Source organism: Paenibacillus phyllosphaerae (assembly GCF_014192105.1).
GTDB lineage: Bacteria > Bacillota > Bacilli > Paenibacillales > Paenibacillaceae > Paenibacillus_Z > Paenibacillus_Z phyllosphaerae.
On record NZ_JACHXK010000025.1, the window covers coordinates 1 to 57,671 of the forward strand.

Annotated in this window: 44 protein-coding genes, 2 pseudogenes and 1 riboswitch (1 of these 47 running past the window's edge); of the genes and pseudogenes, 9 read left to right on the forward strand and 37 right to left on the reverse strand. The window is 49.7% G+C overall.

What is annotated here, in order from left to right:
• Positions 1 to 110 precede the first annotated feature (110 nt).
• From FHS18_RS29890 to FHS18_RS29900, 3 genes are all read right to left on the reverse strand, one after another.
• Positions 111 to 488, reverse strand: coding sequence for a hypothetical protein (locus FHS18_RS29890; RefSeq protein ID WP_183604073.1), 378 nt, complete (start codon positions 486 to 488; stop codon positions 111 to 113).
• A 44-nt stretch (positions 489 to 532) separates the two neighbouring features.
• On the reverse strand, positions 533 to 1,303 hold the full coding sequence (locus FHS18_RS29895; protein WP_183604074.1) for a nucleotidyltransferase domain-containing protein: 771 nt from the start codon (positions 1,301 to 1,303) through the stop codon (positions 533 to 535).
• A gap of 381 nt (positions 1,304 to 1,684) precedes the next feature.
• Complete coding sequence (locus FHS18_RS29900; RefSeq protein WP_183604075.1) at positions 1,685 to 2,083, reverse strand: hypothetical protein; 399 nt, start codon at positions 2,081 to 2,083, stop codon at positions 1,685 to 1,687.
• A 136-nt stretch (positions 2,084 to 2,219) separates the two neighbouring features.
• Here FHS18_RS29900 and FHS18_RS29905 point away from each other — a divergent pair, with 136 nt between their 5' ends.
• Positions 2,220 to 2,546 carry a YmaF family protein gene (locus tag FHS18_RS29905; RefSeq protein WP_183604130.1) on the forward strand — a complete coding sequence of 109 codons (327 nt, stop codon included), beginning with the start codon at positions 2,220 to 2,222 and terminating at the stop codon, positions 2,544 to 2,546.
• 105 nt (positions 2,547 to 2,651) lie between these two features.
• Here FHS18_RS29905 and FHS18_RS29910 read toward each other — a convergent pair whose 3' ends face one another.
• The 3 genes from FHS18_RS29910 to FHS18_RS29920 all read right to left on the reverse strand — a co-directional run bounded on the left by FHS18_RS29910 (position 2,652) and on the right by FHS18_RS29920 (position 13,112).
• Positions 2,652 to 11,525 (reverse strand): cadherin-like beta sandwich domain-containing protein, encoded by an 8,874-nt coding sequence (locus tag FHS18_RS29910; protein WP_183604076.1) that lies wholly within the window; start codon positions 11,523 to 11,525, stop codon positions 2,652 to 2,654.
• Positions 11,526 to 11,820: 295 nt separating this feature from the next.
• The gene (locus FHS18_RS29915) at positions 11,821 to 12,384 is read right to left on the reverse strand and encodes an SDR family oxidoreductase (protein ID WP_183604077.1); all 564 of its coding nucleotides are present in this window, start codon (positions 12,382 to 12,384) and stop codon (positions 11,821 to 11,823) included.
• Positions 12,385 to 12,479: 95 nt separating this feature from the next.
• Entirely contained in the window at positions 12,480 to 13,112 is a 633-nt protein-coding gene (locus tag FHS18_RS29920; RefSeq protein ID WP_183604078.1) for an NAD(P)H-dependent oxidoreductase, read from the reverse strand.
• 134 nt (positions 13,113 to 13,246) lie between these two features.
• On the opposite strand from FHS18_RS29920, the gene FHS18_RS29925 reads away from it, so the two are divergent.
• Entirely contained in the window at positions 13,247 to 13,606 is a 360-nt protein-coding gene (locus tag FHS18_RS29925; RefSeq protein ID WP_183604079.1) for a winged helix-turn-helix transcriptional regulator, read from the forward strand.
• Positions 13,607 to 13,924: 318 nt separating this feature from the next.
• Positions 13,925 to 15,031, forward strand: coding sequence for a PRK06851 family protein (locus FHS18_RS29930; RefSeq protein ID WP_183604080.1), 1,107 nt, complete (start codon positions 13,925 to 13,927; stop codon positions 15,029 to 15,031).
• Positions 15,032 to 15,127: 96 nt separating this feature from the next.
• Here FHS18_RS29930 and FHS18_RS29935 read toward each other — a convergent pair whose 3' ends face one another.
• The 4 genes and pseudogenes from FHS18_RS29935 to FHS18_RS29950 all read right to left on the reverse strand — a co-directional run bounded on the left by FHS18_RS29935 (position 15,128) and on the right by FHS18_RS29950 (position 20,575).
• Positions 15,128 to 18,382, reverse strand: a complete 3,255-nt coding sequence (locus FHS18_RS29935) for a carbohydrate-binding protein (protein WP_183604081.1) — start codon at positions 18,380 to 18,382, stop codon at positions 15,128 to 15,130.
• A gap of 493 nt (positions 18,383 to 18,875) precedes the next feature.
• Positions 18,876 to 19,583: a DNA alkylation repair protein gene (locus tag FHS18_RS29940; RefSeq protein WP_183604082.1), complete on the reverse strand. Its 708-nt coding sequence runs from the start codon at positions 19,581 to 19,583 to the stop codon at positions 18,876 to 18,878.
• 55 nt (positions 19,584 to 19,638) lie between these two features.
• Positions 19,639 to 20,241, reverse strand: a complete 603-nt coding sequence (locus tag FHS18_RS29945) for a dihydrofolate reductase family protein (protein ID WP_183604083.1) — start codon at positions 20,239 to 20,241, stop codon at positions 19,639 to 19,641.
• 93 nt (positions 20,242 to 20,334) lie between these two features.
• A pseudogene (locus FHS18_RS29950) lies at positions 20,335 to 20,575 on the reverse strand (MerR family DNA-binding transcriptional regulator).
• A gap of 171 nt (positions 20,576 to 20,746) precedes the next feature.
• Here FHS18_RS29950 and FHS18_RS29955 point away from each other — a divergent pair.
• A pseudogene (locus tag FHS18_RS29955) lies at positions 20,747 to 21,563 on the forward strand (aldo/keto reductase).
• Between the two features lie 28 nt (positions 21,564 to 21,591).
• Here FHS18_RS29955 and FHS18_RS29960 read toward each other — a convergent pair.
• The 4 genes from FHS18_RS29960 to FHS18_RS29975 all read right to left on the reverse strand — a co-directional run bounded on the left by FHS18_RS29960 (position 21,592) and on the right by FHS18_RS29975 (position 24,264).
• Positions 21,592 to 22,299, reverse strand: coding sequence for a PIG-L family deacetylase (locus FHS18_RS29960; RefSeq protein ID WP_183604084.1), 708 nt, complete (start codon positions 22,297 to 22,299; stop codon positions 21,592 to 21,594).
• On the reverse strand, positions 22,296 to 22,604 hold the full coding sequence (locus FHS18_RS29965; RefSeq protein ID WP_183604085.1) for a DUF1806 family protein: 309 nt from the start codon (positions 22,602 to 22,604) through the stop codon (positions 22,296 to 22,298). Before FHS18_RS29965 ends, FHS18_RS29960 begins: the two co-directional genes overlap by 4 nt.
• 157 nt (positions 22,605 to 22,761) lie before the next feature.
• Positions 22,762 to 23,334, reverse strand: a complete 573-nt coding sequence (locus FHS18_RS29970) for a hypothetical protein (RefSeq protein ID WP_183604086.1) — start codon at positions 23,332 to 23,334, stop codon at positions 22,762 to 22,764.
• 135 nt (positions 23,335 to 23,469) lie between these two features.
• On the reverse strand, positions 23,470 to 24,264 hold the full coding sequence (locus FHS18_RS29975; RefSeq protein ID WP_183604087.1) for an SDR family NAD(P)-dependent oxidoreductase: 795 nt from the start codon (positions 24,262 to 24,264) through the stop codon (positions 23,470 to 23,472).
• 156 nt (positions 24,265 to 24,420) lie between these two features.
• Between FHS18_RS29975 and FHS18_RS29980 the strand changes: the two genes are divergently transcribed.
• A complete protein-coding gene (locus tag FHS18_RS29980; protein WP_183604088.1) occupies positions 24,421 to 24,777 on the forward strand; it encodes a winged helix-turn-helix transcriptional regulator in 357 nt (118 codons plus the stop codon).
• Positions 24,778 to 24,783: 6 nt separating this feature from the next.
• On the opposite strand, the gene FHS18_RS29985 is transcribed toward FHS18_RS29980, so the two are convergent.
• From FHS18_RS29985 to FHS18_RS30000, 4 genes are all read right to left on the reverse strand, one after another.
• Positions 24,784 to 26,250 carry a multicopper oxidase family protein gene (locus FHS18_RS29985; RefSeq protein WP_183604089.1) on the reverse strand — a complete coding sequence of 489 codons (1,467 nt, stop codon included), beginning with the start codon at positions 26,248 to 26,250 and terminating at the stop codon, positions 24,784 to 24,786.
• Complete coding sequence (locus tag FHS18_RS29990; protein WP_183604090.1) at positions 26,247 to 27,686, reverse strand: DHA2 family efflux MFS transporter permease subunit; 1,440 nt, start codon at positions 27,684 to 27,686, stop codon at positions 26,247 to 26,249. The genes FHS18_RS29985 and FHS18_RS29990 overlap by 4 nt, the downstream gene beginning before the upstream one ends.
• A 90-nt stretch (positions 27,687 to 27,776) precedes the next feature.
• On the reverse strand, positions 27,777 to 28,733 hold the full coding sequence (locus tag FHS18_RS29995) for an NAD-dependent epimerase/dehydratase family protein (RefSeq protein WP_183604091.1): 957 nt from the start codon (positions 28,731 to 28,733) through the stop codon (positions 27,777 to 27,779).
• Positions 28,734 to 28,825: 92 nt separating this feature from the next.
• Positions 28,826 to 29,377: a TetR/AcrR family transcriptional regulator gene (locus tag FHS18_RS30000; RefSeq protein WP_183604092.1), complete on the reverse strand. Its 552-nt coding sequence runs from the start codon at positions 29,375 to 29,377 to the stop codon at positions 28,826 to 28,828.
• Between the two features lie 228 nt (positions 29,378 to 29,605).
• Here FHS18_RS30000 and FHS18_RS30005 point away from each other — a divergent pair, with 228 nt between their 5' ends.
• Entirely contained in the window at positions 29,606 to 30,232 is a 627-nt protein-coding gene (locus tag FHS18_RS30005; protein WP_183604093.1) for a CBO0543 family protein, read from the forward strand.
• Between the two features lie 66 nt (positions 30,233 to 30,298).
• Here FHS18_RS30005 and FHS18_RS30010 read toward each other — a convergent pair whose 3' ends face one another.
• Together FHS18_RS30010 and FHS18_RS30015 are read right to left on the reverse strand one after the other, a co-directional pair.
• Entirely contained in the window at positions 30,299 to 31,471 is a 1,173-nt protein-coding gene (locus FHS18_RS30010) for an MFS transporter (protein WP_183604094.1), read from the reverse strand.
• A 50-nt stretch (positions 31,472 to 31,521) separates the two neighbouring features.
• Positions 31,522 to 32,469 (reverse strand): alpha/beta hydrolase, encoded by a 948-nt coding sequence (locus FHS18_RS30015; RefSeq protein WP_183604095.1) that lies wholly within the window; start codon positions 32,467 to 32,469, stop codon positions 31,522 to 31,524.
• Positions 32,470 to 32,623: 154 nt separating this feature from the next.
• Here FHS18_RS30015 and FHS18_RS30020 point away from each other — a divergent pair, with 154 nt between their 5' ends.
• On the forward strand, positions 32,624 to 33,544 hold the full coding sequence (locus tag FHS18_RS30020) for a LysR family transcriptional regulator (protein ID WP_183604096.1): 921 nt from the start codon (positions 32,624 to 32,626) through the stop codon (positions 33,542 to 33,544).
• 129 nt (positions 33,545 to 33,673) lie between these two features.
• Here the strand turns inward: FHS18_RS30020 and FHS18_RS34690 are convergent, their stop codons facing one another.
• Positions 33,674 to 33,928, reverse strand: coding sequence for an aldo/keto reductase (locus FHS18_RS34690; protein WP_246428000.1), 255 nt, complete (start codon positions 33,926 to 33,928; stop codon positions 33,674 to 33,676).
• 401 nt (positions 33,929 to 34,329) lie between these two features.
• On the opposite strand from FHS18_RS34690, the gene FHS18_RS30030 reads away from it, so the two are divergent.
• On the forward strand, positions 34,330 to 34,965 hold the full coding sequence (locus tag FHS18_RS30030) for an FMN-dependent NADH-azoreductase (RefSeq protein WP_183604097.1): 636 nt from the start codon (positions 34,330 to 34,332) through the stop codon (positions 34,963 to 34,965).
• Between the two features lie 331 nt (positions 34,966 to 35,296).
• Here FHS18_RS30030 and FHS18_RS35285 read toward each other — a convergent pair whose 3' ends face one another.
• From FHS18_RS35285 to FHS18_RS30105, 15 genes are all read right to left on the reverse strand, one after another.
• A complete protein-coding gene (locus FHS18_RS35285) occupies positions 35,297 to 35,968 on the reverse strand; it encodes a 4'-phosphopantetheinyl transferase superfamily protein (protein WP_183604098.1) in 672 nt (223 codons plus the stop codon).
• Between the two features lie 62 nt (positions 35,969 to 36,030).
• Positions 36,031 to 37,467: a CoA-acylating methylmalonate-semialdehyde dehydrogenase gene (locus FHS18_RS30040; protein ID WP_183604131.1), complete on the reverse strand. Its 1,437-nt coding sequence runs from the start codon at positions 37,465 to 37,467 to the stop codon at positions 36,031 to 36,033.
• Positions 37,468 to 37,520: 53 nt separating this feature from the next.
• On the reverse strand, positions 37,521 to 39,029 hold the full coding sequence (locus tag FHS18_RS30045) for a discoidin domain-containing protein (RefSeq protein ID WP_183604099.1): 1,509 nt from the start codon (positions 39,027 to 39,029) through the stop codon (positions 37,521 to 37,523).
• A gap of 19 nt (positions 39,030 to 39,048) precedes the next feature.
• Positions 39,049 to 40,329 carry an MFS transporter gene (locus FHS18_RS30050; RefSeq protein WP_183604100.1) on the reverse strand — a complete coding sequence of 427 codons (1,281 nt, stop codon included), beginning with the start codon at positions 40,327 to 40,329 and terminating at the stop codon, positions 39,049 to 39,051.
• 25 nt (positions 40,330 to 40,354) lie between these two features.
• Positions 40,355 to 42,160, reverse strand: a complete 1,806-nt coding sequence (locus FHS18_RS30055) for a sialidase/neuraminidase family protein (protein WP_183604101.1) — start codon at positions 42,158 to 42,160, stop codon at positions 40,355 to 40,357.
• Between the two features lie 29 nt (positions 42,161 to 42,189).
• Positions 42,190 to 43,467, reverse strand: a complete 1,278-nt coding sequence (locus FHS18_RS30060) for a cation:proton antiporter (RefSeq protein WP_281378895.1) — start codon at positions 43,465 to 43,467, stop codon at positions 42,190 to 42,192.
• A 12-nt stretch (positions 43,468 to 43,479) separates the two neighbouring features.
• Entirely contained in the window at positions 43,480 to 45,129 is a 1,650-nt protein-coding gene (locus FHS18_RS30065; RefSeq protein WP_183604103.1) for an NAD(P)/FAD-dependent oxidoreductase, read from the reverse strand.
• A 21-nt stretch (positions 45,130 to 45,150) separates the two neighbouring features.
• On the reverse strand, positions 45,151 to 45,414 hold the full coding sequence (locus FHS18_RS30070) for an acyl carrier protein (protein ID WP_183604104.1): 264 nt from the start codon (positions 45,412 to 45,414) through the stop codon (positions 45,151 to 45,153).
• Between the two features lies 1 nt (position 45,415).
• Complete coding sequence (locus FHS18_RS30075) at positions 45,416 to 46,426, reverse strand: hypothetical protein (RefSeq protein WP_183604105.1); 1,011 nt, start codon at positions 46,424 to 46,426, stop codon at positions 45,416 to 45,418.
• Positions 46,427 to 46,443: 17 nt separating this feature from the next.
• Positions 46,444 to 47,694, reverse strand: a complete 1,251-nt coding sequence (locus FHS18_RS30080; RefSeq protein ID WP_183604106.1) for an LL-diaminopimelate aminotransferase — start codon at positions 47,692 to 47,694, stop codon at positions 46,444 to 46,446.
• Between the two features lie 24 nt (positions 47,695 to 47,718).
• A complete protein-coding gene (locus FHS18_RS30085) occupies positions 47,719 to 50,691 on the reverse strand; it encodes an AMP-binding protein (RefSeq protein ID WP_246428001.1) in 2,973 nt (990 codons plus the stop codon).
• A complete protein-coding gene (locus FHS18_RS30090) occupies positions 50,691 to 51,416 on the reverse strand; it encodes a class II aldolase/adducin family protein (protein WP_246428002.1) in 726 nt (241 codons plus the stop codon). The genes FHS18_RS30085 and FHS18_RS30090 overlap by 1 nt, the downstream gene beginning before the upstream one ends.
• Positions 51,417 to 51,461: 45 nt before the next feature.
• Positions 51,462 to 52,463 (reverse strand): cysteine peptidase family C39 domain-containing protein, encoded by a 1,002-nt coding sequence (locus FHS18_RS30095; protein WP_183604107.1) that lies wholly within the window; start codon positions 52,461 to 52,463, stop codon positions 51,462 to 51,464.
• 62 nt (positions 52,464 to 52,525) lie between these two features.
• On the reverse strand, positions 52,526 to 54,076 hold the full coding sequence (dltA, locus tag FHS18_RS30100; RefSeq protein ID WP_183604108.1) for a D-alanine--poly(phosphoribitol) ligase subunit DltA: 1,551 nt from the start codon (positions 54,074 to 54,076) through the stop codon (positions 52,526 to 52,528).
• A gap of 28 nt (positions 54,077 to 54,104) precedes the next feature.
• Positions 54,105 to 54,371 (reverse strand): acyl carrier protein, encoded by a 267-nt coding sequence (locus tag FHS18_RS30105; protein ID WP_183604109.1) that lies wholly within the window; start codon positions 54,369 to 54,371, stop codon positions 54,105 to 54,107.
• Positions 54,372 to 54,750: 379 nt separating this feature from the next.
• On the opposite strand from FHS18_RS30105, the gene FHS18_RS34700 reads away from it, so the two are divergent.
• Entirely contained in the window at positions 54,751 to 55,554 is an 804-nt protein-coding gene (locus FHS18_RS34700; RefSeq protein ID WP_183604110.1) for a LuxR C-terminal-related transcriptional regulator, read from the forward strand.
• Between the two features lie 679 nt (positions 55,555 to 56,233).
• Here the strand turns inward: FHS18_RS34700 and FHS18_RS30115 are convergent.
• Positions 56,234 to 57,532 (reverse strand): NCS2 family permease, encoded by a 1,299-nt coding sequence (locus tag FHS18_RS30115; RefSeq protein WP_183604111.1) that lies wholly within the window; start codon positions 57,530 to 57,532, stop codon positions 56,234 to 56,236.
• 62 nt (positions 57,533 to 57,594) lie between these two features.
• A riboswitch (purine riboswitch) is annotated at positions 57,595 to 57,671 on the reverse strand (it continues 23 nt past the right edge of the window).

The following is a 57,671-nucleotide window of genomic DNA, read 5'->3' on the forward strand; positions in this document are numbered from 1 at the left end:
TAAGGATGGATAGGAATATTATAGCACATACGTTCGTATTATGAACAAAAAAGAATGCGATTCATCCCCCGCTTAGCAAGTGCTTGAAGTGGGGGGTATTCTCGCTAGGGCTAGATAAAGACGTACCCATTGCCTGTTACCTCAAGGTTTCTTTCACTACCATCCCTTGACTGAATCACGATTGTATTGTTCCAATCAGCGGGGGCTTCTCCCGAAAAAGCAGGGGCACCCTGAAGAATGGTCGATAATTCATCCAATTTTTCAGACTCCTTAATGTCAGCAACAACTTCATCCGTGCCGCCAAGGTAAATCGTCACTCTGACAACTTGCTCCCTTTGGAAATTAAACGGTTCCTGTTTCTCAGAAGTATTTTCGGACTTATGCGAGTCATCATTAACTTCACGGGAACTCGTATCAGCATCAGTGTCACATGCCGTCAAAATAAAAATAGACAAGAACAATAAAACTAGAGCCCGGCTCATGATCAACTGGATGTGGTCACTCGAGAGTGACCCGGAGCGTCAATATGATGTTAGCCGAAGGAAGTTCTGGAAGCAGCCATTGCATTTAAGGCGTTCTCAAAATAGCTATATACTTCATCTGCAACTCCCAGAAACTCTTCAACAAGTACATTACTATCCAAGTAACAAGCATACAGATAATCAACTAAAGCGGAGTCAATCTCACAATAGTTTAATATGGCATTCTTCATCATAATAATGTCATCTTGCCATACACCTGTATCTTCTAAAACCAAAGAGTATAATGCACGAATTAATCTCTTAGAGTAACCTTTAATATATCTAGTTTTCAATGAGTTATCACTAGCATTAGAAAGTAAACCTCTACGTACACGATCTACTTCCTCCTTGGTCTCTGTATTTAAGTCTAAAATGAACTCTGGAGAAATAATTATCGGTGGTACTTTTTCACCAACGTCATGACCATATATGCAAACACAAATTATCTTTATCCAAAACCCCCACTCATTTGGTTTACTTAATACATCGTCAATCGAGCAAATTATCGTATCAATCTTAGTTACTACTGGATATTCTTCTAAAAGCCTGTCTTTAATATTTGACAATCTTTCGTAATCAATATCTTTGGAATTTACACATACAATAGTAAAGTCTGCATCTGACTTAAAAGGTTTAGCAGTTCCTTTTGGAATCGAGCCACACATATAAATGCTATGAATCTTACCTTTAAATTCCGTAAGTATATTATCTCTATACTTATCAACAAAATCCTTATATTCACTTTGTAATACAATTCTATTTATAACTTTTTCTAATATCATATAGACACCTCCTATGAGAGTGTCGGGTTTTTAAGCCCTTTACTATATCTCTGACATCGTCTCGCTCTTCGACTTGGCGAGGTTCAGCTTATCTCGCTCCCTCTTAGCCAACCATTTCCCGTACAACAGCGCCACAATCATTGACAGGTCATACAAAATATTCAAACCGAACGGGTCTGCCAGCGGATCACCGATTAACAAGAACGATTCAACAATGCTGAACCCTCCAATTATACTGGCCAAGATCAAAGACTGGTTCCATCGCACACCTTTTAAATAAGCGTATCTGCCGGTGTAAAAACCCGCGCACACAGCATGCTCAAAATAGGGCCGCGGCGGCAAACTGCTCCCAGGATTGCTGAACTAATGTTCCTTGATAGCTTAATTACCGTATTTAACCGTCCAATTTTCAGACCATTCTTTAAAACTCATTTGAGTAACTTCCTCTAAAGTTTTTCCATCAAGTGAATAAGGGGCCCCCATTATTACATCTTCGTCTTTTCCTTGAACAGGGAATGAAGTTCCACCTATCACTTGGCCTTCACATATCATGATAGATACATTAGTTTCAACTTTATATCGTTTTTCTAACGGATGATTTTTCACTGTGAATCGATAAACCTTTATGTCTTTTCCAAAATACATATCAGGCTCTACGGATTGAACCCCCCAGGTTAGATGGTATGGTAAGGTTTCTGTGCTACCTTTAAGTTTGCTCTTACCGCCCCCTCCATGTGCTAGACGTCTGCCTTCTTTCGATTGTTGCGCTAAACTGCCCATTATAGCTTCATGACTTACTATATGATGGTCATGGTCATGCCAATGAACCCTGCCAATTCTCAAGAGTTCATTGTGCTCTCTAAATCATCATATAATTCTGACTGAAGCTATACCATTCATTTATTAGGGATCAAAAATCGGCGGTAAAAAAAACCAGCGGCATGTGCATGAATTCGAAGGAAGCACCAAATTGGCGGAGGAAGGCGAGGATCGTCATAACCACCGCTTCGCCGGGGTAACCGGGCAGGCCATTCGGTCAGGCAACAGCCATGTACATGAAATTGTATTTACGCATACCGATTTCTTGGATCATTTTCATAATTTGAAGAGGATCCTGACAGGGCCGGCCATCTCGGTCGGGAATGGCAAACACGTTCACTTCGTGACAGGCCGAACAACCTTGAATGACGGCCATGTGCACCAATTCAATTTTGCAACCGCCATCCAATCGCCGCTTACTTAGACGACTGTTAAATGATATGTTAAGACTAACTGATCTCCGTCCTATACGAAAAACAATCCCTTCCGGTCGCCCGAAAGGGATTGTTCCACTTACTGCTTCGTTGACTTAGACAGTGGACTGCACGAGACGCTTCATGATGACGGCCGCTTCGGCTCTGGTTGCTAGACCCGAAGGATTAAACAAGCCGGCATCGCTGCCCTGCATGAGCCCATTGGCGAGGGAGCCTGCAATACCTTCGGCGGCCCATCCGCTAATGTCTCCATAATCTTGGAACGCTCGCAATTCGCCGATTTGAATCGCATGTTCATCCAATCCCGCATGTTTCGCATACGCCCGCCAAATAATGACGGCTGCCTGCTCTCTGGTGATCGGCGCATTCGGCTCAAAAGTATCGCCGTCGATTCCCTTCATCAGCCCTGCCGCGACGGAGGCTTGAACCGCGTCATAGTACCAGGCATTTTTGCTGATGTCGCTGAATTCCTCTGCTGGAGATGTTCCTTCAACCCGCACATCAAGCGCCCTTACGAGCATGGCTGCGAATTCGGCCCGAGTAATCGTCTTGTTCGGCTCGAAAGCCTGAGAAGAGGTTCCGTTAACGAGCATCCGCTGCGCCATCCAGTCAATATCCGCGACCGCCCAATGGCTGCTCAGATCGACGAATGGTCTTGTGTAACGAAGCACCGCGTATATGTCCGATGAACGAATGGCGATCGTCGCCGTGCCGCCTCCTGCCGGAAGCTGCTGGCCAGGGACATAAGTCCATTCGGACCGCTCTGCATCATAACGGTAGATGGCTTCAAGCGATGAAGTGTCTAGCGTAAATTCCAGTTTCAGCGCCAAACTCGCCGTTAGTTCGAGCGCCGCGGCAACGCCGGCTTGCACAGCTTCCGCTTTCACGGATACCAATGGTCCCGCAAGCGAGAGCGCATGACCGCTTTGACCCGCGGCTGCTTCCGAAGCGGATTCGTCGCCTTGTTGCGTCAACGTCAGCTGGAGCGATTGACCTGGCTGCAGCAGCGAGGATTGGAACAGTGCCGCCGGTACGGTAACCTGCAGCCCCCCGATCGTCAGCACAACGTCTGCATGCTGATTGCGCAGCACTTCATAGGCCTGCTCGGGAATAACCAGCACATGCTGGGCAGCGGTTGGATCGGACGACGGGATGACCAGCTCTTTCAGGCCGTTCGGGCCATTGTGCAATGACTTCGCGATAGAATCGCTAACCAAAGTCACGCGCAGAAGCTTCGTGCCGTCGGTATTCGTTGTCGTCTCGGTCTTGGCAGCCCCCGTCACATTCTCCACGGGAACAGGCTGGGTTGGGATATACACGCCACCGCCGCCTCCACCATTGCCGCCGCTATTCTTCTGCTTCACTTTAATCGTGTACGTCCGTTTCGTCTTGCCGTCTTCTGCCGTTACGACGATATCGATCTTGTTGTTCGTCGGAATCGTCACGGTCTTCGCTGTGCCGCTTACGGCATCGCTGCCGGCGATCGTAAGGCTCTTCGATTTGGCATTTCTGGCTGTAGCCGTAAGTTGTACGGTCGTCACCGACTTCTCTACTTCGATCGCATACGATGTCTTCGCCGGATCAAAAGCCGGATCCAGCGTGCCTGGCGTTACCGCTAGGCCCGACAGCGCCGCGTCAGTCGAAGCCGGCGCTTGCTCGCGCGTTACTTGGATCGTGTACGCACGCTTCGTCGTTCCGTCTTCAGCCGTCACTTCGATGTCGATCTTGCCGTCGGCCGGGATCGTCACGGTCTTGGCCGTGCCGCTTGTCGCCGCGGCGCCTTCGATCGTGAGGCTCTTCGCCTTCGGATCTCTGGCAGTCGCCGTTACGGCTACCGTTGTTGCCTCTGCGCTTACTTTGATCGCATACGATGTCTTCGCCGGATCAAAAGCCGGATCCAGCGTGCCCGGCGTTACCGCGAGGCCCGACAGCGCGGCGTCGGTCGAAGCCGGCGCTTGCTCGCGCGTGACTTGAATCGTGTACGCACGCTTCGTCGTTCCGTCTTCTGCCGTCACTTGGATGTCGATCTTACCGTCGACCGGGATCGTCACGGTCTTGGCCGTGCCGCTTGTCGCCGCGGCGCCTTCGATCGTGAGGCTCTTCGCCTTCGGATCTCTGGCTGTCGCCGTAACGGCTACCGTTGTTGCCTCTGCGCTTACTTTAATCGCATACGCTGTCTTCGCCGGATCAAAAGCCGGATCCAGCGTGCCCGGCGTTACCGCGAGGCCTGACAGCGCCGCGTCAGTCGAAGCCGGCGCTTGCTCGCGCGTTACTTGGATTATATAATCCCGTACGGTCTTGCCGTCCGCTGCCGTGACGCGAATCGGAATTTCGAGCGCGCTCGGGATTGGCACCACATAAGCGTTGCCACTTACCGCTTCGGCTCCGTCCACGAACAGTCTAGCTTGCGCATCCGCCGTTGCGGCGGTAATGCGCAGCGAAGCGATCGAGCTCGGCACCATTATTTTATACGTCGTCGTCTGCGGGTCGAAGACCGGCGTAATCGAGCCTTCCGCCACCGTCAGCGACGCGAGCGCCGCATCGTTGGAAGCAGCCGGGCCGCTTGTTGCCGTCAGCGTCTTGTCTGTCGACGGGTTGCCTAATCCGTCCGTCACCGCTCCCGCGAGTACGGTCAACTCTCCTGAAGAGCCCGCCGTTATCGGATCGGTCAACGTGATCAGAACCACCTTGCCTTCTCCTTCTTTGGCGGATTTCACGGCGGAGGAGATCCGATCTTCACTGCCGTTCAGCTTGAATTTGGAAGCATCCACCGTATCCGCGACGTTCTCATCGAACGTGACGCGGAGAATCATGCCGTCTGCTTCGACTTGCGCGCTGGAAGCTTCCGGTCCGCGCTCATCGCGTTCGGTTACGTCGAATGCGCCGCTGTAACCTTCCGTCATCCAGACGCCGGCGTAGCTTTGGAAGAAGCTCGCCTTGACGTTCACATTGTAATCTGCCCCGGCGGTAATCGCGGTCGTCGGCGTGAAACGTACGATGCGTGACAAATCGGCTCCGCTCGGATCTGCCGGGTTGTCAGCCGGCTCCGCGAAAGCGAGCGTACCTTGGATCGCCGTACCGCCTTCTCCGGTTACCGTCACCGCCTGTGCCGGCAGTTCCGTGATTCTCACATACTTGGTCAATTCGATATCGACATAGCTGCCAGTTGCCGTGACGACGCCGCTGACGGTCTTCACCTTCGGCGCTTCATACGACACTAGACCCGCATTCACTTCCGTATGCGGCGGCGGAACGTCGAGCTCCGCGCTCTGCTTCGTCTCATAGCCATCCTTCTCCCAGACGACTTTCCACTTGCCGGCCGGCACATCCCAGCCGTATTTGCCCTGATCGTCCGTGTTGTGCGGGTTCACTTGCTCGTAAGGCCCCGCATCCCAAACGGTCCATTCTTTCGTAACCGGATCTTGGTACAGCACGGTCGCTTGGACGCCGCTTATCCGGTTCGTCGGTACGGCTTCATAGATATAGCCGCTCGGATCGTAAATCCATTTCAGCTTGGCGATCCGTTTGCGCTTCAGCTTGTAGATGTCGGAATCCTCGTCAAGCTCTTCCTCATTATTGTTGCATACGTTAAAGCCGGTGCCGACCTTGGAAATTTGCTGATCGACGTAATCGTTAATCTTCGACTTGGCAACGGCAGTCGCTCCGGCCGCGGCGAGTGCGCCCGGTCCCGTAAGCCCCATCGCGCCAGTCCATGCGCCGAGCGCGAATTTGCTTACTTCGCCCACAACGAGCGATTTCAGCGCGTGCCCGGCCTGATTGACCGTGCGCGGTAATTCGGCGATGCAGTCCAGGCCGCTGGCCTGAACGCGGTACATGATGTTATTCACTTTGCCGGCAAAACCCATCATGCCATCGTAATTGCCTTTAATCGATGCGACCGTACCGACTTCCTTACCGTACGGTCCGTTGGCGACATAAGCTTTCATGCCGACGGCGACAACAGCTCCCCCGACGGCGCTGGCGCTGGAACGCGATACGGCTTGGAACCCTTCCAGCCCGCTCGGTACGCCATTCGGGAAAATATGCTCGACCGGTACATAACCTTTGGTCTCCGTATAGAAACCGTCATCGGTCTCCGTCAGCGTCGTCGATCCGTTATAGATCGGCAACTGCAGTTTCTCGGCCAAGTCGACTTCGGCCTGAGTCGGCGTATAATCCGCATCCGGCTCCAGCGTCAGCGTGACCGTCATCGTCATGTCTTCCAGCTGCGGGAATGTCAGCTTGACGACGCCGCTGTATAGACCGTCTTTCAATTCGAACGGCGACACGACCTCGATCGTGAAATCGCGCATCTTAAGCGGTACCGTCTCCCGCACCTCATCGAGCGTTGGCAAATTTTCATTGACCTTGAAAGGCTGCGGCAGCGTATCGAAGTCGACATAAATATCGCCGAGCGCTCCTTTATCCGTCGGAACCAGTACGCGGTAGACGCCGCCGTCCCGTACGGCTTTCACCGGTTCGCCCGTCTGTCCGTCCAAATAGACGCGGACATTCCTCACTTCATCCGGTTTATCGAACAGCAGCTCGAATTGGAATGGGTTGCCCGGAACGACCGTATACGGCATCGACGGCATCCCTTCGCGCACGTTGAGCGTGACCCATTTGCCTTTTGGCGCTTGTGCCATCGCGATCTCGAGCAGTTTCGGCTTCACCGGATCATAGCTGACATAAGCCGTTTCAGATGAGAGCTTCACGCCGCCGGATTCAACATCGGCACGCAGCGCGAACGTATTCGGTTCATCCGTCACGTCCGGCAATTGAACGCGGAGCTTCCAGTAGCCCGAATCGCCCGCGGTAACGGCGCCAATCAGCTCGCCGCCTTCGTACACTTTCACGGCATGGCCTGCCGGCGCTACTCCGCTAATATCGAACGCGGCATTCGCGATTTCACCCGGGGCCATCAGCGTTACGACCGGTACATCGAGCAGAACGTCGCCGATGGTCTCTTCCACCTGCTGCGATCCGACCTTCGCTTGAATAAGGGCCGTCGACTTCGCCGAGGTTTTGTTGAAAGCCGGATCGACCTTCACCTGGAAACTGACCGTGCCGGACTTCTTCGCTTCGATCGTCCCGATCGGGATGATCAGCGTTCTGCCGTCCTGCGTAACTTCCCCGGCCGGCGTCAAACCGCTGACGACGATCTTGCCGGATCCGTCTTTCACCGGCGTTGTGCCTTCCGGCAGTTCCGCGAGAAGCTTCGCCTCGGTCGCGTCCGCCGTGGCGTTGTTCTTGAAGGCCGCCCGGAACGTAACCGTCCCGCCTGGCGCAATGCGGCTGTTCAAGGCGTCGTACACATTCCCGTTATAGCGGGAAAAATAATTGGTCGCGCTGAATGCCACATCGCCGACCTGTAAAATCTGATGATCTGCAACCGTAAATCGGACGGCCGCATATTCGTACGTCACCGGGCTGCTATTCAGCTGTCTGGACAGCTCCATCACATATGAGCCGGGTTCCGGAACATGGATGCTGAATTGCCCGCTGGCATTGAAATCCTCTTCTCTCGCATACGTCGAATACGTCCGATATCCGTCTTCGCTAACCTTATAGAGCGATCCGCTTACCCGCTTATGATCGGTCTTGGTCAGCTTGCCTTCGATCCGCGCTCCCTTCTCTTCCAGGTACAGCTTGGCGGTACCGTTCGAGTTGGCATCGAGCGTGACGTCCGTGCAAACGTTCATGTAGCTTGGCACCGTTGCCGATACGCATACATTCACCTTCTGGCCCGGTCTGCCCGTAATCTGGTATGCGTTGCTGAAGTAGCCGGAATACAAACCGCGGTCATCCATGCTAATCTGAGTCAGGAAACCCATCTGGCTCATATCGATCGGCTCGCCGAACTCCGTATCTTCGATATATTTCATCCGGACTTCCAGATTGACGACGCCTTGATTCGGCTGCCGGACCGTCACGTTGAGCGCGGTCGACTCACCTTCTTTGACCTGTGCTGTCAGCACGCCTTCAGAGCTGTATTGGTAGGAGTTCTCATACACTTCCACCTTCGCCTCGCCGGCAAGCACGGACAGTTTGTATTTGCCTTCGAGGTTCGTCGTCATGCTGCGGACGACCTGCTGGCCGTTATAGGTCTGCGTCGACGTCACGACCGCATTGCGCACGACCTTGCCGGCCGAATCGCGGACGATCCCTTCCAGAATGCCCTCGCCCGGCGCTTTCAGGCGAATAACTTGCTCATTCCCGCCCGGCACAAGGACAATCTCCTGATTCGGAACGGGCTCCATCATCAAGTCGCCGATATTGAACTTGGCTGTCAGCTTATCGCCCGCCTTCAGATTCTCTTCCCATTCGGTCCAGCCATCCCAGCCGGACTGTTCGCTGTCGATAAAGACCTGCTGCGCCCCGAACAACTCGACCTTGACTCCATTCACCGGCTGCCCCGTCGGATCCACGAACTGGAAGCGGACACTTGCCGGCGGTTCGATCGTCATATTGACCTTTTTCGTCCGGCCTGGTTCCACCAGGACTTGCCCGATTGTCCCCCAAGTGTGACGCAGATCCGGCGAACGCAGCATCAGCGTGTGCGTATCCCCTGGGTAGAGTCCCTGGAGCGTGTACGTGTTCGAGTTCGCGAGTACGGAGAGCTGTTCGCCGTAACGGCTGGATCCAACCGACAGCACGCTTCCCGTCAGATTCGAACCGCTCGGATTCGTGAAGTCGATGGCGATCGTGCCGGAAACTTTGACCGGCAGCCCGAACGCCGTTTGTTCGGTTCCGCCGCCCGGATTAGCCGGATCGGCCAGCTTCACCTTAATCGAGGTCACTTCCGTTACCCCGTCCGCCATCGGCCATTTCGCGGAGTAGGAACCCGCTTTGCCTTCGGTCAAGGTCAGCTGCGCGGTCTTCGTCTCCTGCGTTGTCTCACCTGTCCATACCTTGTACGTCACTTCGGCCGTCGCCTGCTTCTGCGCTTCCCCTTGGGCGAGAACGGTAATGTCGCTGTTCGGATAGATCATGCCGTAACGTATGTTATCCGTGTCCCATTGAACTCGCAGCTCTCCGGTTGGATCGCCTCCGCCGCCTGTTCCGAACTTATGCGTCGGACCGCCGAAGCTCTCGTGATAATCGGCGTTAACGGCTTCGACCTGGAAAACGTTCGCGGCCGCCGGCACCAGCCCCGTTGCGGTAAACGTGTTGCTCCCGGAAGCGTCTGCCGGTACGTAAGCGATAATCTGGTTATCCCGGTAGACATGGTAACCAAGCACCGGAAGCGATCCGCCCGCATTGCCCCACGTTAACGTAACGCTATCCTCGGTTGGATTGGTCCCCGTCAGCACGCTGCCTTCCGGCCATGCCGGCGCTTCGCCCTTGGCGGCGATGAACACGCCCGGCACTTCGTAAATATCGGGGTAACCTTCAATCGTAAACGAATAATTCGATTGGTACACGACGAGCTGACCGCCTTGGCTGACGACAGGCATCGTGCTTGGCTGAACCAGCTCATAAGGGCCGCCCTCCACCGTCACCGGATACGCCGTTTGTGCCGCAACGTCCGCTACGTAAGCCTCCTCCGGCAGATCGTTCTCATCGTCATTGTCCGGATCTTCATCGGTATCGTCGCCCCATTCGTAGTCCAGATGGAAGCCGACGTACCGTCCGTCATCGCTTAGCGAAGGATACAGGCTGTCTCTTGTAAAAGGGATGCCTCCTGCCCGGACCGATACGCGCGTCAACGTATTCGCCGCGCGGTCGCTGACGAAAATATCTTGAACCTCATTCGTGTCGTCCGGCACCAGATTCGCGGATTCGGATTCGAATGCAACCACGTTCCCGTCCGCGCTGATGGACGGCAGTCTGCTGTCGCCATCGGCGAGGGTATTGTCCGTGCCTTTGCTAATCAACTGGTAGGCGTTGTCCTGTGCCTTGCTATCGTACACGTAAATATCCCGCATGCTGTCCATATCTTCCGTCGTGAACGGGGTCCGGGATTGAAAAGCGATATAGCGTCCGTCGCCGCTAATCGCCGGCGATTCGCTGTCGGCGTAATCGTACTCGCCAAGACCTTCCGGCGCGCTGATTCGAACGATCGACTTCTCGGCGCGGTCGTAGACGAACACGTCGCGGCGGAAGTCGGTGTCCTCCGGAACCAATCCTTGCGCTTCCGAATCGAACGCGATATACCGGCCGTTGCCGCTGATCGATACCCGGTTCGTCTCCTTGTTCCCGTAGTTGCCATCGCTTGCGGTCGGCGTAATGACATTGAGTTTCTTCGCCTCTCTATCGTACACATACACGTTAACGGTCTGATCCATGGTGCCGCTCATGAAGGAGAAGGTTACGTATTTGGCATCCCCGCTCATGTCGAAATGAAGAATTTCGTCGGTAAACACGGCGCCAGGCACCATAATGTCTTCCGTCTGTCCGGTCAGCCGGTCATAGACGGCCAGCGCCCGCTTCATCTTCATCGGATCCTCGTCATAGATGAGCCTTCTAAGCGCCACATATCGCCCGTCGTCGCTCAGCTTGATCTCTTGTTCATCCGTATAGAAGAGTGCGCCCACCGGGGTGCGGTCGAGCTTGGATAACAAGTTCCATGACAACGGTTCGGAGGGCACGGCAACAGCGGGGAATGGACCCGTCGCTTCCTCCGTTACCGGTTCCTCCGCTCCATCGTCAGGCGCCTGCGTATCCGGCTGCTCCGCCTCTTCTCCATTGCCAGACGAACCGCCGTCCGAAGCTTCCCCATCTTCAGGCGCTTCTCCTTCGGCAGGCGTCTCTTCACCGCTTGATCCGTTTCCTTCATCCGGCGGGATCGGATCCGTCTCGCTTAATGCCTCATACACCGCCTTCATGAACGGATCGGCGGATTGACTTGCCATATCGCCCCCCTGTATGCCCGCGGCAGAAGCGGCCCCCACATCCGTTAATGCCAAGACGGCGGCCAGCAGTAACCCCGTCCTTTGCTTCCATCTTGCTTTCGCTCTCCGATTCATTCCTGTCTCCTCTCCCGTGACTAATCAACCTCAGCAACGACTATACGTTTTGTATCATTGTACCGGGAGATGACGTAAGCGGAGTAGTGACAGCAGTAACAACATTGGTCATATATGTCCGGGGTATGACTAAGCCGGTAATGGAATCTAACAAAAAAAACCGTAACAGTTTCGGCTGTTACGGGTATAGACAGAAGGAGCGGCTACCGTGATGAACAATGAGACAGTTAAATGGTATCCCTTTAATATTTGTTTCGAAGGCATTTACGTCCTTGGCAGTCATTAACGTCCCATATTATCCAACGACACCTTTCATCGCTTGATACATTTTTTCTACGTATATGTCGATTTCGTCACGCGACATGCGCAGGCGATTCATGGACGAGCCATAGCCAATCTCCTGTTTACCTTCGTTAAGTCCCTGGAAAATTCCATCCACGAATGCATCTAAAGGCTCTCCACTATTACGGGTGAAGGCAGTTTGGACTGCCGGCGGAGCCACTTCAATGACTTCTACAGATGCATCGGAAAGTTGGTGTCTTAGACTTATTGTAAAGGAATGTAGTGCCGCCTTTGTTGCCGAATAAATTGGGCTAATTGCTAGGGGGGTGAAGGCCAACCCAGACGTAACATTCACAATAGCCGTATCTTGCTTTGTTGACGTGCGCTCAGATTCAAACCCAAGATCACTAACTCGAGTAATGAGACTTGGGAACTTCTCCTTAGCGTCCTGCAGAACACTTTCACGTCGTCCGCAGACAATGACCGTATTGCCAGCTTTGATAAACCGCTCTGCAAAAGCTAGACCAATTCCAGAACCTCCACCAGTGATCAGTATCGTGTTCCCTGAAAGTTTCATCAGCGTTGCCTCCTTGTTTAATTTAATGTGTCTAGTCAAAGTCACCCATTAAATTTTAAAGTTTGGGGAGTCCAAGAATGATGCCAAACCCCTTATTAGAAACGTGTGGCAACTTCCTTAGCATGAGCAATTGCCTCTTCTTTAATGGCTGGAGCTCGCTCTGATGATGCCGTTCCTTCAACAAAAATGGACTCCATAGATTGAATCCCATAGAACTGCAAAATCTTTTTCAGATAGCTGTATCCCATTTCAACTTCAGCAAGAGGACCTTTCGAATAAACGGAACCGCTAGCTTGAATGTGCAAGGCTTTCTTACCGGACAACAGACCTTCAGGACCATTCTTGGTATATCTGAACGTTTTGCCCGGAATTGAAGTCGCATCCGTGTATGCTTTCAAAACCGGCGGGATCGAGAAATTCCACATGGGGGAAACATACACGTACTTATCGGCAGCCACGTATTGATTGACAATCTCGTCAAGACGAGCTACTTTTGATTGCTCGGCTTTGGACAATTGATCGAAAGACGAACCCGACCGAAGCTTTTCCCAGCCACGCAAAACATCCGCATCGAACTGCGGAATATTCTCTTTATACAGATCCAAATGAACAACGTCATCTGTTGGGTTAGCTTCACGGTACGCCTCAATAAATTCTTTACCTACCGCGAGGCTAAAAGATTCCTGAGGATCAAGGGGATGTGCGGTGATGTACAGTATAGTTGCCATGAATCAAAACTTCCTTTCTGTAATTAAATTAAGTACACTTTCTAGACTGATCATATAATATTTACTTACTTATTTAAAGTACACACAATTATGTGGTATAGTATTAAAAAAGGTACTGTTACGGAGGTCAACAAATGCAAAAGAACCCTGTCCAATGTCAATTCGTTACGGCGCTGAATTCGATCGTCGGCAAGTGGAAGCCGATTATCCTTTATCATTTGCTTCAAGGCAAACCTCTACGGTTCAATGAGCTAAGAAGATTGCTGCCCGATATCACGCAAAGGATGCTTACGCTCCATCTGCGCGAAATGGAGGAGGAAGAGCTCGTTAAACGAGTCATTTATCCGCAAATCCCGCCGAAAGTGGAATACTCCATCACGGAATACGGCATGAGCCTGTCTCCAATTCTGGAAGTCTTACATCAATGGGGAGCGGCCCATGTCGAGCGAAAGCAGTTCAATAAGGAGAATAATGAACAAACAGAAACGGACTAGCGTTCGAAATTATGCTAGTCCGTTTCATTCTGTATCTCCCTTCCCCGACCATGCCAGTCAACGCGTTATAGGAGGCTTTTCGAGATTTCCCCCTAAAACTTGCCGTTACTTGTGATACGGGTTACCGCGAATGATCTTAAATTACCCTGCCAGATAGCCAGATTTTAGCCTCACTTACTCATCCCCTCTTCTTTAAGTGCACACCTATGTGAGCTATGCGGAATATACAGGAGCATAGGTATTTATCCCATGCATGCTTATTCCGCTCCAATTCCCTGTAATCGCTGCGAATCGGAATAGGCACAAAGGAGTGTTCAGTTGGTGGAACAATCATCTCACTACTTTGCACGCGGCAACACTGCGCGCGGAGCCCATTTCTTGTATAACTCAGCCTTTGATGGACTTGACCGGATATACGTCCTTAACGGTCCGCAAGGTACCGGAAAGTCTACGGTGATTAGAAGCTTGGCGGATAACTTGCTGGATAAAGGCCAGCACGTGCAATTCTTCCACTCCCCTCTCCGTCCCGACGAACTGGATGGCATCATTCTAACGGGCTTGAAGATTGGGCTGGTCGATGGGCGAGTCTGCGAGGGGATTACGGAGAGCCAGGCCGATAATATCGTCTATTACGATTTTGGGGATGCCATTGATTATGACCGCCATCTCCTGGAACATACCAAGACGATAGAAGACCTTGGGAATAAGCTTGAGCGTGCGTATTCGCAAGCATACGATACTTTCTTAACCGCATTGCGGATTCATGACGAGTGGGAAAAATATTATATCGAAAGCATGGATTTCAAGAAAGCCGACCAGATTGCGCAGGATTTAATTCAAGCCTTATATACCGGTCGTGAAAGCGATACACCAACGGTCGGGCGTCACTTGTTCTTCGGGGCTGCGACTCCGAAAGGGGCATTCGATCATATTCAAAGCTTAACCTCGCAGTTGGATAGACGGATTTTCATCAAAGGAAGGCCGGGATCCGGAAAATCGACGCTGCTCAAAAAGCTAGCCGCCGCTGCCGAAGTGAAAGGAATTGACGTTCACGTGTTTCATTGCGGCTTCGATCCCAACAGTCTGGATATGTTGATATTCCCGCAGCTCGGGACAGCGATCTTCGACAGTACCGCTCCCCATGAATACTTCCCGGATCGGGACGGGGATGAAATCCTAGATATGTATACGCTTACGATGTCTCCGGGCACGGATGAAGCCTACGCCTCCGAATTAGCCGCAATCAAAGAACGTTATTCGGCAAAAATGAAAGAGGCCACCTCCCTGTTAGCGGAAGCCGAGGCCATCGATTCGCAAATGAAAGCTTATTATGTTGCCGCTACCGATTATTCGATCGTGGATAAACTCCAACAGCAGTTACAGTCTGAATGGAACGAACTGATCTCGAATCCGCTCTCCGAATAAGCTCGGTACTTCCGAATAGTCCGCGAAAAAAATAAAGCACTTCAAGGCATGGGAACCCCCCTGCCTTGAAGTGCTGTTTCAGTTAGCAACAACCTTTTACTTGCTCAAATCCGCAATCAACGCATTCGCATCCGCATGTAAGATTTGTTTAGCCGCTTCTTTGACGTCATTGTTCGCTTTATTCAGATGCTTCACAAAATCTTGCAGATGCTTAACGGCTTGATCCTGATGATTTTTATCCAGCTGATGCTGAACCTGGTCTAACGCGTTATTGAGCTTCGTAATAATCGGTCCCGCTAGTTCGCCGGATTCCGCAAAACGCGTAATCAGCTGCCGCATGGAGTTAACGCTCGTCGTAATTTCGAATTGCAGCGATTGTTCGATTCGATTGCCCTGACTATCTTCTACGATGATGGTTGCATCTTTGGTGCCTAATTGGCCGGCAAAATCGATATCCAGTTGTTGCTCGGCGGCTTGTGGGTCGAGCTCGTAGCGTTCACCGTTAATCGTGATTTGAGCGGCTTTAATCGAATGTCCATTTGCCGCAACTCGGAACGTAAAGATTTGATAATCATCATAAATGCTTCCATTCTGAACCTTCTCGGTGCCGTCAACCGTGAATGTGTATGATGACTGGTTCGCAGCTTCAATCCGGATCCCATTCGAAGCAACGCCCCATCTGTCCACGGTACGAATGACGATGGTATCGCTTTGAGCAGCAGCTGCGCCATCGATTGCGGCCGTTTGCACGCCCCGCTTCACTTCTACGGTGGTCCCCACCTGCTGACCATCCTTATACAGCAAGACCTGAACCTTGTCGCCATCGATATCGTACGGCCCATCCCAATTCAGGGAGATCCCTTCATCGTCGCGATTCACCTGGACATTCTCCACTTCGCTAGGCGGAATACCGTCATTAACCGGCTCGCGCGGAGGTGTCGGCGCACTCAAGACGGATGCATCCCCGAACGTAAACTTATCGAAATTGTACAGCCAGTCGTTCCCTTTGAACAACAGGAACACGATATGTTTGCCGGTCACCGGCGTCGTAACATCCGCAGAGAAGACCTGGAAGTTCTGCCACCCGCCGGTACCGGTGACCGTAGCGGTTGCGATAACCGGACCATTCATGCCGTCGATTCGGACTTCAACCGTTCCCCCGCTCGTATCGCTGGCTGCTTGAAGATGAAGTTTGGTAGGGCTGTTTGTTCCAAAATCAATATAGTTGTACATGGCGTACGGTTTATTCGGACCATAAATACCGGCGAGGTAGGTTTGCCCTCCGCCATTCTCGCGGCCTACCCCGACAGCGCTGGTGTAATTCTCGGCTTCCAGCTTGCCAGCGGCATCCAGTCGATTTCCTTTAACCGTCGAGAATGTGAACTGGTCCAGATTAAGCGGATAATCGGAGCCGTCCTTCCCATGGAAAATCAGATAGACGTCATGTACGCCGACAGCTAATTTATCGTCGATCGTCGCCATAATATCGACCCAGTTATCCCAGCTTCCGAGTGCCGGAACATCGATGACACCTGCAGTCGGCCCCTGGAGGCTATCCAGCTTGACCTCGATTTGACCGCCTTGATTACCGCTGGCTACGCGAACCGACACACCGGCTGCGCCGGTTCCGAAATCGATTCCCTTGTATGAAGCATAAGCGCCGTTATGAATGGCATCCAAATAACCGCCGGCTTCGTTTTTACTCAGTCCTTCGCTGGTATTGAAATTTTCTGCTTTCAAGTTGGCGTATGCATCCGTTGCTGTCGGATCCGTCGTCGTGAATTTGAACCAGTTCAAGTTAAAGAGATAATCGTCCTTCGTTTTCGAAAAAACAAGATAGACATCATGCGTGCCGGTAATGGTGCTCTGGTTGCCTTGATCATCCTTCAGCAACGTGACCGCGTCGATATAGTTGTTCCAGCCGCCGGTTCCTTCTACTCGGAGCGTCCCGACTTTCGGGCCGTCTAGCGCGTCCAGCCTAATCTCGATATTCCCTCCGCCGGTACCGCTAGCCGCGCGGGCAATAAAGCCGATCGCGCCATTAGAGCCGAAGTTCACGTTCTTGTACGCTGCAAAATAACCCGGCTGAATGCCGCCTAACTGAAGCGAGCCTTCCAAAGCCCCTTCCAATACGAACCCTGTACCGCTGTTATAACGTTCGGCTTCGATTTTATTGAAGGGATCCTTCGCCGCGTACCGAAGCGGGGCTTCTTGGGGCGCGATCGCGGTTAACGCTTGAACGGCGCTTGCCGATGACCACGATTCGTATGTACCGGCGAGCAGTTGCCCAGCCCAGTTGCCGTCGACGATGGACTCCCCGTTCTTATGGCTCCATGCCATCTCCGTATTGAATGCTGCCCAGTCGTTAAAGCTGCTGCGGAATGACGCGTATTTGCTGTCCGTTTGCGAAGCCAATACATCTTGAAGATAGCCCAGGTTGCGCATCAAGATGGTTTTGCCGCCCTTCAGATCGCCGTTCGGACCTTCGTAATTCAATAGTCCGTTCGCGTCGACCAGACGCGTCATCGTAAATTGAGCCGCTTCTACCGCATCATCGAGATAGACCGCGTTGCCCGTGGCCTGATACAACCCGACAGCCGCGCCGATGAACGTGGCCTGATTGTAATGCGTAGCGTCTGGAATAGGTCCATTCTCGACTTCGATCCGGTCGAAAATCTTCCCGTTGCCGTCGGTCAGCATCGTTTTGCCCCACTTGAAAATCCGGGTCGCCGCATCGAGATAACGTTGCTCGCCCGTAATGTTGTAGAGATAGACCGCCGCTTGGGCTGCCGGAAAATTGATGCAGGCATTCTTGGTCGAATGATCGCTGTTCAGCCACCAGATCCCGCCGCTAGCAAAGCTGTCGTCCCACTGCGTATCGTAGACAAAGTCAAAATGATATTGGGCTTGTTCCAAATACTTGGTATCGCCGGTGATTTGATAGGCTCGGGCTGCGCCCATGGCCCACCACATAATATCGTCATTGAACGGATTATTGGTCCAATCCTCGCCGTATTGGGCGACGGTGCCCTCGTAGAGATCATCGATCTGGGCGCGAAGCTGCGCTTTCAGCGCCGGGTCGTTCGTGTGCTGGTAAGCATCCATAACCAGTTCCCACAGTTCGGCCTCTACCCAGAAATCCTGATGATTGCTGTGTTTCGAGTCTTTCCAGAACATCTTGGCGCCCGGATCCCAGAACTTTGCATTGAATGCCTGGATCGCCGTTTCGGCATCGGATGAAGTAAAGGCGTGAGCGGTTGAATGGCCGAACGCCGGCGTCGCCGTGAGCGACAGAGCCGCGATCAGCGGAACGGTGACCAGTCTTAGCAGCTTCTTCTTCATAGCGGACATCAGATAACCTCCATTGTCGATATTTTAAGGGAGAAGCCCGCGGGTCTTCAGAGATCCCGACGGATACGGTAAAAGTAATTCAGATGAAGCCAAATTCCTGTCTATCGTGCTCCAACTGTCACCTCACTTCCATTCATCCTTCATATGTCAGCCTCACCATCATGTCTTAAGCGCTTACATTTTCAATTTAATATTATATCGAGATTATGTCAATATACTATATGGTTTAAAATGTTATGTCATTTGTTCCGTTGACTAACCCAACGGAATTTGGGACAAACATTCCGGACGACCACTCGAGATCGCGAATTTAGGGACCTAAGCCGACTCTAACAAGCATGTATTAACCTAGAGTTGATATATCATTTCGGTTATCATGAAGCTCTCCCTAGGCAGCTTCCCGCTTGATTGAGCTTAATGATTTATCTTCTGGGCATGCCAAAGAACCCCCGCGAATTCTCAGGAGTTCCATGGGTAATTTGCGAGAATGCGGTTAACAAATGCAGGTCTTTTTCTTGCTGCCGATTCGGCCCATCGCCTCGATCTTACCGATATATTCCGTTGCAAGCGGCACTTTGCATGCCGTATTGCCGACGTCCACATGCACTTTGCCGACCGCTTCGGCGACTGCCTTCGCTTCCTCCGTTAATGCCTCAACGTATGCGCCGACCGAGATAACGAACGTATTCATCACATAGCGGACCCAGTTGCGCTCGCCGTGAATGGAGTCGCGCACTCTGATCAAATAACCGCGTATCGTCTCCATGTCGAGCGCTTCGTCTGGCGCAACCGATACATAATTAGCATACGTGCTCCATCCGCTTACGGCGACCAGTTCCTCCGGCGATTCAATCCACTCCACCGCCAGTTCAACCGCATACGGACTTTCCGCGGCTACCCTCGCTACCGTATACTCGGCGAGCGAATGCCAATTGGCTCCCGTTACCCAATGCTGCAACTGTTCTTTGGTAATCGTCTTCGGATTGACGCTAAGCCCTGCCAGGTACATCGCATCGTAATTGCCGGATTCATACAGCCGCAGAGCGAGAGCTTGGTCTTTCTTGACATGCTTAACGAGCTTCTTCATGTCCCCGATTTTGACGCCAAAGAACGGCTCTTTCGCGCCATGGCGAATATACGTGCTTTTCGTCTGTTCGCTGCCCATGCCAGCCAATGCCTGCATGGTTTCTTCATAGGTCATCTCTTGTTCACGCTCCTGAACATATTCGGCCATAATCTCAATAACTTAAGCTCGTTCACATGCTACCGAATGACGGTTTTCCCACAAGTTGGTAGCGCAATAGAACCGCCCCTTTGGAGAACGTTCTGGATTCAATCAATTGCAGGGCCGTCGGTAGCGTACCCTCACCGAAGAATCGTTTTCCCTTCCCGAGCAATACAGGAAACTGCCAGATGTTCATTCGGTCAATAAGCTCATGTCGTAACAATGTCTGGACCAGGTCGCTGCTGCCGGCAACGTGCACCTCCGCGTACCGTTCCTTCAACAAAGGCACGCTTGCGGTTAGATCATCGTCGATCAGCTTTGTATTATTCCAATCAACTTTGGTCAATGTCCGGGATGCGACGTATTTGGGTCTCTCGTTCATCAGCTTGGTGAACGGGTTTGTATCTGGCGCCTGCGGCCAGTAAGACGCAAAGTTTTCGTACGTCTTACGACCGATCAACAGAGCGTCGAGGCTCGCATAATCAGCCGCGATTATTTGTCCGGACTCCGGATCTGTATACGGTTCCTGCCACCCGCCATAGCCGAATCCCCCATCACGGTCTTCATCAGGCGACCCGGGAGATTGAATGACGCCATCCAAGGTCATGAACATATGCACAACGAGTTCTCCCATTTTGCTGTTCATCCTTTCCTATTAAAGCTGTTTATGGAGTATCTATATCCTGCATTTTAGGACATTTCAGGTCGGATTGTTTCTTACAAATTGCTAATCTAATCTGCCCTTTCGTTGAATAGCGGCGGATTTATGATGAATAGCAGGCGAGTAAAATACGTCGCTATGCATATGCTTGATTTTGTCCCAGTTGCCAGGGGTCATCGTATCTGGTGAGCGGTGCTCCAAAATGGCCTGATAGAAGTACGCTTGGCACCAGACCTTTATCCGTGTAAAAGCGCACTGCGTGCTCGGTGAGTCCCGTTATTCGAGCAGCTTCTTTGACTGTATGCATGTGAAATCCCCCTAGAAAAACAAGTTTTATAACAACTTGACTTCGTGTAACACGAAGGTTCTAAGCTGAGTGTAACGCAAACGGGTCGTAACTGGAATCCCCGTGATAGCGCCTGATTCTGGGGGTTAGCGCCGCTTGCTGTTATACATTTGAACACTGGGAGGAATTACAATGCAATCCGTTACATTAAACAATGGTGTGAAAATGCCGATCATTGGCTTCGGTGTTTACCAAGTTCCTGATGCTGAAGAATGCGAGAAAGTCGTATAGGAAGCGCTAATGGCCGGTTACCGCCTAATCGATACTGCCTCCGGTTATCTGAATGAGGAAGCGGTGGGCCGCGCGATCAAGCACAGTGGTATACCGCGTGAGGAGTTGTTCATTACAACCAAGCTTTGGGTTCAGGATGCCAGCTACGAGAGTGCCAAGCTGGCGTTTGCCAAATCCCTAAAGAAGCTCCAGCTTGACTGTCTGGATTTATATCTTATCCATCAACCTTTCGGGGATTACTACGGCGCTTGGCGTGCGATGGAAGACCTGTACCGTGAAGGCAAAATCAGGGCGATCGGAGTCAGCAATTTCCTGCCTGACCGTTTGATGGACCTTATCGTGCATAACGAAATCATGCCTGCCGTCAATCAGGTCGAAACGCATCCGTTCTACCACCAGAACGAGAGCGCCGCTTTATGAAAGAGCAAGGAGTGCAGCACCAGTCGTGGGCGCCATTCGCTGAAGGACTTAACAACTTGTTCGGGAACGAAGTGTTGGCCTCGATCGCGGAAAAACACGACAAGTCCGTCGCCCAAGTCGTGCTTCGCTGGCTCGTTCAGCGTGGAGTCGTTGTAATTCCGAAGTCGGTGAATAAGGAACGATCGTCGAGAACTTTAACATTTTCGATTTTGAATTGAGCACGGACGACATCGAACAAATTTCCACGCTCGATACGCGGAAAAGTCTTTTCTTATCGTACCGCGATCCGTTGGGGTGAATACGGCCGTTTATACATGATTATGTTACTAAAACAAATCCTGGAGATCCCGATTCGGCGTTCCGGTATTCCCCTTCAAAAAATACTCATAGTTGCCGAACCTCTTCAGCGCCTCTTGGTCGGGCAGCCATACCCACTCGTCAATTTCCGTCTGGCAACGATGGGCACGAAACGCAGCCAGCTTCGCTTCCAAAAAGGCATGAACGTCGATTCTAATCACATCCTTACGGGTATACCCGAACCGCTCCGGATGGTTCATCATATCGCCGAACGTAATGAAATATAAATGGCTGCGATGTCCTGTCCGCTTATGAGCGGCGGTCGTTGCTTTTCCGATTGCGCAATGATCCGGATGCCCGCCCAGCCGTTCGTGAAAAGTAAGCACGACATCAGGATCAATATCACGGATGAGAGCGGATACTCGTGCAATCAGGCTCTCCTCATCGGCAAACTCCACCATCTTGTCGCGGATATCAAAAAAATGAAGCTGCTCGATGCCCAAGCACGTACAAGCTTGCCGCAGCTCCAATTCGCGGGCAGCGGGCAGCGATTCCCGGTTGAGATAAGGCGGATTCCCCATGCGTCGTCCCATCTCCCCTCGAGTGGCGCTGACCAGCGTAATCTCAACGCCCTGGCTAGCGTATTTTGCGAGCGTTCCCCCGCAGATAAACGACTCGTCGTCAGGATGGGCAAAAACCGCCAGGATCTTTCGCGTGTTTTGATCAGGGATAGTCATTCCGGAAACGGCTCCTTTCCTAAGTGAAGCGCAACGTTCAACCGACCTCTATCGTCATACCCGGCCAGCAAAAGCTTGTTCTCATCTGCCTCATAATGCGTGAGCGCTTCCATTCGCAGCCAGCCATGCCCATCGAAACGAAGAGCCACACGGAAAGGGCCTTCCCCCGCTATAAACGATTGGGTAACATGCACCTTAAAATTGCGTACGAATACGAATGCAGTGGCCTCGCTATGGATATACGCATCCGACCCGATGAAGCCCTGCAATACTGCTTCGACCTTTGATTTGCTTATTTGGATCATCTACTTCTGTGCTCCCTCGTGACTAGAATACGAAATGACAGGCTTCTTCGTATATTATACAAGAAAGAGCTTAAACGTTTGCAGCCCGCAAAGTTAAGCTCTTCAAAACATAAATATCAATATTAGGTTATATAGTAAATACGGACTTGACCTCACATTAAATTCTTGCCCCTTGGAAGGCTGTGAATACTTGGTTGCCGAAGTCCGAAAGGAATATTTGTCCTTCCCTATTCGCGGTAAATATGATTTCAACTCGATCTCCAGCACCCAGCCTGAGAATAGGGCTTATTTGTACGGAGAAAGCAGCAGTAGGAACGAAATTTTTTAAAGTCGTAGCTACCACGGCATTGTTTACTAGCACATTCATTGAGATCGAAGTGAGTTGGTTCGTAACAGCTGGGCCAAATACCACACTGGAATTAATCGTATATATACCCGTTTGTTTGGGAACAAACGTACTTGAAGTTGAACCATATTCATTGTTTAAATCAAATTGTTCGTTCGTAAATTGAATTTTAGTTCTAGCAAACGGTAATATCGCTTGATTGTTACTAGCTAACGCTCTAAAGGCTGACCCCGTAACTAAGGCTGAAACTGGTTTTTTAGAAGTTTTTTTAGCCGTTCTTTTGTTTACGCTATTCCTGCTAGTTAAAGCCCCAGAAGTTGGCTTCGTTCTAGAAGATTTTTGGGTTACCTTATTCCTAGTAACCAATTTCCCCTTATTATTCATAAGAACCACTCACTTTTCATCGTATTTAACCCTTACGATATAAATACTATGAATCTATGAAAAAATAGAAACGGACAAGAGTGGATTATGTACATATTCGGTGGAAATGAAGGATTAGACTGGAATCGTATAAGCTTATAGTATGGACTGAATGATGCCGCCTTCGACGCGCTGAGCGTGGCCATTGATGGCACCGGCATTGACCGAACTCAGGAAGACAATGGTATCGGCTACTTCTTCTACGGTTGCAAAACGCTGAATTAGGGATGTAGGTGTGCTATCTTGGAAGTATTCTCGAATGAAAGGTTCCAGCTCCTGGCCTTTCTCTTGAGCCAAGTCGGTAATAAACTTTGCGAATCCTTCCGTCCACGTCGGACCCGGAAGTACGGAATTGACCGTTACGCCAGTACCTTTGGCCAATTCGGCCAATCCTCGGGAGAGCGTAATTAGGGACGTTTTCGAAACGCCATAGGGTATCAATTCCGGGTATGGCTTGATCCCTGCCTCGCTGGCAAGATTAATGATTCGACCCCAATTTCGCTCTATCATGCCGGGGAGGAAAGCACGGGAAAGTCTTACGGCACTCAGCACATTCGTCTGATAATAGTCGATCCACTCCTCATCGGTAACGTCTGCGAACGGTTTGACTTCGAATATCCCCGTATTGTTCACTAGCACGTCCAGCGAACCGATTTCGTTTACTTTCTCCACCAGCAACTGGCTTTCTTCCGCCTTGGACACATCAGCCGCAATACCGTACACCGTGCCGAATGCCGCCAACTCCTGGACGGCTGCGTTTACGCCCTTCTCCGTTCTGCCGTTGATAATGACGCGGGCACCTTCCTGCAGAAAGCTTATCGCGGTCCCCTTTCCGATGCCTCCGGTTGAACCTGTAACAAGAACCAACTTATCTTTCAATCCTAATTCCATACGATTACCTCCAAATGTTTGTTATGGTTATTACGCTTGCCTTAAGCTCGAGTTCATTGTAGATCGTTCGAGTAGAATAAAAAAGTACGCACTATTTAGTGCTATAAGTACTTTGTGGTACCATAGGTACAGAAAAGTACCCAAGGATGTGAACGTATGAAGAAGTATAATATTCCGGTTGAAGCAGCTTTAGAGGTCATTGGCGGTAAATGGAAAGTCGTCATTCTATGCCATTTAATTCTCGGTACAAGGCGAACCAATCAATTGAAGAGACTCATGCCAGGTATCACGCAAAAAATGCTGACACAGCAATTGCGAGAGCTCGAGAGCGACGGCGTGATCGAACGAAAAGTGTACAGCCAAGTCCCGCCGATGGTCGAATATACATTGACGGAGTACGGCTGGTCGCTCAAAGATATACTGGATTCGTTGTGCAAGTGGGGCGAGAATCATATCGTCAAGGTTTACGGAAACAAATACGACGTACTTGAAGAAAGCATTCTGAACGAGTAGCCACCATTACAGATCCGGTAGATTACCCGTCTTGGTTCCCACCCTGTAAGGCGTTGAAACGCCTTCGTAATTGAACATCATGCTCATCCCCATGGAAGCATGCATCAGATTGTGGCAATGCATCATCCACAAACCCGGGTTATCCGCCTTCACATAGACCTCGTAGGTTTCTCCTTCTTGCGTCGCCAGCGTATCGAGAAAGACGGGGCTGCCGCTCAGCGGTTGGCCGTTGCGGCTGAGCACTTGAAAGATGTGCCCATGGAGATGAAAAGGATGATCCCCTCCCCCTTCATTAATGATCGTGAGCTTCACTCGTTGACCTTCTTTCACCACGATCGGAGGGATTTCGTGGAAGCTCTTGCCGTTAATCGATTTGACGAATAAATTTTGACCGAGCTCGAGCGTATGGCTTTGATCGAAGGTCAAGTTTTCGACGGGAGCAAGGGGGTCCGGAGTTCCATAATCCGTCCAGGAGAACAAGGTATAATCGGAACGGGGCTCGGGATCGTTGCCTGATCCTAATGCCGCCTTCAAACCTGATTCACTCTCGACAATCACCTTGCCTTGCCGTGGCATCTGAAGGAGAAGATCATAGCGCTGCCCCGCCGCTACTTGGAATTGATGATGTTCCAGCATCTCCGGCTCGTGCAGATCGTGGCCATCCATCGCGATAATGCGGAAAGTTGCTCCGTTCACGCGAATCATTTCCGTTTCGTTAGCGGCATTAATCATCCGCAGTCGTAGCGTCTGGCCGGGACTGGCCTGGATATCCACGCCTTGGGTCGAACCGTTCATGAGCATCGTTCCGTTCAATTCCTGAATGAGAACAGTCTCCTCTTGGTCGTATTCAAAGCGGTTCGTCAAGGGCTCGATAATGAGCTTCCCCAGCAAGCCCTTTTCGACTTGCACCGAGCTGGCCTGATGGGAGTGGTACCAGTAAGTACCCGGATGGTCGGCGATGAATTCATATGTAAACTGCTCCCCCGGCTTTACCGCTTCTTGCGTTACGCCGGCTACGCCGTCCTGCGAACATGGAAGGACGATCCCGTGCCAATGGACGGTGACACCTTCCTGTATGTCCGTATTCTTCAACACGACACGCACTCTTTCGCCTTCCGTCACTCGAATTTCCGGCCCAGGCGTGAGGCTATTGAATGCCCATACCTCCTCGATTTGCCCATTATCCAATTTCGTTACCTGTTGCGCAGCGGTAAGTTGAATCTCATGCACGGGCTCCTCTCCCGCTTTTGCAATGATCGCTTCGCATGACAGGGACGGTTGTAGTCCCGTCGACGTGGCACCATGCACGGTGCCATGTTCATGCCCGTTCATGCCGCCCGTGTGATGCATAGCAGCCATGTTAACGTCAAACGGTTTTTGCAGCCGCATTTGCCAAAAGTACGTTCCAATGACTGTACCTAGCAGGATAGTTAATGCCAATCCCGCGATGCCGGCTTTTCCTTTCCATGTCATACTACTTCCTCCTTCTTATGGCCTGGAACTACCGTGAGGACAACGATAGCACCTAAGATCGCCAAAGCGGCAGCCCCTAAGAACACCGAACCAAAACCGCCGGTCAACGCTTGCGGTTGCGCTACGCCTTGCTCAAGCAGGCCGTTCGTTCGGGCGGAAGATAACGCCGTTAATACCGCCATTCCGATTGCCCCGCCGATTTGCTGGCTTGTATTGACCAAGCCGCTTGCATGACCTGTTTCGTCATCGGCCACACCGTGGACCGCGGCTTCCGTTCCGGATACGAATGCACCGCCCAGCCCGACGCCAATCAGCATGGTTGGGCCAAGCAAATGGATCATGAATGCAGCATCGCTTGGCGCGAAGGATAGCCATACCAGACCTGCAGCCAGCAGAAGAAGAGATGCAGCCAGCGAACGTCCCGTCCCGAATGCCGTGACTATTGCCGGAACAACTCCTGCAATCGCAACCAAAGCCGCTGCCATCGGAAGTTGGGTAAGCCCTGCCTTCATCGCGTCATAGTGCAGTACCTGCTGCATGTAAACCGAGAGCGCGAAGAATAATGCCGTTGTCGCGCCGCCAATGAGAAACATCGCCAGATTGCCGCCGGTCACCCATCGATTGCGGAAGATGGTCAGCGGCATAAGCGGATTCGCGGCTCGCTTTTCCAAGAAGATGAACGATGAGAGCAGAATAACAGCCAAGCCCGCCAATACCAACGTTTGCGTCGAAGTCCAACCGACGCGTTCCGTTCCGGAGAGCGCGGCGACCAGTGCGGTTATACCCGCAGTCACCGCAGCTGCTCCCGACATATCCATGCCAGCGCCTTCGCTAGGTACATCTTTAGGAATGAGGAAGGGCACCGCTGCGATAACCAGAATGCCGACGGGAACGTTCACATAGAAAACCGACGACCAGCCTAAGAAGGAGGTAAGAATCCCGCCTAATAGAACGCCTGCCGCGCTTCCTATGCCCGCGACCGCCCCCCAGATGCCGAGCGCTTTCGCTCGGTCTTGCGGATCTGCGAACAACTTAGTCAGGAGAGCAAGCGCCGCCGGTGCCAGAAGCGCGGCCGAGGTACCCTGAATCGCTCTTGCCATTAACAGCCACTCCCCTGATACGGATAATCCCGCTGCCACCGAAGCGATGGAGAAACCTGCGACGCCGGCGATGAATAATCTACGGTGCCCGAACCTGTCGGACAGCCTGCCACCTAGTAGAAGCAGTCCACCAAAAGGCAACACGTAGGCCGTAATTACCCAGCCCAACAGACTGGTGCCCATGTGGAGTTCGGAGCCGATGGCGGGAAGAGCGATATTCACGATGGAAGCGTCTAATACGACCAGGAACTGCGCCAAAGCGAGTGCAATCAGTGCCCACCACCGATAGGATATTGCCCCGGACCTTACTTGAAACGATTGAGCCGTTACCGTCATAACACGTATCTCCTTTTTATTCTTTGAGATTTGCTTGTTTAAGCATCCTCATTTTTTGATATTGATTGACCAATTACTATTAGCGAAAATTCACTTCTTTTTCTGCAATTCCCGAATGGTCACCGCGATACCGACTTCATGCTTGGTTGCCGGAATAGCCCCGATCTGACGCTTATACTTCTCCCCGCTTAAGCGCAGCGGCTCTTCCGTTAAGTACAACATTTCCACAACCTCCTTCATGACGGGAACGAATAATCCAAGCAGCGACAATCCAACCTTTCCTAGCGCGACAACGGGCTTATTCGTGCCGCTTGCCTGTTGAGCGATGCGGACAATCTCACGGCCGGATATGATGTCGGAACCAGGGATATTCCAATTCTGCCCATAAGCATGATCCCGACCCGCAAGTTCGACAATCATGTTGGCCGCGTCTGGCAAATAGACATATTCGCGGGGGGTCTTCATATTACCAACGAAAAAGGCCATTTTGCCAGCAGCGATCGCATCTAGCGTTCCGCCTAAATAAGAAGCCTGATTGGCGGTCGGTCCATAATAATCCGGAAGACGCACGATCATCGGACGCGCTTTTTTCCATCTGTCGCTGAAGATCATCTGCTCAAAAGCAAGTCGTACTTTTCCCTTCTTCGTATGAGGTTGCTTGGGATGCTCCTCGGTTACGCGATCCATCTGTCTTCTCCCATAAGGGTAAATTCCGTCAATAACGACGATCTTAAGGCTCAGCCGCTCAGCCGCCTCCATTATGGATTCACCGAGAGGGATCAACTTGCTTGCCATCTCATTGTACGGAACGTTCGCGCTATGGAACAGAACATCCGTATCTTTTGCCGAGGCAGCAATATCATCCGACCGGAGTGCATCTCCCGTAGCGAGCGACAGGTGAGCAGGATTGCCTAGCCCACTGGCAAGCTCCTCCAGCTTTTGGCGAGAGCGTCCGAAGGCAATGGTCGGTATCCCCCGCTTCACAAGTTCAGACACAATAACCGCTCCAGTACCGCCTGTTGCACCGACTACAATCGCTTTTTTCATTTTAAGTCATCTCCTTTTTATTTGTGATTGATCAATCACTTATCTATAACCAAACTATACCATCGTATGAGTGATTGGTCAATAACTAATTTTCAACGTATTGCCTCGGCTGTATAATCCTTCCCCTCGATGAGCTCCGGAATATCAAGCGCCCACGAGATATTGCACAGCATGCCCCTTGCCAGAAACATAACGGTCCGGTCTTCGGAATTCTGCAACCCTTTCTGGCGAAAAGCGGTCAGCACGATTCGATGCACTCCCCGAAACCCGCCCCGCATCACTTCCCGAATCGACTCTTCGCGCATCGTCTGGGCTTGCATTTGCAAGTTCGTCTCATTCATATGGGAGGCTAGGATTTCCTTATACGCCTCGATCAGGTCACGCTCCAATTCTTCGGGAGCCCCCGCGCTTTCCACGACCTGTCGAAAAGATTGTTGTATTCTCACCCACGAAATCTCTAGTGCGCCGAGCAACAGCGCCTCCTTTGTTGCGAAAAAACGAAACACATACGGTTGGGAAATCTTAGCCCGTTCCGCAACCTGCGCAGTCGTCGCGCGATAATAACCCATCTCGGCAAAAACCTCAATCGCTGCCGAAATGATTTCGGCTTTACGGTTCACGCTATTTTTCTCATCCTTTGCCAAACTCCCTACACCTCTTTCTTTATTAGCGATTAATTAGCGATTAAAATTATTGGCTAATCAATAACGGAATGCCAGTCAAGTATAGCTTACTTGTAGTATTCATGCAATTTAAGCGTCTCGGCGCGGCCGCAAGGCAATGACTATAACACCTGTGAATATTACCCTTGCCATCCAATGTAATACAGAATCGAAACTGCGGGAAACATAACAACAAAGGAGCTGACCCCCATGGATACCGAACAAAAACAAGAACTGAATCACATCATCCAAAGCTACCGCGATACGAATTTGGACTCCATCAGCTATTGGTTGAAGTTCTCAGACTTTGAGTCGTGGCGATTCTGGCTGACAGTTATTTTACTGGCCGTCCCGCTCTTAGTCCTTTTCTTCAAGATAGACCGCAGCCGTGTGTATCAGATTGGCTTTTACGGTTTTGCCATTCATGTACTTGGCCTCTATGTAGACACCATTGGTACGAACTATGGTTTCTGGTCATATCCATTCAAAATGGTCCCCGTATTACCCACGAGCTTTACGCTGACAAGCTCAATGATTCCCGTTGCCTTCATGCTCATGTATCAGTGGCAGTCACGCAAACGAATAAATTATTATCTATGTGCCGCCGGTGTGTCCGCCTTATTCGCCTTTATTATCCATCCGATCTTCGTGTGGTTAGATATGTTCAAGATGTATCGCGGCTTCAATTACTTCATCATTTTCGTGAATTACTTCTGCGGGTCTAGCTTGGCGAAGCTCATTCTTAATGCATTCGTCTACCTCAACAAGCAATCTAACGGGATTGAAGGTTCCAATTCCCGCGCAGCTATTCATCGCGGCCGACGCGCTCGGCACTGAAGTTACGACGACACTTACTCAAAGTTAAAGCCCGCTTCCAATAGAAGCGGGCTAGCAATGTACCCATTACCTCGAAAGCCGATGTTTGGGAGTCATGATATAGTTTCTGAGTAGAATGGCAACAAGGCTCAAAGATAACGAAAGAATGCCCACTAACACGACATATGGTGTACCCATCGCGGATATAATGCCTCCTCCGACAGCCGCGCCCAATGTTGTTCCCACATTACAGGCAGATATAAATAATCCATTGGCGAAATCAGGCGCTTCGGGAGCTGCGGACGCGATTAAATATTGATTAATGTTAGCCATTATTCCTCCAGCCAATATCCCCCATATGAAAGTGAGCAATGCCATAGGTACGGCAAATTGACCTGCGAAAAAGAAAACGATATAGATCGCACCCAGTAACAAAGGAAAAGCTACGATAGACTTCATGGCAGAATGAGTAAGCAATTTACCTGCGACAATGTTTCCAATCATATTGGCTCCGCCGAAAATGAATAACGTTCCGCTTATGGCATTCGGAGACATATTCGTTACGGTATTCAGATAGTCAGCCAGATAACTATAAACCCCGAATACAGCCGAATTTAATAAAATAACCGTTACAATGGAAATCCAAACGATCGATTTTCTCAATATGGAAAATTGCGTACCATACGAGAGCCTCTCTCCAACAGGCATAGAGGGTACGAAAATCAATGTAGCCATGAATACCATACCGTTGACAATCGCAAAGAATACCATCGCTAACTCAAACGAAAATGCGCTATCGATAAAACTGGCGATCGGTACGCCGGCTACGATCCCGGCAGATACGCCAATAAAAACTTTAGAAACCGCTTTTGGCGCTTCTTCTCTGCTTACTGAGGAAGCAGCTGCAGTGAAGGCCATGGAACAATAAATGGGATGAAATAATCCCAGAATGATACGAACAATTAGTAGAGCAGTGAAGTTTGCTATAAATATGGATACAACATTGCCCACAACAAAAACACCTAATACAAGCAGCATGACCTTCTTGCGATCAAATCCCGAAAACAATAATGGCATTGTAGGACCGGACACCGCAATCGCAATGGCAAAAAGACTTACCGTCAGTCCCGCTGTAGCTATGCTGACATTAAAGTGTTCGGCGATGGAAGGCAATAACCCAATAACCCCCATTTCGGTATTTAAGATACCGAAGACCCCGATCGTTAATATAAAAATCAATATCTTCTTTTGTTTCTCCATATTCGCCTACCTTCTCAAGGATACCCAAGCCGTTCAAAACACGTCTTACTTCAATTGCTTAAATGCTCGTTAAAGAATGCTTCCAGCTTGTCGAATGGAATCGCATCCGTCTTATCGTATAAATCGACGTGTCCCGCATTTGGAACGATGTAGAGCTCTTTGGGTTCTGCCGCCAATTCGTAAGCATCTTCACTGAAGTATCGTGAGTGAGCGTGCTCACCAATGATAAACAAGATGGGTCGCGGCGAAATCGACTTCATGTTCGTAAGCAGAGGAAAGTTCATAAATGACATGCTGCTTGTCACGGTAAACGCCGTAATTGAGTTAGGATGGTACCCGCGAGGCGTAGAGTAAAACTCGCCAAACTCGCGGCCGATGGGGTCTGTATGATCGTCAAATCCGATCGGTGCGCCTCGATCGGTCAGCGCAGGCGGATTACCCTCAAACTCCGCGTAGCGTTGCTCGGCAATCGCGTCGAGTTTACGGTTGCGATCTTCTTCGGTAAACGAGTCCTTGAAGCCATTGCGTTCCGCCCGGGCGATATCGTACATGCTGACCGTGGCGACTGCCTTGATGCGCCTGTCAACCTTGGCTGCACTAATCGCAAAACCACCGCTGCCGCACATCCCGATTGCACCGATTTGCATCCGATCAACGAATGGACGCGTGCCTACATAATCAACGGCTGCACTGAAATCTTCAACGAACAGATCAGGCGAGGAAAGATGACGCGGTTCTCCTCCACTGTATCCGTTGAATGAGGGATCAAATGCAAGAGCCACAAATCCGCGCGCTGCCATGTTTTGAGCATAGATACCGGATCCCTGCTCTTTAACGCCGCCATAGGGCGCACCTATAATAACGGCTGCGTATTTCTTTGACTCATTAAAGTCTTTTGGCAAGTAAAGATCAGCGGCAATGTTGATTCCATATCTGTTTATGAAAGAGACCGTTTTTCTTGATACCTTCTCGCTTAACTCAAAAATATAGTTGGGCATATGAATGAACATCCTCTCTTACTGCTGTATTCTACCTCGTTGTTTATTCTAGCTACTGCGCAACTCCATAACAAATACTTATATCTCATATTCAGATATGCTTTAAAGGCATACCATAAACGTGTATAATCCAATTAGAATGGAGGCGTGTTAATTGGAAATACGAGTTTTGCGTTATTTTCTTACTGTTGCGAGAGAAGGAAGCATAACCGGTGCCGCTGATTTTTTGCATGTTACACAGCCAACCCTGTCAAGACAATTGAAAGACCTCGAACAACAGTTAGGGAAAAAGCTGTTTATTCGCAGTAGTCACAGTATCGTTCTTACAGATGAAGGAATGCTTCTGCGAAAGAGAGCAGAAGAAATCGTTAACATGGTTGATAAATTAGAGGCTGAATTCAGCTCCATGGAAGAAACAATAAGCGGTGATGTTTACATTGGCGGCGGGGAAACGGACGCCATGAAACAGATTGCTCACGTGGTAAAAGAATTACAGCACAGTTATCCAAATATACGGTATCACCTATTCAGCGGAAACGAAGATGATGTGACTGAACGGCTTGACAAAGGTCTGATTGACTTTGGCCTTTTGATTGAACCGGCTGATTTATCCAAATACAATTACATCCATATCCCCGCCAAAGATGTTTGGGGCGTTATTATGAGGAAAGACAGTCCCCTAGCTGTCAAAGATACCATTCAAATCGCGGATTTATTACCTCTTCCGCTGATCTGTTCACGACAGGCTATGCAACAGACACTGTCTAAAAATGAATTCGTGGCTTGGTTTGGTGAAGATTTTGATAAATTAAATATCGTTACTACATTCAACCTCCTGTATAATGCCGCTATCATGGTTGAAGAGGGCATTGGTTATGCAATAACGATTGATAAAATAGTGAATACGTCCAGTGACAGCAACCTTTGTTTTAGACCGCTTCAACCAAGGCTTGAAGCCGGATTAAGTATTGTGTGGAAAAAACACCAGGTCTTTTCCGCTGCCGCTGAAATGTTTCTTCAACAAATTCGAGAGAAATTTACCCCTTCTTCATCAGACTATGTCCCTATTCATTAGCTTGGTTACTTTAATTTCCCGCCAAAGACCGGAAAGAAGCTGTGCTCACCATAATTTTGGATGTGCTCTATATGCTTCAAAATCTCCATATCTGCGTCGCTGATAACAAAATCAAGCTCGGCATTGACTCTACTGATCAGCGATGCGCTTAATCTGAACATGGTCAAGTACGGCACCGTGTGCAATCGGCGAATATGCCTCTACGAGGATGTCATTCTTCTGGAAAAATTCAATGAGCTCCAAAGGCGTATTGCTCACGTGCGCCAATATTTGATTGACCATCGGCTTGATCTCACAGTCTGCAAGAATATTCTCCAGATCGTCTTGAAGGAAGTTAGAAAGACCGATTGCCTTTACTTTGCCTGTCTTATAAGCCTCCTCCATTGCTTTCCAAGCTTCTTTGTTTTCCTCAAAATAACGGTTCTCCTCACGGAACTCGGTCCAAGCCTATACCCGCTTCATTCTTCACGCCATTTGATAATTTATAAGTTTCGTTAAACATATCGTTTTCCTCCATCTAAAGGATTGTGTACGCCTAAACAAAACGAGTCGGTTAATCAACGTACGTCTATTATTATAGAACTTAAAAGCCAGTGTTCAATGGTCAATAAAACGCGATCTGTTAATATATCAACAGCTTTATTCAAACTGTTCATTATCCCAGAATGCTTGTGGACGTAGAGATCAAGCAACAGAATAACTCTCTTGTCATAATTACCAATGTTTTTTTTCAATTAAAGGGCAATATAATTTTTGGAGTTCAGAAGAGAGAGGGGGAATCAACTGTGGCAAAAGTGTTGTATATCACCGCGCATCCACATGACCATCAGACTTCCTATAGTATGGCCGTCGGTAAAGCGTTCATTGAAGCTTATCGCGAAGCCCAACCTAATGACGAAGTCATCACAATCGATCTCTATAACCTATACATTCCGCACATCGATGCGGACGTGTTTAGCGGATGGGGCAAATTGCGCAGCGGTTCGGAGTTTAGCGCTTTGTCGGCAGAAGAGCAAAAAAAGGTCAGCAGATTAAATGAGTTGACCGAACAATTCGTTGAAGCCGACAAATATGTTTTTGTGACGCCGATGTGGAATTTTTCCTTCCCACCGGTGATGAAAGCTTATCTCGACGCGCTCTGTGTAGCAGGCAAGACATTCAAATACACGGAGAACGGCCCAGTAGGCTTATTGGAAGGAAAAAAAGCATTGCATATTCAAGCACGAGGCGGCATCTATTCGGAAGGACCTGCTGCGGGGGTTGAATCCGGACACCGCTATATCGGCATTATTATGAATTTCTTCGGTATTCCGCACACGGAGGGAATATTCGTGGAAGGCCATAATCAATTTCCGGATCGCGCAGCTGAAATTAAAGAAGCGGCAATTGCAAAAGCACGTGAGCATGCAAAAGGCTTTTAAACAAAAGTTTCATGTATCCTCTACTTTAATGATGTAGAAGTCAACCAGCAAGCCAACATTTGGCTTGTTGGTTTTTGTTTCTGAGCAAGTCATATTTGTTCTAAATCTATCCGTTCGTTGAATGCCGCGGCAGAAATTGAGAAAAATAAATAAGTGCCTCATCTTCGCAAAGTAGCAAAGTTAGGCACTTCATTCCTTGCACAGCTTGGCTTTTCCGGTTATCCAACTCTATCTGTATCCACCGTTATGACTTCTTCTACGAGAGCGATTATAAGGAAGAAAATAGTTATTCAACCTCATTCATCCTGCCCGGGCCGATCTTGCCCCCTGCTTACAACAGGTCATCTAGACCAAGTATTTCTACGCTGCCCGGCAGTTGTGGAGAAGATGAACACACGGAGAGCTTGTAATGAGTATTCAGATCATATTGTTTAAAATGGTAACGCTCTGCCGGCGGATCAAGCGTAATTTCCCCTCCGGGAAGCTTTCGGATTGTGAAGCTTTTTAACGAAAGCGTTAGCCCCACTCCCACAGCTTTAATATAAGATTCTTTTAATGTCCATAGTTCAAAAAATAGGTTGACCCTCTCATGCTCAGGCTTTTGCCGCAAATCCATTGACTCTTGTGCTGAGAAAACTCTGTCGGCCAGTTCCGGGCTTATGGGAACGACTTTCTCAATATCAATGCCTACTGATTCACAGTCAATAATCAATACAACCCACTCACCTGAATGGGAAATGTTGAAGTGAATTCCTTTCGTATCTGCGAGACATGGTTTTCCGTATTTCGATTTCAGAATGTTTATGCAGCCCGGCGGAACTCCAATACGTTTCCCGAGCTTTACCCTCGCCAGCACTTCGCCTAACAATGTTCGATACGCGTCTTCTTTTTGCCGGAAACGTTCAACCCGTTCCCTTTGGGATGGCCCAATGCGCCCGAGTAACGACCGATATCTTTCAGGAGAGATATCTGACGGAAGTTTTAGTGCATAGATTTCTGCCACTCTACCCTCACCCTGACTAGTGTTCTGTATCGCCGTGCCGTGCCCATTCCAAGGCTGCCTTACTACCAAGTGGAGGTAACTATTTTTTTTCGCGTATAAAATTCAAGGCCATCGGTACCATTCGCATGCAGGTCGCCGTAAAATGACTTCTTCCAGCCCGAAAACGGGAAAAATGCCATTGGAGCAGGCACGCCCAGATTGATGCCAAGCATGCCAGCATCAATCTGCTCACGAAACTGCCGTACATGACCGCCATTGTTCGTAAAAAGACAAGCACCATTCGCAAACTCGGACTGGTTCGCCAACACAATCGCTTCGTCAAGCGTACCGACACGGACGACTGACAGAACGGGAGCGAATATCTCATCCTGCCAAATTTTCATTCCACTATTAACATGGTCGAATAGGGTCGGACCCAGAAAATACCCCGGCCCTTGTGCTGCGGCATCCCGCCTGCCATCACGAACGAGATGTGCGCCTTCCCTCACACCAGTGTCAATGTAGCGAAGTGTACGTTCTTTATGGGATTGCCGGATAAGAGGTCCCAGAAAAACATCCTTATCAAGCCCATTGCCAATGGTTAGCGCATCTGCAGCTTCCTTTAATTTCTCCACCAGCCGGTCACCGATCCCGCCTACTGCGAGAACGACAGCACAGGCCATGCAGCGTTCCCCCGCCGATCCAAAAGCGGCGTTGATAATTTGCTTCACCGCGCCGTCCAAATCACAGTCGTCCATAACAATCGAATGGTTCTTCGCACCCGCAAGTGCCTGCACCCGTTTGCCGTTAGCACTTCCTGTCCGATGCACGTATTCGGCTACCGGCTTGGAACCTACGAAAGAGATGGCTGCAATATCCGGATGATCCAGCATCCGGTTGACAACATCCTGGGCTCCATGAACAATGCTAAACACGCCGTCCGGGAGCCCCGCTTCAGTAAGCAGCTCGGCTAGCCGGTTGGCAAGAAGCGACGCACGCTCCGACGGCTTGAGTACAAATACGTTGCCGCAGGCAATAGCGAGCGGAAACATCCAGCAGGGCACCATCATGGGAAAGTTAAAGGGCGTAATCCCCCCCACGACGCCAATTGGATACCGATACATCCCCGATTCCACATTGGTTGCAATGTCAGGCAGCTGCTTGCCCATCAGCAGGGTGGGTGCTCCTGCCGCGAACTCGACGCATTCTATCCCTCGCTGTACCTCCCCGTAAGCCTCGGTATAGCTTTTACCGTTCTCCAGTGTGATGATTCGAGCGAGCTCATCCCAATGATCGACGAGCAGCTGCTGGAATTTGAATAGAATGCGGGCTCTTCTTGGGACAGGTACCCTGCTCCATACGCGAAAGGCATCACTAGCCGCATGAACGGCAGCGTCTACATCCTCTGTCGAGGAATGCGGAACATAAGCCAATATCTCCTCACTCGCGGGATTATAGACCGGTTCCTTCATAGAGCCTGAGGATCGGACCCAGCGGCCGCCAATATAATTTTGCAACATTTCCACTTGTAGCTTTTTCAATGTACACCCCCGGCGTATCTGCTAAATAACAATTAAGCCTCCAACTCCAGGCAGGGGCTTTTTTGAAGAGCCGGATTTATTTCAGTCCGGTCATATAGTCCGATCTCCACAATTTCAAATCTGCCCCACTTCATGTTTGCCTCGTGGATAACAAGCCGGAGTCTATTCGTATAGAGCGCATTCTCCAGCTGAATGGACATCGTCTCCATGCGGTAGGAATCAAATTCATAATCCCCCTGTTCGTATCTCCCCAGATTCCGCCAATTCTCGCCTGCATCATCGGCAGCCTGGACTTCTACAACCGTTACGCCCAAACTTTGTGAAAATCTCGACCTTATTTCAATGGTATTTATGCGCTGTTTCTCCTGCCATTCAAAGTCGATATACTCGGGCAGTTGTGGATGTTCTGCACTTGCATAGATGAGATCCTGATCTTCGTTCACCAGATTGGCAGGACCGTTATGTAAATTCAAGCTTAGACTAGAAGCCGTAATCTCAGCTTGTACGGCACAGTTGGCCGCGGACTCCGTCTTCGCCCCTGTCACGATGTTTGGGGCAATTCCGGCTAGCAGTTCCAACTCATCAGCCTTAAGCTGCATTAATTTTCCGCAGATGGAATCTACGTGCTTGGAGAGGCTTGGGCTCTTCGTTCGCATGATGATATAGTTTCGCAGGGACTGTGCCCGATTCTCGATATCTTTGTACTGCACAGAGAACTCCATTTCCTTCGGCAGCAGGGACCTTTCTTCTAAAAATTCAATGCGAAGCCGCATGGCAACTTTGTGGTCATAGAGAACGTGGAATGGCCGAATATCAAAATGAATCAGGTTCTGCGACAGCAGGCTCATATAATAGGACAATTGGCTGTAAACCCCGCTGCCGAATACCCAGCAGTGTTTATAGTGTTCAGCAGGAACATGAACAATACTTACCGGTCGAACACCTTCAATGTAGTCCATCAGCTTCTCACGGATCTGGTCCGGCTTAAATCGAAAAACCTTCTTGCGGGGAGAAATCAACTCAACGCCTTCCAGCCAGTCATCTCCAGCTCTAACACCAACGTACATCCGGCCCACATCTTCAAAGCTTAGCTCTTCGTAGGAATATTTCTGATCCTTAAAGAAATCGGCCACGTGGAATACTCTGCGTTCCCTATCATAGCCAAATATAAAGATATCGTGCAGAAAGTAATTCGTCTGATAGGCCTCCGAGAGCGGATTATGATAATAATTCCCCAGGAAGTAGACGTAGTTTCCGTTCCCAATGGCTTGGATGATAAAGTTCTCCAACGATCCAGAGGCATCAACCATTGTCCTGCTCATTCTCTGATAGTAAATGAATGGACACGACTTCCACAGCAGGGAGGTGTTGAAATCTAGCCGGGTCCGATGCACGTTATCCGGCATCTCAAGCTGACTAAACTCGCTATAAAACCATTCCTCAGCGTCCTCATCATTCAGTACAACGGACAAGAGGTTTGCTATATATGGATACGATGTAATCGGCGGGTACTTCATGGCAAGCGTTACCTGATTCTTCAAATTCAGTCCACCCCTTCTATTATCCGATAAATTCCGCACCTGGGACCGGTTCCATCGCTTTCTTCCGGGCGAGCATTCTATGGACCCCATAATAGCCGATTCCGCTCACCAAGCTTAGTGCTATGTTGACCCCAATCAGCAACTGGTAATTTTGGAACCAGTCATAATTCAATCCTCCCGCCACCGAGGCAAACACGCCGCCCAACTGATGGAAGAACAACAGGATGCCTGCTTGAAGCCCGACTGACTTGGTCGACAGGCTCTCGCTGGCAAGAAGAATGCCTCCTGGTATAGCCCCCAGATAAGTCGCTCCGAAGATAAGCGTAAATAACACCGGAGACCAGTAGAAATGAGAAAATAGTAGAATGAAAGCAACGGTTCTAATCAGATATAGACAGCTCAATGCAACCGCCCGCGGCATTCTGTCCAACAGCGCTGCAAACACAAAGCCTCCAACAAGCTCAAGCACGCCCAATATACTTAATGAAGCAATGAACATTGCATGTGAGACGTGTGCTGTTTGCTGAATGGCCATTAAATGCATTTCGACCGTTCCCATACTGAATCCGCAAGTAAACAAAGCGAATATGACGACAATGATAACAGGGCTTCGCAGCGTGATAAGGAAATCCCGGTTCGCTGTCCATTTAGACTTGCGAATAATTGGTTGTGCTGCCTCTGCTTCTGACTCTGCCTCTGTCCCTGTCTGAACCTCCGGATCCGAATGCTGCTGCTTCTTTTCCTTGATGATAAAGTAGGTAAGCAGCGTGAAGAATACACCAACTGCTATAGAAATTCTGTACGCTACCGTCCAAGTAATGACGGAATCGTTAGAAACGAGTAAAGGGGTTAGCAACGCCAATCCAATAGAGCTTGAACTGCCGATTATCATTAACGCCTTGGCCTTGTGATGCTTGAACCATTGGTTGACCATAACATAACTCGTTGTTGTCCCAATGCCCGCCAGGCCGCCAAGGACTCCGAAACCGAACATATACCCGACAGGGCTTGGATACAGCACAATTACAGCGCCTGACAGAACACCTAGCAGACTTCCGGCAATCATTGTCGTCTTATACCCGAATCGATCGGTCAGCCATCCCCCGAAGGGAGCGCATAACGAACCGATAAATATGCTGGCAGACCAAGCATAACCGAGAAATGCACGGCTTGTTTCCAGGTCATCGGTTATGGGACCTTGATAGTATTGAACGATAATTCTGCCGAGTGATCCCAAAAATCCGAATATCCATAGAAAGCTCACGATAAACCAAGCGTACTTCTCCTCTTTGAACCACATGTGAATTCCCCCGCAGCAATAGTAGTTACAATCTTAACGGCTGTATGCTAAGAGACTTCAAATAAAAATGCGACTCCTCAGCAGGAGCGCACACTTCTGGAAGGTCTCCCTCGCTTAACTCTGTATCATAGGTTGGTGTTCTTCTCGCAGCCCCTGTACGAAATAATATTTTGTCGACCGTCGGGATACTCATTACGAATCGCAACGCCGTCCATTCTTCGTTGGGCATTATTCGAATGAACACTTCATGCCGAGAGGCATCGATTCGGATCTCGACGTTAGTCCACTTGCGGGCGCAATCCTCTGCAATTCGTGTTGTACCACTCCCATGCCGGACCATTATTGCACCATCCGGGTACAGGATCATCCGGAATGCAAGCATCGATTTCGAGTTCAGCACCTCGATTTCCATCCTTCCGGAATGGGCAAGGTCTGTCCTGCAACAGAAGGTAATTTCAACCTTATCATGCTTTGGAAAGCATCGCTCGGCCTTCGCATAGTCATACGGATCCGTATGCAGAAAAACCATGCATGGCTGCTGCTCCTCTTCTGGAGCCGCCATTGTCACGGTGGATAACAGCGTACGGTAAATTTGCCAATTCGCAATCAAATTTCCTGCACTGTAAGCATGAAAGTGTTCATCAACCCATTGAACGGTGCGGCTGGTCACCGGTATCGGTATTCGGCTGACCCATATATCCTCCTTATTCACACAATAGCTAATCCATATCGCTCCATCAGGAGATTCAATGGCGCCTCCTGTCAAGCCGGTTACATAATTCAAGCCGTAGTACTTATGTTCGCCCGCATACCTTCTTGGCGGAACCTCTCCGCTGACCAGCATCAGCCGGTCAAAGTTCAATCCATCTTCACTCGTACTCAATGCGAGCGGCCAACGATGCGTATTATCGAGCGACGGATTATAGATCAGAACGTAATGCCCTTCCGCTATTTGCTGCCCCCATATTTTACTTCCCGCCATAATAAGAGAGTCGGCTTCCTCAGTCGGCAGCCATGTCTCCCCGTGGTCAGGGCTTATTGAAGTAAGACTCCATTTCCAGAGCCCGACTGTATCTCCGTCCGCCAGACGGTAGCAGGACAGCGCCTTGTTCCCTTCAATCTTGTAAAACCCGTCCTGACTCCGATCCTCCTCCCACCATTTGGCTGTCTCCAGCTTATCCGACAAAAGCTCTTCACAAGCTTGAATAAAACCTCCATCAGGTGAGCTGGTGTACAGGGGATAGCTGGTATTCGTCTCGTTCCATCCTGCATGGCTGTTATACCGGATAAAATAGATGGGGTCCAAACGACCATCGGGGTGAATCTCGCGAACCACCCTGCCTATACCCAACCCATCATTAGGCATGACATTGTGGTTCGGGCAAATCCCATAGAAGCCCAATGCTAACATTTTATCGCAGCTGGACTTGAAAAACCCCATTCTTTGGTGCATCATTGCATAACTGTCTGGTGCTAGCGCTTCGGGCCCCTGGTAAATGCCCTCGGGCACCCTATATTCGGGGAAGAGAATAACGGCATCCTCCCAGTGCACACCATCCAGTGACGTGATGAGGAGAGTTCGGCTGGGAGGCACGTTCTCGCTTACCGGGCAGCTTACATACTGCAAATAATACTTATCTCTCCAATAGGTCAGCAACGGGGCATGATTAAACGTCCAACCATATGCATCGCCACCGGCCGGCTGTGCTCGATTTGCTCGTACAGCCTGGAAGTGGTGAACCCCTATGATGGATGCCAGCTGGCCATGATGGTAATCGATATTGGCTGTTTCCGTCCCCGTATACCGCACCCGTTTACGTTTCGCGTTCAACAACAATCCCCCTCAAATGAATCCGTCACTCACTGCTTCGCCAGCTCCCCCGGCGGCATCACGCTTGCAGCTCCGCGTATGCCCGGATGGGGAAGTCTCGTCGACAACTTATATACGACGATGGACAGAGCGGTCGTAGCGATTGCTGTAAGAACCAGCAGGGAATAAACGGGCTGTGACACATATCCGAGCTCCAAACCGAGCTCCGCGATTACAAGCCCCATTAATCCCTTTGCGTTCATCAAGCCTCCTAATGCCGATGAATCGCGCCAGCTGTACCCCATTTTGCGCATGGTCAACGAACAACCCAAATATTTGCCGAAGAAAGAAACACCTAATAGGATGCCAAATGGGATGAGCAATTCGACTTGAAGAAGGGAGCGAAGGTCTGCCTTTAATCCGGCATGCACGAAGTAGACCGGAATAAACAGACTTGTAACAAGCCCCTTGAGACGCTCATCGATCATCCGTTGGACCGGCGCCGCATCAGGCATGATCGTACCTAACAGGAAACAGCCTATGACAGAAGTGATGCCAATGAGTTCGCTCAGCCATGCTACCGACAATATGGCAAGCAGAACGATTCCGAGCATGCCTTCGTTCATCGTGTCCGTGCCTTGAGCTGTACGGACGAACCGGCGGAGCAGCGGCTTCACAACGACATACAGCATCACAATCATGCCAATCGCCATAAGGATCTGCCCGAATCTGTTCCCGATCGTGCCTGTGGACTGCGTCGCGGCAATCAGGATCGTCAGCAGAAACCAGGCGCCTAGGTCATCCAGGCTTGCCGCCAGGATGGTCAGCTGCCCGAGCGGGCTGGAATGCAGGTTCTTCTCTTCCAGGATTCGCGCCAGCATTGGGATTGATGTAATGGACACTGCAATGGCCATAAAAAACGCAAACTGCCCGATTGGAATCCCTGCAGCAAGCGTATCGTGCAGGTACAATGCGGCGAGCAGCCCAAATGCGAAGGGCACAAGGAAGCCTGCGGCTGTAACCTTGCCAACCTCGAGCAGCGAACTGCTTCTCTTGACATTCAACTCCATACCGATCAAGAACATGTACAACCCAACGCCTATCGTGCCGATAACGGATAATACGCTCTTCGTTTCAGCGGTAAAGAGGCCGGCCATCAACTCCGGGTAGAACAACCCCAGACAAGTCGGCCCCATCATAATCCCGCCGATCATTTCGCCCAGAACACGAGGCATGCCGATGGACAGCATAATCCTTCCCATTGCAAAGCATACGATTAGTATGACGACCAAAGATCCGATGGTATCTATAGCTTCTATGCCCTCCATTTGGCGAAGTCCCTACTGCTGCACGAGCGAAAACATGGATGCGCTTCCTTCGAAGTACAATTCCCTGATCCGCTGCGGAGCTTTTGTATTCCCCCACTCCACTACTTCAAGCAATGACTTTGGATCCATTTTGGAAATAAAACGCTTGTCTCTATTCAAAATTTGGTAGTGCTCAGGTATAAAATGTTCTGCCGCTTTATAATAACCGTATATCCTCTCGGCTGCCTCTTTCGGGCATAACCCATCGTCCCTAACAGCTTCCACAGTTGATGCTACTTGGTTAAACAGCACCTGATAGTCTTCCAGGTCGGTTACGATACCGCCTGGATAAGGCGCTTTCTCGACCTCCATTAGCCAATTCAAATCTCTATTCTCATAGTACTTGGAGAGCAGCTGTGTGAAACGCAGGGACGTAAATGCTTGCCCTAATGCCCAGACCCGGTACCAGGCATTCCATAGGTCGAAATCACGGAAAGCAGTATAGGAACAGGAGACCAGACGGTCATTGGTATCATAAGACTCTTGAATGATCTTAGATACGAGCGCGAAATCTTCTGCCCGGAACGACTGACTGCCGACCGCATCAATCAGTCGCTGGGCCAGCGCATTAATTGTATTTACCGTAATCGCCAATCCTCTAGAAAACAACGGATCGATAAATGCAGCAGCATGTGCGAGTAAACAATATCGGTCCCCTATAACCTGATGGGATGAATACTGTAAGCGATCCGAAGCAGTCCAATCCCGAACTGGCTTCGCCTGTGCGAATTGTTTGGCAATATCGGGAAAGCGGTCTAAGAAGCTTTGAAACTCCTCCTCAGGCGACAAATCCGTTTTTGGATGCAGCCTGTTTTCGAGCTGGAGCCCTACACTGCAGAGCCTGTTCGTCGAATCTTTATGGTTATCGAACGGTATAACCCACAACCAACCGCCATCAAAGATATGATGCAGCGTACCTCGATGAAATGCGCTTGGCAGGCCGTGAGTATTTTTATCCGTTAGCGCGTCAAAGGGAAGAACATTGATCATATGGGTAAACATCGATCTTGTATTGGTTCGCATACGGGTCGGCTCTTCCTTCAATTCCAACTTTCTCGAAAGCATGGAATTGGCCCCTGTTCCGTCAACAATATAGCTTGCGCTATACGCTTCATCTGTCGATGTGATGACCTCAACGCCGGTATCCGTAATAACCACATCTTTTATCATTGTTCTCTGCTTTACAACTGCACCGTACTTGATTGCCATGGTCATCATAAATGCGTCTGTATCCTGCCGGTACATATGGGCTTCAGAGCCATACGGCAGGTTAGGAACAGAAAGCTGCGTCGTTTCAAGCGGGTTCTGACTTTCGCCTTCCCGGTGGTAGACAAAAGAGAAGTTCCGCTTAATTCCGCACGAAGAGCTAATATTCTGTCTGATGAGCGGGAACGTGCTGCAGTACATAATCTCAGGAACATCGTAACGTTCCGCCATAAGCCGCATCATGAAGGAGGTTCCCGGAATCATAGATTCGCCGATCGCAAATTTAGGGTGCGAACTAGAGTCAATAAGCAGCACCTTTACCTGGTGCCTCGCCAGGATGGTTCCCAGTATTGTTCCGGCGATCCCGGCACCGACAATAATGACGTCATATGAACGATCGGTTTGTGAAGTTTTCATTTTACGCCCTCTTCCCTATTTCTAGTCTGCAACGCCCAGTTTCAGTTCATCGCTCACATACTTGACCATACTCGACAGCGAATTGAGCAGCTGCATTTCTTCTATCATTTCCACATCAACTTCAATATCAAATTTCTCTTCCAGAAGCACGATAAGGCGAACCTGTACCAGAGAGCTCAGCCCCAGGCTGCCCAGATTGTCACCAACCGACTCGACCTTTTCCAGGTCCACCGCTCCGTCAGTTGCCGCGACAACTGTTTCTTTAATCGTTTGTTCGATATTCATATCAAGTTCCTCCTAATTTAATGAATGGTAGTTCCTTCCTGAGCAGTGCCTCTTCCCTTTGCCGAATGGAAGACAAGTCAGCGACGATTTGCCCGATCAGCCCCGGATCGCCTTTAAATTCAAACTTCATGAGTCTGCGTTTGCATAAATCAACAAGGTTGATTATCTGGCCCCACTGATCCGCTCTGCTGCTATCCGGGGGAATGATATTATTGGCGCACATATACTCAAGCCGCCGCAGCATCATCTTTTTGTGCTCCCATAGCACGTGAAGCGAAGCAATATTGGTAACAATCGGCGCTTTGTCTTCCAGCAACCTTTGAAGAGAGAACGCCAACGCTTCATAAGTGTCCATCCCAAACACCAATCCCTCGGAGCGTTCAGGAGAGCCTATACGGCTGCAGCTGTTCGACGCCTGCAAATACTCATCGAGGAGAAGGTAGACTTCATCCGGACGAAAAGGTGTATGCGCCCTCTTCTTGGCGCGCAGCAGGAAGAGAGGGGCACTCTGATTCCAGTCCACATGCCGTATTCCATTGGCGATATCGGCGTACGGCACAACGGAAGGCGCGAAGAGCCGCTGCTTATTAAAGCCTATAATCGAGAAGGTACGGCTTTCGCGATCATACCCGTGAATAAGCGTCTCCTGCATGTAATGTCTTTTTTGAAAAAAGGGATTATCGGAGACGTAGTACTTATCCACATAGGCATACACGTACTTCCCCGTATCGACAGCATCCTCAATAAACTTCGTTATCCCCTCTGAGAATGCTTCGAATGGATAAGCCTCAATATCTAGCACTTGTTCGTAGCAGAGCGGACTCGACACGTAAAAGAATCGATAATCGGCAACCCCTCTGGCTAATGTCTCAGTTACATCCGAGCTCTGCAGCTGAATAAATGACGAATAAAACCAGTTTTCAAACCCTTCTTCATTGGCGATGATCGACAGCGGAAAGGAGTAGTACATCCGTCCATATATTCTGGGATCATACAAAGGCAGCTGTTTCATCTGCTCTTCCTCCGCTTCTACCAGTAGAGCTTCATCTCCGAAAGCCGGTTCGAGATCTCGTTCATGATTCTCCGCTCATCATCCTCATCTCTTGCTTCGAACGTGACGGAAAACCTGATATAGCTGCCGGCTTCGTCCCATGGGACGGTTGATATTAATTTTTCGTGAATCAGATACTGAGAGAAGTCCTCTGCGCTGGCAAACGCCGTCCCCCCTTTAACGCCCTTCGGACAAGCGACATATAAATAAAATGAACCTTTGGGTTTCACCACGTCGAATCCCGCGCTCTGCAGCACGGTTGTCAGCAACTCATGACGGCGTGAATACTTCTCCGCTGTCCGCAGCGTAATTTCCGGATGTTCAAGGCAATAGACCCCCGCCTTTTGAATGGCAATGAATTGCCCTGAGTCACAATTATCCTTTACGGATGCCAAAGCCTTAACAACAAGCTCGTTGCCAGCTATAAAGCCGAGCCTCCACCCTGTCATATTGAATGCTTTCGAGAGCGACTGTACAGAGACCGCGACATCCTTCGCGCCTGGGACAGACAAAATCGATAACGGCTGCTCGCCGTCAAACATCAACCCGGCATAAGCCTCATCCGAGATAACAATGATGTGATGCTTCTTGCAAAATGCGACGACCTCTTCATAAAACGCATACGTTGCCGTAGCCCCAGTTGGATTATTGGGGTAGTTAATATACAGCAGCTTTGCACGTTCCAGTACGTCCGCAGGTACGGATTGCAAATCCGGCAAAAAGCCGTTTTCTTTTACTAAAGGAAGCTTGACTACTTCCCCCCCAAGCCAGGCTGTGTGCGTAGCCATAACGGGGTAACCCGGGGTCGTAGTCAACAACACATCGCCCGGATTAATAAATGCGGCCGGCAGTTGTGCGAGTGCACTCTTCGAACCGATGCAGTGATTGATCTCCGTGCTCGGATTAATCGGGCCTGTTTGAAACATACTCATCATGTAATTTGCTGCAGCCGCCTGAAAACTTTCGATCCCGTTGTCGGAGTAGAAGCGGTTTTCCACCTTCTGAGCTTCCTCGCAAAGGACCTGTACGACGCCCGGATCTGCCATGGCGTCCGGCTCGCCGAGTCCCATATCAATCAATTCGACACCAGGGTTTGCCAGCATAGCCGCGCTGCGTGCACGTTTTATTTTCTCGAACTTGTACAGCTCCGTACCTTTGCCAAAGGTATTGCCGCCTATCCGCTCAGCAAACATCTCCTGGATAAAGCTTGTTTCAGTTATGGATACCATCTGCGCATTCTCCTCCGGTCATGATCATGATTTAGCAGCTTCTTCGTGCAGCCCTTCAATCAGCTCTTGCCTCTTGATCTTGCCTACCCCACTGCGGGGAATCTGGTCAATAAACAGGTACTTCTGAGGCAGCTTGAAAGGCGCTAACCGGCTTTGACAAAACTTCACAATGGTTTCCTCTGTTATTGGTTCGTCGACAACCAGAAAGGCAACCGGGTACTCCGACGTTAGACTGTTGTTTGGTACTCCGACCACAGCGACATCCCGCACTCCGCTCAGCTTTATTAGCACATTCTCAATTTCAAACGGATCCACCTTTTTGCCTGCGACATTGATGAGGTCATTGGTTCTCCCCGTCACATATAAGTATCCGTCTCTAATAAAGGCGCGGTCGTTCGTATGATAGTAGCCATCAGGCGTAATTAATTCTAGAAATGCGATATCCGAGTTGTAATATCCCTTCGCCATGGAAGAGGATTTAATCTGTAAAATTCCCGGCTCATCCGTCAGAATGGTTTCCCCTTCTTCATTCACGATCCGAAGATCCACCCCAGTGATGGGTCTTCCAAGCGAGTCCGGATGCTTGCTGTCTTTGAAGGTCGCCGGTCCAGCCTCGACGATTCCGTAATAATCGCATATCGTAATGCCTGCTCTTTCCCGGAATGCATTTTTGATATGATAATGAAGCGGCGCAGAAGAAGAGAGACAGAGCCGCAAACGGTGATTGTCCGCACAGAACTTCGATTTGCTCAGCATGTCGAATACGACCGGGAAGGCAACAAAAACCGATATATTCTCGTTCGTTACGGTTTCCCAGATCGATTTTGGCGTTAATTGTTTATGAATGACCAATTGCGCTCCCGATAGGAATACGGACAGCATCGATGTGTTGAACGCCAGCCCATTGTGGAATAGAGCCGTACACAGCACCACGTCATTCTCCGTAATAGAAGCCGCCTTCGCCCAATTCGTTGCCGCATTCAAAACCGCCTCATGGGTGAACATTAGGCATTTGGGTTTGCCTGTCGTTCCTGAGGAAAAGCGGCAGGTTGCAACATTAACAAAGTGGTCTGCATCGAAGCTCTCGTATACATTGGAGAATACGTCAATCTGAATCTCGTTTGTTTTCTCCAGCCTGATAATAGAGCCTAGATGGTAATGATCCCGAATAAATGCCACTTCATCTTGTGTGAAGGTATGATCAATCAGCATCGGAATATGGCCCGATAGTAACAATCCGTAATAGGTGAACAGGTAAACAGGATGGTTCCTCATATTGATCCCGACAGGATAATCGTTGGGAATCTCCTGCTTGAACCGCTCGGCATAGCGTTCAATCTGTTCCCAGAATTCTGCATATGTATATGACTCATCCCCGAACTTCAGGGCTAAGCGGTGTCCAAAACGCGCTGCGCGCTCCTTCAAAAGCTCGATAATCATCTGGTTTTGTTCTCCTTGGAACCCGTTTCGGTCTGATACGTTAGCATTAGGCAGATTCAATTGATACCGGTCCTTCTTTACTTTGAAAGCAGAATTGGTATCTTCTTTTCCCAGAACACCGCAGTATATCATCTCAACCTGAACGTCAAGTCCGAACAGGTCACGCGCCTCCAGATCATAATATCCGCCGATGACAGAGAACCCTAGATTTAACGTCCGGCTTTTCAGATACATCATTTGCCCCAATGCGCCTGCGTCAATCAACCGCTGTTGTGTTTTCCACAGGGCCCCTTCCGCGATATTCGTCCGATCGGCAGCGAAGAAAAATACAACGGAAGAATCATAAACAAAGTCCTGATCCAGACATAGCCTGAGCGATTCCGAACGATAATCCCCTTGCTGAATGAGTACTGCGCCAGCTTGATCCACTCGGTACAGACCCGGCGTATAATCTTCGACCGCATGGATCACCGTATACAATTGAATGGGGAACTCCATATCGGCGATTAGAGACAGCATTTCCGACAAGTCGCTGCTTGCAATCGGGACGGGCAGGAAGGCCGAACACGATCTGCGTTTGAAGACATGTGCGGATAATTCATCCAGCTTCCATGGAGCCGGCACCTTATACGAAGACTTCCATTCCAGTACAGGAGTGTATGTCTCCAGCTTAACGGCTTCCTGAATACCGGTGATTGGCGTCCAGTCGAATGTACTCGCCTCTTCCTTACTATTGAAAACGGGACGGCTTCGCGGCTCATCACGCATGGCGGTAAATACCGCATCCCGGATAGGTCGCTCCAATGGATGTCGCTTGTTATTCCCAATGGATATAATGCCGACCGGTTCCTCCATGGCATCCAGATTCAGCAACGTCTTTAAATACTGGGACCTGCAGTGGGTATAGGCGGAGTACGGCACATCCATTGACGACAAGACCAGCTGGAAATTGGCGAGAATATGTCCTGTATCAATGTAACCGAACCGGTATCCGCGATAAGAATACTTCCAGCAGCTCCGCCAAGGCACGACGGTGAATATAAGGTAAAAGTTGGCATCGTAATCCTCCGGCAGTACGGATTCCTTAAGAAGGAAATCATGCTCCAGGTTACTTATGCGGTGTAAAATCGCATTCACGGGCGAATAGTGATAAACACCGGGGACTACTCCTTCTACATTGTTAATCACGACATAGACTTCAACCGGGTAGCAAGCACCCGCCGATGGATAAGACCATACCATCTCCGACTGATAGCCATAAAACTTAACCGACGTGATACTGTAGGAAATGAGCAGAAGCTGCTCGAGCAGCTGGATATTCATTTCGTGCAGCGGAATAATTTCATTGGCTTTCGACATTGTTGTCTTTAGACTGATATAAGGGCCATCGTAACGTTTGAAGCGTTCGGGACGCGGTGTTTTCATGAAATTTGTACCTACATACTCTTTGTCCTTAAGATTCCGGGTCAGCTCAAATAAATCCGTCGATCCCTTAATCTGTGTCATAACCGCCCCAGATGACACATACATTGGATTTTCAGCTACCATTTTTTCCATTACCCTACTTCCCCGCGGTTACGACTTCGGTTTACCTTTCTGCACCAATAGGCCCAATACTCTTGAATGGCGGTACGGCCGAAAATGATTTTGCTCTTTACTTTTATTTCATCGCCTTCAGTCCATTTGTAGGGAACCCCTGCCGATTCAGCAAGCAGCTGCAGACGGCAGGCATTCTCCAACGCAATCGCCCAACAGATGGTCTCGGGAATGGATTTGCCAACGGCAACAATGCCATGATTTTTTAACAGCATCGTCTTGCTATTGCTCATCGCCTGGGCGACCTCCCGAGCTACTCCAACGTTGGTGACGGTGTTGGTCGTTAAAGTAAACCGTGCCGTATTCATAATTGGGGTTGCATCATGTGTGATCGCCCGAAGAGGCAGCTCTGTAGCGCTGAACACCATGGCATTGGGCGGATGGGAATGGATGAGGCAATTGATATCCTGCCGCATGCGGTAAAGTTCAGTATGCAGAGGCCATTCAGCAGGAACCACTCCGCTGCCTTCCAGCTTCTCGCCGTCCATACTAATGCGGATGAAATCCTCCGTCGTCGTTTCTTCCCACCCCATGAACGCTCTGCGGATCCAAATATCCCCTTCCTCTGTCCGGAATGAAATTTGGCCGTTATTAATATCGTTATGACCTTCCAAATACAAGATATGCGAGCCGTATGTTGCATCCTTCCATTTATCCGTGATAGAGACAGGGGCTTGCATCGCCATATCGTTCCTCCTCACATTTCTAGAGCGTTTTATCCAGCACGCCGGTCATCGGCTGGTGACGACTTCATTATTTTCTTTCAACAACTTCACAAACTCCATCTCCATTTCCTTGACGGAGCTGCACTTGCTAAAGATGACTTCGGCGTTAAGCCTCCCCGTCATCTGGGACTTGAGCAGTAAGATCCGTATCGTTTCCAAACGCTTCTCACAAGCCCTCAAACGCTCGATCAGTTCCTCGTTCCCACCGGTATAAGACAAATAGCGCCCGAACAGTTGACGGGACCCCTTCAAAGCCGAAAACGTGTGAATAAGCAAATCTATCAGCTCATTCTGGGATGCAAACTCAACGTAATCGCCGTTAATTAGTTCCTTCACATGGTCATAAAGAAAGTAGTCTTCTTGCAAATTCGCCACAAACTTGCTGTGCCGGACCTCAATTTCATCCCTGAGCGCCTGTAATTTTTCTGCCGAGACCTGGTTATACGCGTAAGTCGATATCGTTCTCTCATCAGGCAGACGTGTAAACGAGTCCCCCTGCTCTTTGTAGCTGTACGTTTGGATCGCCATTTCCAGTTCTTTATAATCGTACTCATAAATTTTGAACTCATGGGAAACATCATCCGCAACAAACAGCTTTGTGCCTCCTTCATGCACCTCATACCTAGTCATGACGAGCGAATGAGGAAAATGGGTTTTGTTGTAGATAGGGTGATGCGGGATGTAGAAGCAATTGGCCGGTACAAACGGGTATCTTCCTTCATCGATCATTCCTCGGATGATGGGCTCAACTTCTTGAATATCACGCCAGTGCACATTGGTGAGCGTAACGCCAAAATTTTCGAGATCCTGTTCCAATACGAACTCATTGTTAACAAGCCATCTTGCTTGTTTTTTGACAAAAATGTTATCGAAGGCATAACGCGTATTAATATAAAGATTGTATAGGAGCAGGGCAGCCGGGAAGTTCTCGAGCTCCAGCATGCTGAGAATTTGATTTTGCCTGCAGTTAATACAATCATGGCTGTTGTCTATTCCGGTAATATGCACGTCTATTCACATCCTAACAGCAGTTTTCGTATGATCGGTTTTGAAGGCCAAGCAAACTCTGCTTACCGGGAGATCTCCTCAACCAATCGTTCGCGCAAGCGCTTAGCATCCAGCTTGCCATTCTGGGTAAGAGGCAGACGATCCAGGATGATAATCTTATGGGGGATCATATAGGAGGGAAGGGTTTCGGCCAATCGCCTCTTTATCCTCCGCATAATCTGCTCTTCCTCTTCATCCTTCCGCTCTGTGACAACCATTGCGGACAGCAGCACGCACTTTCCATTGCGCACCAGCGGCACAACGGCCGCGCCTTTTACTCCTTCAATCTGTTCGACGTGGAATTGAATCTCTTCAAGCTCAATCCGGTAGCCGTTATACTTGATTTGGGAATCCGCTCTCCCGCAGCAGTACAGCAGGCCATCCTTGATATAGCCAATATCACCGGTGCGATAGGCTCTAACGACGCCCAGCTCCTCATCCTCGATGGAAAAAAAACTTTTTTCCGTTAATTCGTCCTGCCCCAAATATCCTTTGCTGACGCCATGTCCCGCGATGATAATTTCTCCTTGCTCCCCTTCGTCTGTCTCCTTCCCATCCGAGTCTACAATGAGAATGCGACTCTTCGGCTTGCATTTCCCTGCGGGCAGCAGTGAGGCCGCTAGATGCTCCTGGGTGATTACAACCGAGGTCATCGCAACGGTGGCTTCTGTAGGTCCATATGTATTGATCACCTTGGCATTAGGGAATCTCTGCATGAGTTTCTTAACGGTGCCGGCGGAGAGCTGCTCCCCGCAAAACAGGAATGTCCGCAGAGACGGGAGCAGCTTGTCGTCAAAGATCCGATTCATCAGGCATACTTCCGCAAATGAAGGCGTGGATACCCAGCAGGTCAGTCCCGAATCCTGCAACTCACTGAACATCTCTTCGGGCTGTTCAGTGAGTTGGCTATTGAGCGCCCACAAGGCAGCCCCTCCGACTAGCGCAGGATAAAAATTCATGACAGAAAGGTCGAAAGAAAATGGCGCCTGATTCAACACCACATCTTGTTCGGTAAATGGAAGGGAAGTGTTCATCCAACCTACAAAGCTATCTAAATTATCCGCCGATATCTGTACACCTTTAGGGTCCCCAGTGCTCCCGGAGGTGTAGATAATGTAAAAGTTATCGGCCCCCTTAACAGAAGCAGGTACTGGGCTGACCGGTGACATACCATCGACCGAATCATGTATAATTTGACCGATGCTTGCAACATCAATGATTGGAATCCTTGATTTAAAATTCTCTTGCTTCGCTTCCGCCGCTGATATCATGAGCGCAGCACACGAAGAATCGATGATCTTATCAATTCGTTCATAAGGCGTGGATTCATCAATCGGAATATAAGCCCTTCCTGCCAGGGCACAAGCAAGAAGACAAACAGGCAGTTCCACCTGCATATGACCGTAAACGATAATCGGAGGTCCCGAGGAACCAAGCTTATCTATAAGCCAAGCTGAGAGAGCAGTGGATTGCCTCCAGAGCTCACCGTATGTAAGGGCTCCCCCTTGGGTGATATAGGCAATGGAATCCGGATAATTACCGCAACGCTCCTGAATTTGCTGCAATGTGTTCACAACTGTTCCCCCACCCACAATTTTTCCGTTAACTGACAACTTCCGACAATGCGGACAACTTCCCCATCACCTGGTGATAAATCTGATCGACGGTGGACAGATTCTCTAGCAGTATTTCATCCTCATCAAAACTGATATCAAACACTACCTCTAGCATGACGAGAAGCTCCATCGTTTTCATTGAGGCCATGCCGATTTCGCGCAAATCTACATGGGGGGAAATTTCATTCTGCAAGTCCAATACTTCTTTCACTTTGGCTATAATTTTCACCTTAACCGCTGTGTTTTCCGACAAAATCATCACTCCCGCAAAGACGTATGAACCCTTCCTCTTTCCCTCTTCCGTTACAAATTACACTTTATTTGCCGTTTTATGGTTATTTCTAATTTCTATATTACTGAGATATCACTCATCTATCATCACCCCTAAAGGGTGAATTTGTCGGACTTGCAATCCCGCTGCACCCGTGCAACAGCCTTTAATTAGAACGTTGATTAGAATTAATGAAAGTTGACACTCATTGGACTGAATGATAAATTTAAAAAAATAAAACATATAAATATTATTTAATTAATATATATATTAACAATTAGCTATGAAGCTATTTTTATATTCATAAAATATAAATCACAATAGTTTGTCCATTTACATTTCTCAGAGGGGGCTTCTAGAAATGCTATATCCACATCTAGACGAAGAGACTCATGTACGTTCTTGGCTTACGATAGATGATATTTTGCCAGAGCAGCTTGATAGCTGGAATCATCGGTTCCATACAGCCGCCCTATCCGAATATGGCGACAATCTGATCGGCTTCACCTCAGACCCATCTTTTGAACTTCTCGTACAAGTCGCACGGGAGAATCTTCAAGACCTTTCATGCTATATACCGGTTCCGTTTTTTCTAATTCTGGTGGACTGTAGTGGTGTCGCCCGTCATATTCAAGGACCAGACAACGTGCTTGCAACCTTGCAAGGAGAAAACATTGGAATTGGTACACGCTTTAGTATGGAGAGCTTTGGCATCAACGCTATCTCTGTTGCAATGGAGACGAAGATGTTGGTTTTATTGCGGGGACCTGAACACACGCCAAAGTTTTTCTCCCAATGGACCTGCATATGTTCACCAATACAGATTGATAATGAAGTGTGGGGTTACCTCGATTTGTCCTTTAGCGATAAGGTCGTGGAGAATTTTGCAACCGCTTTAGTTTCCACTATTACCAGGAATATGGCGTGGAGTTTTAAGCAAAAGCACCCCAAAATCGACAAGCACACATTTTTAAATAAATGCGATGCGTATAAACTCACAAACAGGGAAAAAGAAGTCGCTTTTCTATGGTATTACAGTATGACACGATCCCAAATTGCCAAGACCCTTCATCTTTCAGAAGATACCGTAAAAACGCATATCCGAAACATTTCATGCAAAGCAAATGTGAGAGGACGCTCCTGCTTCCGTGAAAAATTCTTATAATGCCGGTATATAGATGTTCTACCGGAGTATTGGGATCATCGGATAGGAGACGGCATCACGTTCTCACACCCTCTACATACAGGTCCGTAAACGGCGGTTCCATACCATCTATAAGACTCTGATACCGAGCCTTTCGCTTCCCATCGGGAAGTCGGCAGGGCGTTGTTTGTGCTTCGAAACATTTCCCATTCGCTCTGCAAATTCTCTCTTTGGCCAGAATGAACTCAACATGTTCCAGTTGACATCTTAAGTTATTGCCCGTCCGTCATCACATGGCCAAGTAGGTTACTATTGAGCCCAATCTCGTACAGCTCAGTGTCTACAGGACGTTGCTGACTGACGCATTAAACAACATGGCTTGGATCGTCTTCTCGGGCCCAAAAACAACAAAACGAAAGTGCCCGTCTTTGCTTAATAGCAAAGACGAGCACTTTCGTTTTTCTATATGAGAATTAGCTCTATATTTGGCTTAGGCCATTACGAGAGTCTATAAAGTTCATCGTAGTAATTTTTTGAATCCCTGCATTATTTGAATGATCAACTCTATTAGCCCTACCTTTCCTAGATCGTAAGAGGCAAGGTGGGCAAGCCCCCCACACCACCGGGGAATTGTGAATGCCGTCACCGAACGGCAAGAAAAAACGCCGGGGCATCGGCCCCGGCGCTGCGGACAAACTTGTCAATGACTGAAAAACACAAGTTGGATAAAGAACAGCACGGCGAACAGGTAGAAGATCGGGTGGACGTCGCGCCACTTGCCGCGTACCGCCTTCAGCACTGGATACGCGATGAAGCCTACGCCGATGCCGGTTGCGATGCTGTACGTCAGCGGCATCAGGACGATGATCAGGAACGCGGGAAAGACGACCTCGAAGTCGTTCCACTCGATTTTCTGCACCACGCTGATCATCAGAAAGCCTACGATAATGAGCGACGGCGCCGTAATCGCCGGAATGGCGGCCAGTACGGAGACGAGCGGCGAGAAGAACAGCGTCAGACCGAGCAGCACGCTCACTGTGACGGCGGTCAGGCCCGTTCTTCCGCCTATCGCAACGCCTGCGCTCGACTCGATGTACGCCGACGTCGGGCTGGTGCCGAGCACCGCACCCGTCGTCGTACCGACGGCATCCGCCAGCAGCGCGCCGCGAGAACGCGGGAATTTGCCGCCCTTGATCAGCCCCGCCTGCTCCGCCACGCCAAGCATCGTTCCGGTCGTGTCGAAGAGCGTGATCAACAGGAACGTAAAAATAACCGCATATAGACCGTGTGTAAATACGCCGCTCACATCCATCTGCATCGCGGTCGCGGACAGGCCAGACGGCCATGCGACAAGCGTGTTCGGAAGGTCGAGAAGGCCCATGAACCAAGCGATCACCGCCGTTACGAGCATGCCGATGAACAGGTAACCCTTCACCCGGTAGGACATCAGGATCAGCGATACCGCAAGCCCGACGATCGTAAGCATCGTCATAGGCTCGGTCAGCTTGCCCAGCGTCAGCAGTGTCGACGGCGAGCTGACGACAATCTTGGAGTTCTGCAGCCCGATGAACGTGATGAACAGGCCGATGCCCGCCGTGATGGCGTGCTTCAGGCTTGGCGGGATCGCGTCCAGCAGCATGTAACGGAAGGACGTGAGCGACAGCAGGATGAACAGGATGCCTGCGACAAACACCGCGCCGAGCGCCGCCTGCCACGGCACACCCCCACCGGCCACCACGGTGAAGGCAAAGTACGCGTTTAACCCCATGCCCGGCGCAATGACGATCGGATAATTTGCTCCGAGTCCCATAATCAGCGTCGCTACGATACTGGCAAGTACGGTGGCGATGAATACACCGTGGAAATCCATGCCCGCCTGGCTCAGAATCCCGGGATTGACGATCACGATATAGACCATAGTGAAAAAGGTCGTGATGCCCGCAAGCACTTCCATCCCCGGGGTCGTGCCCCGCTCCTTCAGTTTGAACCATCGTTCCATTTCTCTGTCATCCTCCATGTTTAAAATAAAAAAATCCTGGCTATAGGTATGGGATACACGTTTCCCGTGCATTCCATACCCGTAGTCAGGATTAAATGGCTCCTGGTAGAGACCCCCAAACCATCTTAATGGGGATATA

What these genes read in the sequence shown, in the direction of transcription:
- FHS18_RS29895 (WP_183604074.1), bottom strand. Translation starts at nt 1,303, where the DNA reads ATGATATTAGAAAAAGTTATAAATAGAATTGTATTACAAAGTGAATAT.
- FHS18_RS29900 (WP_183604075.1), bottom strand. Translation starts at nt 2,083, where the DNA reads ATGGGCAGTTTAGCGCAACAATCGAAAGAAGGCAGACGTCTAGCACAT.
- FHS18_RS29910 (WP_183604076.1), bottom strand. Translation starts at nt 11,525, where the DNA reads ATGAATCGGAGAGCGAAAGCAAGATGGAAGCAAAGGACGGGGTTACTG.
- FHS18_RS29915 (WP_183604077.1), bottom strand. Translation starts at nt 12,384, where the DNA reads ATGAAACTTTCAGGGAACACGATACTGATCACTGGTGGAGGTTCTGGA.
- FHS18_RS29920 (WP_183604078.1), bottom strand. Translation starts at nt 13,112, where the DNA reads ATGGCAACTATACTGTACATCACCGCACATCCCCTTGATCCTCAGGAA.
- FHS18_RS29925 (WP_183604079.1), top strand. Translation starts at nt 13,247, where the DNA reads ATGCAAAAGAACCCTGTCCAATGTCAATTCGTTACGGCGCTGAATTCG.
- FHS18_RS29935 (WP_183604081.1), bottom strand. Translation starts at nt 18,382, where the DNA reads ATGTCCGCTATGAAGAAGAAGCTGCTAAGACTGGTCACCGTTCCGCTG.
- FHS18_RS29940 (WP_183604082.1), bottom strand. Translation starts at nt 19,583, where the DNA reads ATGACCTATGAAGAAACCATGCAGGCATTGGCTGGCATGGGCAGCGAA.
- FHS18_RS29945 (WP_183604083.1), bottom strand. Translation starts at nt 20,241, where the DNA reads ATGGGAGAACTCGTTGTGCATATGTTCATGACCTTGGATGGCGTCATT.
- FHS18_RS29960 (WP_183604084.1), bottom strand. Translation starts at nt 22,299, where the DNA reads ATGACTATCCCTGATCAAAACACGCGAAAGATCCTGGCGGTTTTTGCC.
- FHS18_RS29965 (WP_183604085.1), bottom strand. Translation starts at nt 22,604, where the DNA reads ATGATCCAAATAAGCAAATCAAAGGTCGAAGCAGTATTGCAGGGCTTC.
- FHS18_RS29970 (WP_183604086.1), bottom strand. Translation starts at nt 23,334, where the DNA reads ATGAATAATAAGGGGAAATTGGTTACTAGGAATAAGGTAACCCAAAAA.
- FHS18_RS29975 (WP_183604087.1), bottom strand. Translation starts at nt 24,264, where the DNA reads ATGGAATTAGGATTGAAAGATAAGTTGGTTCTTGTTACAGGTTCAACC.
- FHS18_RS29980 (WP_183604088.1), top strand. Translation starts at nt 24,421, where the DNA reads ATGAAGAAGTATAATATTCCGGTTGAAGCAGCTTTAGAGGTCATTGGC.
- FHS18_RS29985 (WP_183604089.1), bottom strand. Translation starts at nt 26,250, where the DNA reads ATGACATGGAAAGGAAAAGCCGGCATCGCGGGATTGGCATTAACTATC.
- FHS18_RS29990 (WP_183604090.1), bottom strand. Translation starts at nt 27,686, where the DNA reads ATGACGGTAACGGCTCAATCGTTTCAAGTAAGGTCCGGGGCAATATCC.
- FHS18_RS29995 (WP_183604091.1), bottom strand. Translation starts at nt 28,733, where the DNA reads ATGAAAAAAGCGATTGTAGTCGGTGCAACAGGCGGTACTGGAGCGGTT.
- FHS18_RS30005 (WP_183604093.1), top strand. Translation starts at nt 29,606, where the DNA reads ATGGATACCGAACAAAAACAAGAACTGAATCACATCATCCAAAGCTAC.
- FHS18_RS30010 (WP_183604094.1), bottom strand. Translation starts at nt 31,471, where the DNA reads ATGGAGAAACAAAAGAAGATATTGATTTTTATATTAACGATCGGGGTC.
- FHS18_RS30015 (WP_183604095.1), bottom strand. Translation starts at nt 32,469, where the DNA reads ATGCCCAACTATATTTTTGAGTTAAGCGAGAAGGTATCAAGAAAAACG.
- FHS18_RS34690 (WP_246428000.1), bottom strand. Translation starts at nt 33,928, where the DNA reads ATGGAGGAGGCTTATAAGACAGGCAAAGTAAAGGCAATCGGTCTTTCT.
- FHS18_RS30040 (WP_183604131.1), bottom strand. Translation starts at nt 37,467, where the DNA reads ATGTTGCAAAATTATATTGGCGGCCGCTGGGTCCGATCCTCAGGCTCT.
- FHS18_RS30050 (WP_183604100.1), bottom strand. Translation starts at nt 40,329, where the DNA reads ATGTGGTTCAAAGAGGAGAAGTACGCTTGGTTTATCGTGAGCTTTCTA.
- FHS18_RS30060 (WP_281378895.1), bottom strand. Translation starts at nt 43,467, where the DNA reads ATGGAGGGCATAGAAGCTATAGATACCATCGGATCTTTGGTCGTCATA.
- FHS18_RS30065 (WP_183604103.1), bottom strand. Translation starts at nt 45,129, where the DNA reads ATGAAAACTTCACAAACCGATCGTTCATATGACGTCATTATTGTCGGT.
- FHS18_RS30070 (WP_183604104.1), bottom strand. Translation starts at nt 45,414, where the DNA reads ATGAATATCGAACAAACGATTAAAGAAACAGTTGTCGCGGCAACTGAC.
- FHS18_RS30075 (WP_183604105.1), bottom strand. Translation starts at nt 46,426, where the DNA reads ATGAAACAGCTGCCTTTGTATGATCCCAGAATATATGGACGGATGTAC.
- FHS18_RS30080 (WP_183604106.1), bottom strand. Translation starts at nt 47,694, where the DNA reads ATGGTATCCATAACTGAAACAAGCTTTATCCAGGAGATGTTTGCTGAG.
- FHS18_RS30085 (WP_246428001.1), bottom strand. Translation starts at nt 50,691, where the DNA reads ATGGAAAAAATGGTAGCTGAAAATCCAATGTATGTGTCATCTGGGGCG.
- FHS18_RS30090 (WP_246428002.1), bottom strand. Translation starts at nt 51,416, where the DNA reads ATGGCGATGCAAGCCCCTGTCTCTATCACGGATAAATGGAAGGATGCA.
- FHS18_RS34700 (WP_183604110.1), top strand. Translation starts at nt 54,751, where the DNA reads ATGCTATATCCACATCTAGACGAAGAGACTCATGTACGTTCTTGGCTT.
- FHS18_RS30115 (WP_183604111.1), bottom strand. Translation starts at nt 57,532, where the DNA reads ATGGAACGATGGTTCAAACTGAAGGAGCGGGGCACGACCCCGGGGATG.